Origin of the sequence: Corallococcus macrosporus (assembly GCF_017302985.1) — a bacterium.
In the GTDB taxonomy this organism is placed as follows: Bacteria; Myxococcota; Myxococcia; order Myxococcales; family Myxococcaceae; genus Corallococcus; species Corallococcus macrosporus_A.
Genome location: NZ_JAFIMU010000009.1, coordinates 1 through 55,560, shown reverse-complemented (window position 1 = coordinate 55,560; position 55,560 = coordinate 1). Strand labels below are relative to the sequence as shown.

At 70.0% G+C, this 55,560-nt stretch carries 54 protein-coding genes (1 of these 54 only partly in view); 19 read left to right on the top strand and 35 right to left on the bottom strand.

All coding sequences use genetic code 11. The features are described 5' to 3' along the window. The 5 genes in view from JYK02_RS28250 to JYK02_RS28230 are tightly spaced (at most 8 nt apart) and all read left to right on the top strand, a layout consistent with a single transcriptional unit that may run on beyond the window. On the top strand, positions 1-744 hold the 3' portion of the coding sequence (locus JYK02_RS28250; RefSeq protein ID WP_207055694.1) for a DUF4129 domain-containing protein. 1,146 nt of this gene lie to the left of the window's left edge; the window shows 744 of its 1,890 coding nt (coding positions 1,147-1,890); its start codon lies off the left edge, out of view; its stop codon occupies positions 742-744. Beyond that, positions 737-2,014: a DUF4350 domain-containing protein gene (locus tag JYK02_RS28245; RefSeq protein ID WP_207055692.1), complete on the top strand. Its 1,278-nt coding sequence runs from the start codon at positions 737-739 to the stop codon at positions 2,012-2,014. The genes JYK02_RS28250 and JYK02_RS28245 overlap by 8 nt, the downstream gene beginning before the upstream one ends. Beyond that, positions 2,011-3,012 (top strand): AAA family ATPase, encoded by a 1,002-nt coding sequence (locus JYK02_RS28240; RefSeq protein WP_207055690.1) that lies wholly within the window; start codon positions 2,011-2,013, stop codon positions 3,010-3,012. Before JYK02_RS28245 ends, JYK02_RS28240 begins: the two co-directional genes overlap by 4 nt. Beyond that, positions 3,009-4,316 carry a DUF58 domain-containing protein gene (locus tag JYK02_RS28235; RefSeq protein ID WP_207055689.1) on the top strand — a complete coding sequence of 436 codons (1,308 nt, stop codon included), beginning with the start codon at positions 3,009-3,011 and terminating at the stop codon, positions 4,314-4,316. The genes JYK02_RS28240 and JYK02_RS28235 overlap by 4 nt, the downstream gene beginning before the upstream one ends. A gap of 8 nt (positions 4,317-4,324) precedes the next feature. Beyond that, entirely contained in the window at positions 4,325-4,849 is a 525-nt protein-coding gene (locus JYK02_RS28230) for a GNAT family N-acetyltransferase (protein WP_207055688.1), read from the top strand. Here the strand turns inward: JYK02_RS28230 and JYK02_RS28225 are convergent. The 3 genes from JYK02_RS28225 to JYK02_RS28215 all read right to left on the bottom strand — a co-directional run bounded on the left by JYK02_RS28225 (position 4,846) and on the right by JYK02_RS28215 (position 7,979). Beyond that, positions 4,846-5,289 carry an inorganic diphosphatase gene (locus tag JYK02_RS28225; protein ID WP_207055687.1) on the bottom strand — a complete coding sequence of 148 codons (444 nt, stop codon included), beginning with the start codon at positions 5,287-5,289 and terminating at the stop codon, positions 4,846-4,848. The genes JYK02_RS28230 and JYK02_RS28225 overlap by 4 nt on opposite strands. Then, positions 5,286-6,302: a stage II sporulation protein M gene (locus tag JYK02_RS28220; RefSeq protein ID WP_207055686.1), complete on the bottom strand. Its 1,017-nt coding sequence runs from the start codon at positions 6,300-6,302 to the stop codon at positions 5,286-5,288. The genes JYK02_RS28225 and JYK02_RS28220 overlap by 4 nt, the downstream gene beginning before the upstream one ends. Before the next feature lie 102 nt (positions 6,303-6,404). Next, entirely contained in the window at positions 6,405-7,979 is a 1,575-nt protein-coding gene (locus JYK02_RS28215; protein WP_207055685.1) for a 5'-nucleotidase C-terminal domain-containing protein, read from the bottom strand. Positions 7,980-8,030: 51 nt separating this feature from the next. Between JYK02_RS28215 and JYK02_RS28210 the strand changes: the two genes are divergently transcribed. Next, positions 8,031-9,530 carry a hypothetical protein gene (locus JYK02_RS28210; RefSeq protein WP_207055684.1) on the top strand — a complete coding sequence of 500 codons (1,500 nt, stop codon included), beginning with the start codon at positions 8,031-8,033 and terminating at the stop codon, positions 9,528-9,530. Position 9,531: 1 nt separating this feature from the next. Here the strand turns inward: JYK02_RS28210 and JYK02_RS28205 are convergent, their stop codons facing one another. Beyond that, complete coding sequence (locus JYK02_RS28205) at positions 9,532-12,636, bottom strand: cyclic nucleotide-binding domain-containing protein (RefSeq protein WP_207055683.1); 3,105 nt, start codon at positions 12,634-12,636, stop codon at positions 9,532-9,534. A 91-nt stretch (positions 12,637-12,727) separates the two neighbouring features. Between JYK02_RS28205 and JYK02_RS28200 the strand changes: the two genes are divergently transcribed. After that, positions 12,728-13,627, top strand: coding sequence for an RDD family protein (locus JYK02_RS28200; protein WP_242589312.1), 900 nt, complete (start codon positions 12,728-12,730; stop codon positions 13,625-13,627). Here JYK02_RS28200 and JYK02_RS28195 read toward each other — a convergent pair. Continuing rightward, a complete protein-coding gene (locus JYK02_RS28195; protein WP_207055679.1) occupies positions 13,569-14,087 on the bottom strand; it encodes a hypothetical protein in 519 nt (172 codons plus the stop codon). The genes JYK02_RS28200 and JYK02_RS28195 overlap by 59 nt on opposite strands. A 103-nt stretch (positions 14,088-14,190) precedes the next feature. Here JYK02_RS28195 and JYK02_RS28190 point away from each other — a divergent pair, with 103 nt between their 5' ends. Then, on the top strand, positions 14,191-15,249 hold the full coding sequence (locus tag JYK02_RS28190; RefSeq protein WP_207055677.1) for a tetratricopeptide repeat protein: 1,059 nt from the start codon (positions 14,191-14,193) through the stop codon (positions 15,247-15,249). A gap of 27 nt (positions 15,250-15,276) precedes the next feature. Next, the gene (locus JYK02_RS28185) at positions 15,277-16,335 is read left to right on the top strand and encodes an FHA domain-containing protein (protein ID WP_207055675.1); all 1,059 of its coding nucleotides are present in this window, start codon (positions 15,277-15,279) and stop codon (positions 16,333-16,335) included. Between the two features lie 81 nt (positions 16,336-16,416). Here JYK02_RS28185 and sctV read toward each other — a convergent pair whose 3' ends face one another. Both sctV and JYK02_RS28175 read right to left on the bottom strand, forming a co-directional pair. Beyond that, positions 16,417-18,543 carry a type III secretion system export apparatus subunit SctV gene (gene sctV, locus JYK02_RS28180; protein WP_207055673.1) on the bottom strand — a complete coding sequence of 709 codons (2,127 nt, stop codon included), beginning with the start codon at positions 18,541-18,543 and terminating at the stop codon, positions 16,417-16,419. A gap of 86 nt (positions 18,544-18,629) precedes the next feature. Next, positions 18,630-19,097 (bottom strand): tetratricopeptide repeat protein, encoded by a 468-nt coding sequence (locus tag JYK02_RS28175; protein ID WP_207055671.1) that lies wholly within the window; start codon positions 19,095-19,097, stop codon positions 18,630-18,632. Positions 19,098-19,371: 274 nt separating this feature from the next. On the opposite strand from JYK02_RS28175, the gene JYK02_RS28170 reads away from it, so the two are divergent. From JYK02_RS28170 to JYK02_RS28155, 4 genes are all read left to right on the top strand, one after another. Further along, positions 19,372-19,596, top strand: coding sequence for a hypothetical protein (locus tag JYK02_RS28170; RefSeq protein WP_207055669.1), 225 nt, complete (start codon positions 19,372-19,374; stop codon positions 19,594-19,596). A 204-nt stretch (positions 19,597-19,800) separates the two neighbouring features. Further along, positions 19,801-20,025, top strand: coding sequence for a hypothetical protein (locus tag JYK02_RS28165; RefSeq protein ID WP_207055669.1), 225 nt, complete (start codon positions 19,801-19,803; stop codon positions 20,023-20,025). Positions 20,026-20,229: 204 nt separating this feature from the next. Continuing rightward, entirely contained in the window at positions 20,230-20,454 is a 225-nt protein-coding gene (locus JYK02_RS28160; RefSeq protein WP_207055669.1) for a hypothetical protein, read from the top strand. Positions 20,455-20,662: 208 nt separating this feature from the next. After that, positions 20,663-20,887, top strand: a complete 225-nt coding sequence (locus JYK02_RS28155) for a hypothetical protein (RefSeq protein WP_207055669.1) — start codon at positions 20,663-20,665, stop codon at positions 20,885-20,887. A gap of 87 nt (positions 20,888-20,974) precedes the next feature. Here the strand turns inward: JYK02_RS28155 and JYK02_RS28150 are convergent, their stop codons facing one another. From JYK02_RS28150 to JYK02_RS28035, 24 genes are all read right to left on the bottom strand, one after another. After that, positions 20,975-21,766, bottom strand: coding sequence for a carboxypeptidase-like regulatory domain-containing protein (locus tag JYK02_RS28150; RefSeq protein ID WP_207055668.1), 792 nt, complete (start codon positions 21,764-21,766; stop codon positions 20,975-20,977). 216 nt (positions 21,767-21,982) lie between these two features. Then, complete coding sequence (locus JYK02_RS28145; protein WP_207055667.1) at positions 21,983-22,357, bottom strand: hypothetical protein; 375 nt, start codon at positions 22,355-22,357, stop codon at positions 21,983-21,985. Between the two features lie 121 nt (positions 22,358-22,478). Next, positions 22,479-23,081 carry a hypothetical protein gene (locus tag JYK02_RS28140; RefSeq protein ID WP_207055666.1) on the bottom strand — a complete coding sequence of 201 codons (603 nt, stop codon included), beginning with the start codon at positions 23,079-23,081 and terminating at the stop codon, positions 22,479-22,481. 122 nt (positions 23,082-23,203) lie between these two features. Continuing rightward, positions 23,204-23,680 (bottom strand): SycD/LcrH family type III secretion system chaperone, encoded by a 477-nt coding sequence (locus tag JYK02_RS28135; RefSeq protein ID WP_143899251.1) that lies wholly within the window; start codon positions 23,678-23,680, stop codon positions 23,204-23,206. 3 nt (positions 23,681-23,683) lie between these two features. Further along, the gene (locus tag JYK02_RS28130) at positions 23,684-24,166 is read right to left on the bottom strand and encodes a hypothetical protein (protein ID WP_207055665.1); all 483 of its coding nucleotides are present in this window, start codon (positions 24,164-24,166) and stop codon (positions 23,684-23,686) included. A gap of 46 nt (positions 24,167-24,212) precedes the next feature. Continuing rightward, entirely contained in the window at positions 24,213-24,497 is a 285-nt protein-coding gene (locus JYK02_RS28125; RefSeq protein WP_207055664.1) for an EscU/YscU/HrcU family type III secretion system export apparatus switch protein, read from the bottom strand. Positions 24,498-24,507: 10 nt separating this feature from the next. Further along, on the bottom strand, positions 24,508-25,590 hold the full coding sequence (gene sctU / locus JYK02_RS28120) for a type III secretion system export apparatus subunit SctU (protein WP_207055663.1): 1,083 nt from the start codon (positions 25,588-25,590) through the stop codon (positions 24,508-24,510). Between the two features lie 19 nt (positions 25,591-25,609). After that, complete coding sequence (locus JYK02_RS28115; RefSeq protein WP_207055662.1) at positions 25,610-26,428, bottom strand: flagellar biosynthetic protein FliR; 819 nt, start codon at positions 26,426-26,428, stop codon at positions 25,610-25,612. Beyond that, a complete protein-coding gene (gene fliQ, locus JYK02_RS28110; RefSeq protein ID WP_171420306.1) occupies positions 26,425-26,691 on the bottom strand; it encodes a flagellar biosynthesis protein FliQ in 267 nt (88 codons plus the stop codon). The genes JYK02_RS28115 and fliQ overlap by 4 nt, the downstream gene beginning before the upstream one ends. 16 nt (positions 26,692-26,707) lie before the next feature. Next, positions 26,708-27,535, bottom strand: a complete 828-nt coding sequence (sctR, locus tag JYK02_RS28105) for a type III secretion system export apparatus subunit SctR (protein ID WP_207055661.1) — start codon at positions 27,533-27,535, stop codon at positions 26,708-26,710. A 10-nt stretch (positions 27,536-27,545) separates the two neighbouring features. After that, positions 27,546-28,205, bottom strand: coding sequence for a flagellar biosynthetic protein FliO (locus tag JYK02_RS28100; RefSeq protein WP_207055659.1), 660 nt, complete (start codon positions 28,203-28,205; stop codon positions 27,546-27,548). 102 nt (positions 28,206-28,307) lie between these two features. Beyond that, positions 28,308-29,669 carry a type III secretion system cytoplasmic ring protein SctQ gene (gene sctQ, locus JYK02_RS28095; RefSeq protein ID WP_207055658.1) on the bottom strand — a complete coding sequence of 454 codons (1,362 nt, stop codon included), beginning with the start codon at positions 29,667-29,669 and terminating at the stop codon, positions 28,308-28,310. Continuing rightward, positions 29,666-30,583 carry a flagellar hook-length control protein FliK gene (locus JYK02_RS28090; RefSeq protein WP_207055657.1) on the bottom strand — a complete coding sequence of 306 codons (918 nt, stop codon included), beginning with the start codon at positions 30,581-30,583 and terminating at the stop codon, positions 29,666-29,668. Before JYK02_RS28090 ends, sctQ begins: the two co-directional genes overlap by 4 nt. Positions 30,584-30,619: 36 nt before the next feature. Further along, positions 30,620-31,108, bottom strand: coding sequence for a flagellar assembly protein FliH (locus JYK02_RS28085; RefSeq protein WP_171420301.1), 489 nt, complete (start codon positions 31,106-31,108; stop codon positions 30,620-30,622). A 60-nt stretch (positions 31,109-31,168) separates the two neighbouring features. Beyond that, positions 31,169-32,482, bottom strand: coding sequence for a type III secretion system ATPase SctN (sctN, locus tag JYK02_RS28080; protein ID WP_207055656.1), 1,314 nt, complete (start codon positions 32,480-32,482; stop codon positions 31,169-31,171). A 16-nt stretch (positions 32,483-32,498) separates the two neighbouring features. Continuing rightward, positions 32,499-33,176 carry a FliH/SctL family protein gene (locus JYK02_RS28075; RefSeq protein ID WP_207055655.1) on the bottom strand — a complete coding sequence of 226 codons (678 nt, stop codon included), beginning with the start codon at positions 33,174-33,176 and terminating at the stop codon, positions 32,499-32,501. 24 nt (positions 33,177-33,200) lie between these two features. Further along, positions 33,201-35,249: a hypothetical protein gene (locus JYK02_RS28070; protein WP_207055654.1), complete on the bottom strand. Its 2,049-nt coding sequence runs from the start codon at positions 35,247-35,249 to the stop codon at positions 33,201-33,203. 113 nt (positions 35,250-35,362) lie between these two features. After that, complete coding sequence (locus JYK02_RS28065) at positions 35,363-36,184, bottom strand: type III secretion protein (protein ID WP_207055653.1); 822 nt, start codon at positions 36,182-36,184, stop codon at positions 35,363-35,365. A 109-nt stretch (positions 36,185-36,293) separates the two neighbouring features. Beyond that, a complete protein-coding gene (locus tag JYK02_RS28060; protein WP_207056305.1) occupies positions 36,294-36,713 on the bottom strand; it encodes an ATP-dependent helicase HrpB in 420 nt (139 codons plus the stop codon). 22 nt (positions 36,714-36,735) lie between these two features. Beyond that, positions 36,736-37,572 carry a sigma-70 family RNA polymerase sigma factor gene (locus tag JYK02_RS28055; protein ID WP_171437397.1) on the bottom strand — a complete coding sequence of 279 codons (837 nt, stop codon included), beginning with the start codon at positions 37,570-37,572 and terminating at the stop codon, positions 36,736-36,738. 9 nt (positions 37,573-37,581) lie between these two features. Continuing rightward, positions 37,582-37,977: a hypothetical protein gene (locus tag JYK02_RS28050; protein ID WP_207055652.1), complete on the bottom strand. Its 396-nt coding sequence runs from the start codon at positions 37,975-37,977 to the stop codon at positions 37,582-37,584. A 25-nt stretch (positions 37,978-38,002) separates the two neighbouring features. Beyond that, positions 38,003-38,437, bottom strand: coding sequence for a tetratricopeptide repeat protein (locus tag JYK02_RS28045; RefSeq protein WP_120530743.1), 435 nt, complete (start codon positions 38,435-38,437; stop codon positions 38,003-38,005). Between the two features lie 95 nt (positions 38,438-38,532). Then, positions 38,533-39,096 carry a hypothetical protein gene (locus tag JYK02_RS28040; protein ID WP_207055650.1) on the bottom strand — a complete coding sequence of 188 codons (564 nt, stop codon included), beginning with the start codon at positions 39,094-39,096 and terminating at the stop codon, positions 38,533-38,535. Between the two features lie 142 nt (positions 39,097-39,238). Then, positions 39,239-39,523: a hypothetical protein gene (locus JYK02_RS28035; protein ID WP_207056304.1), complete on the bottom strand. Its 285-nt coding sequence runs from the start codon at positions 39,521-39,523 to the stop codon at positions 39,239-39,241. Positions 39,524-39,802: 279 nt separating this feature from the next. Between JYK02_RS28035 and JYK02_RS28030 the strand changes: the two genes are divergently transcribed. The 3 genes from JYK02_RS28030 (at position 39,803) to JYK02_RS28020 (ending at position 43,228) form a co-directional block, all read left to right on the top strand. Continuing rightward, a complete protein-coding gene (locus tag JYK02_RS28030; RefSeq protein ID WP_207055649.1) occupies positions 39,803-40,399 on the top strand; it encodes a hypothetical protein in 597 nt (198 codons plus the stop codon). Positions 40,400-40,467: 68 nt separating this feature from the next. After that, positions 40,468-41,790: a flavin monoamine oxidase family protein gene (locus JYK02_RS28025; RefSeq protein WP_207055648.1), complete on the top strand. Its 1,323-nt coding sequence runs from the start codon at positions 40,468-40,470 to the stop codon at positions 41,788-41,790. 85 nt (positions 41,791-41,875) lie between these two features. Next, complete coding sequence (locus JYK02_RS28020; protein WP_207055647.1) at positions 41,876-43,228, top strand: hypothetical protein; 1,353 nt, start codon at positions 41,876-41,878, stop codon at positions 43,226-43,228. Here JYK02_RS28020 and JYK02_RS28015 read toward each other — a convergent pair. After that, complete coding sequence (locus JYK02_RS28015; protein ID WP_207055646.1) at positions 43,218-44,306, bottom strand: EAL domain-containing protein; 1,089 nt, start codon at positions 44,304-44,306, stop codon at positions 43,218-43,220. The genes JYK02_RS28020 and JYK02_RS28015 overlap by 11 nt on opposite strands. Before the next feature lie 15 nt (positions 44,307-44,321). Next, entirely contained in the window at positions 44,322-45,770 is a 1,449-nt protein-coding gene (locus JYK02_RS28010; protein ID WP_207055645.1) for an LVIVD repeat-containing protein, read from the bottom strand. 183 nt (positions 45,771-45,953) lie between these two features. Between JYK02_RS28010 and JYK02_RS28005 the strand changes: the two genes are divergently transcribed. After that, complete coding sequence (locus tag JYK02_RS28005) at positions 45,954-49,535, top strand: PD40 domain-containing protein (protein ID WP_207055644.1); 3,582 nt, start codon at positions 45,954-45,956, stop codon at positions 49,533-49,535. A 3-nt stretch (positions 49,536-49,538) separates the two neighbouring features. Here JYK02_RS28005 and JYK02_RS28000 read toward each other — a convergent pair whose 3' ends face one another. Further along, positions 49,539-50,012 carry a hypothetical protein gene (locus tag JYK02_RS28000; protein ID WP_431603507.1) on the bottom strand — a complete coding sequence of 158 codons (474 nt, stop codon included), beginning with the start codon at positions 50,010-50,012 and terminating at the stop codon, positions 49,539-49,541. Positions 50,013-50,281: 269 nt separating this feature from the next. Between JYK02_RS28000 and JYK02_RS27995 the strand changes: the two genes are divergently transcribed. After that, a complete protein-coding gene (locus tag JYK02_RS27995) occupies positions 50,282-52,114 on the top strand; it encodes a CotH kinase family protein (RefSeq protein WP_207055643.1) in 1,833 nt (610 codons plus the stop codon). Positions 52,115-52,182: 68 nt separating this feature from the next. After that, the gene (locus JYK02_RS27990; RefSeq protein ID WP_207055642.1) at positions 52,183-53,205 is read left to right on the top strand and encodes an NAD(P)/FAD-dependent oxidoreductase; all 1,023 of its coding nucleotides are present in this window, start codon (positions 52,183-52,185) and stop codon (positions 53,203-53,205) included. Positions 53,206-53,208: 3 nt separating this feature from the next. On the opposite strand, the gene pbpC is transcribed toward JYK02_RS27990, so the two are convergent. Next, positions 53,209-55,560, bottom strand: coding sequence for a penicillin-binding protein 1C (pbpC, locus tag JYK02_RS27985; protein WP_207055640.1), 2,352 nt, complete (start codon positions 55,558-55,560; stop codon positions 53,209-53,211).

Below are 55,560 nucleotides of genomic sequence, written 5' to 3'. Positions count from 1 at the left end.
GCCGAGGCCCAGGCGCGCGCGGACGCCCGTGCGGCGACGGACCGGGCGCGGGCCATCCTCGCGCGGCCGGAGTTCCAGGACCGCCCGGAGAAGGCCCTGTCCGAGCCCAAGGAGGAGGAGGTCCCTCCGGAGGCGAGCTGGTGGCGCCGCCTCATGGACAAGCTGGGCGCGTGGCTGAAGGACTTCTTCAAGCGCAACAACCCGCAGCCCCGGTCACGGGAGACGGCCCTGCCCCTGAGCGGCGGCGCGGCGGCCGACGTCCTCGTCGTCATCCTGGTGGCGCTGACGCTGGCGGTGCTGGGCGTGGTGCTCGTCAGCGTCCTGCGGCGCAAGCGCGGGGAAGCGGGCCCGGCGCTGGATGTGCGCACCGTGGACGCGGCGGCGCTCGCGGACAACCCGGACCACGCGCTGTCTCGTCCCCCCGAAGGCTGGGCGCACCTGGCCGATGCGCTGGCCGCGAAGGGCGAGTACCGCGAGGCGGTGCGCAACCTCTACCTCGCGCTGCTGTCGCGCCTGCACCGCGACGGCGCCATCCACTACGACGAGACCCTCTCCAACTGGGACTACCTGCGCGCGTTCCGGGGCCGCCCCGAGGTGAAGACCCCGTTCCGCGAGCTGACGCGCCGCTTCGACTTCGCGTGGTACGGCAACGTGCCCGTGAGTGCTGACGGCTACACCGAGTTCCGCGCCCTCACCGCCCCGCTGCTCGCCGCGCCGCCCGCGCAGGAGGCCGCCGGTGCGTGACCGTTTCCCGCTGCTCGTGCTGGGGAGCCTGCTGCTCGCGGGCGTGCTGGGGACGTTCCTGGTGCGCGGCGCCCAGCGCGGCGGCTTCGCGGATCCGCTGTCCACCTTCCGCGCGGAGCCGGACGGCGCGCGCGCCCTGTACCTGCTCGCGCAGGAGAGCGGCCTGCCGGTGACGCGCAACATGGCGGACCTGCGCCTGCTCTCCGGCAAGGACGCGCTGGTGCTGCTCGCCGTGGAGGTCCAGGACTCGCACGAGGAGGATCCGGATCAGACGCGGCTCGCCTCGGATCCGGACGCGGGCGTCGACGACGAGGAGGCCCCGCACCAGGGCTTCAACGCGCTCAGGGCGCAGCAACTGGACGACGACGAGGTGGAGCGCGTGCTGGCCCACGTCCGGGCCGGAGCGTCGCTCGTGTACGTGCCCTGGGGCTCGCGTGAGAACGCGCTCCTGGACGCGCTGGGCGTGAAGCTGGACAAGGCGGACGTGACGCTGCCCATGCGCACGCTGGTGCCCCCGCTGCCCACGCCGTACACGCTGGGCGTCGAGCGCGTGGAGGCGAAGGTCCAGGCCTACCTCCGGCTTCCGGAGGGCGCGGTCACCGTGCTGGAGGACGAGCGGCTGGGCTTCCCCGTCGCGGCGGTGATTTCCGAGGGCGCGGGGCGGGTGCTGGTGGTGGGTGCTCCCGAGCTTGCGATGAACCCGGCGCTCGCACGCGCGGACAACGCGCAGTTCTGGCTGAGCGCGCTGGGCGCCATGGGCCCCGGCCCCTTCGCCTTCGACGAGTTCCACCACGGCTTCACCAACGAGCGCTCGCTCGTGGACTTCGCGCGCCGCTACGGCCTGCACTTCGCCGTCGCGCAGCTCCTGCTGGGCGTCGTGCTGTGGGCGGGCGCGCTGAAGCGCTTCGGCCGTCCCCAGCCCCCCGCCGAGTCCATGCGCGTGGGCGCCACGGACGCCCTCTTCGCCATGAGCCGCCTGTACCGCGAGGGCCAGCACCACGCCTTCGCCGCGAGCCTCATCTCGCGCGGCCTCACGCAGCAACTGGCGCCGCTCGCGGGCCTGCCCTCGCACTCCACCGCCGACGCCGTCGCGGAAGGGCTCCGCTCGCGAGGCCGTCAGGACCTGGCCAACGGGCTGCTCGAAGTGAACCACCAGGCCACCGCCGTCCTGAAGGACGCGGACCTCCAGGCCCTCGCCACTTCCGCCGCGCACCTGCGCGAGCGCATCCACCCCGCCGGCACCGGCCGGCCTCGACCCGGAACCCCATGAACGCCCCGCCCTTCTCCCCTCCTCCCCTCCCGGACAGTGGCAACGCCGTGCGGTCCGCGAACGCCATCCGCGAGGGCGTCCTCGCGGAGGTGCGCAAGGCCGTGGTCGGGCAGGACGAGCCGCTGGAGCTGATGCTCTGCGGGCTCGTGGCCGGCGGGCACATCCTCCTGGAGGGCGTGCCCGGAGTGGCCAAGACGCTGATGGCCAAGGCGCTGTCGCGCAGCGTGGGCGCGGACTTCAAGCGCATCCAGTTCACGCCGGACCTGATGCCCGCGGACATCCTGGGCACCAGCGTCTTCGACCTGAAGTCGCAGGCCTTCGTGCTCGCGCGAGGCCCCATCTTCACGGACCTGCTGCTGGCGGATGAAATCAACCGCGCCCCGGCGAAGACGCAGTCCGCGCTGCTGGAGGCGATGCAGGAGCGCGCCGTGTCGCTGGAGGGCAAGAACCTCCAGCTGTCGCCCATGTTCACGGTGTTCGCCACGCAGAACCCGGTGGAGTCGGAAGGCACGTACCCGCTCCCCGAGGCGCAGCTCGACCGCTTCCTCCTGAAGATCGACGTGGGCTACCCCGCGCCGGAGGAGGAGGACGCCATCCTCGAGTCCGTCCACCGGGGCTTCGACTCGGGCGACCTGGCCCGCGCGGGCGTGAACGCGGCGGTGACGAAGGAGGGCCTGCTCCAGGCGCGCGCGGCGCTCAGCACCGTCAACGTGGAGCAGCCGGTACTCAGTTACATCCGCAAGCTGGTGGCGGCGACGCGCGGGTCGCCCAACATCCGTCTGGGCGCGGGACCGCGCGCGGGCGTGCACCTGCTGCTCGCGTCGAAGGCGCTGGCGGCGCTGCGAGGCCGCGACTTCGTGACCCCGGACGACGTGCGCTTCCTCGTGGGCCCGGTGCTGCGCCACCGGCTGCTGCTGTCGCCGGACGCGGAGCTGGACGGGGCCACGCCCGCGGACGTGCTGCGCGAGGTGGTCCAGGGCGTCGAGGTCCCCCGGTGATTCCCTCCGAGCGCCTGTGGGGGCTGCTCGCCCTGCTCGCGCTGCCCATGGCGCTGGCGGGCTTCTTCCCGGGCCTGGGCGGCGCGGTGCTGGCGCTGGACGCGCTGGCCGTGGCCCTGGCCGCGTTCGACTTCCTCCAGGCCCGCCGCGTGCGCCTGGAGGTGACGCGCACGCTGCCGGAGCGCCTCAACGTCGGCGTCGCGAACCGCGTCGAGCTGCGGCTGGTGCACCGGGGCGGCGGCACGGTGGAGGTGCGCGTGAAGGACGACGCGCCCCCATCCTTCGCCACGGAGCCCTCGGAGGCCTCGCTGCGCCTCACGCCGGACAGCCAGACGCAGTGGGTGTACCGGGCCACGCCGGCGAAGCGCGGCAAGTTCAGCTTCGGCGCGGTGCACGTGCGCGTGCGCGGCCCGCTGGGGCTCATGTCACACGAGCGCACCTTCCCGGCCGAGCGCTCGGTGTCGGTGTACCCGGACCTGCGAGGCGCGCGGAGGCTGCTCCTGTCGGGCGCGGCGCTGGACCTGGTGAACCTGGGCCTGCGGCAGTTGCGGCGCGACGGCCAGGGCAGCGAGTTCGCGCGCCTGCGCGACTACGCCCAGGGCGACAGCGTGCGCGACGTGGACTGGAAGGCCACCGCGCGCCGGGGCCGGCCGGTGACGCGCGTGCTGGAGTCGGAGCGCTCACAGGCGCTGCTCATCTGCGTGGACGCGGGCCGCTCCATGGCGGCGCAGGTGGACGGCCTCACCAAGCTGGACCACGCGGTGAACGCGGCGCTGTTCCTCGCCTTCGTGGCCATCCGCAACGGGGACCGCGTGGGCCTGGCCCTCTTCGCGGACGGCGTGAAGGCCTACCTGCCGCCCGCCGCGGGCAGGGGCCAGTACCGCAAGCTGGTGGACACGCTCTACTCCGCGACGCCCAGCCTCACGTACGTGGACTACCTGGCGCTCTTCAAGGAACTGAACGTCCGCCTCAACCGGCGCAGCCTGCTGTGCGTCTTCACGGACTTCCTCGACGAGGAGCAGGCCGGCACGCTGGTGGCCCCACTGCACCGGCTGGCGCGCCGCCACGTGCCGCTGTGCCTGTCCGTGAAGGACACGGCGCTCCAGAAGCTGCTGCGCACGCCGCCGTCGGGACCGGAGGAAGCCTTCCAGCACGCGGTGGCGTCGGAGCTGCTCACGGACCGCGAGGTGCTCAAGGCCCGCGTGAGCCGGGGCGGCGTGCAGATGCTGGACGTGGCGCCGGACGAGCTGAGCCTCGCGGCGGTGAACCGGTACCTCGACATCAAGGCACGCGGCGTCCTCTAGGAGGCAGCATGGCCCGGGCGGTATTCCAGACGGCGGACCTCACGGCGGAAGCCGTGGACGACAGCGAGACGCACGTCCTGCAGCCGCTGCTGGAGCGCTGCGAGGACTATTACCAGCTCGCCGAAGGCCGCCCCGCCCTGCCTGAGCAGGCCCGGAACCTCCACACCGAACGGCCTCCGGGGCTCGCCCCCGGCCAGGGCCACGTGTTCGCGCTCCGCGACGCACAAGGCGCCCTCGTGGGAGTGCTGGATGCGCTGCGCGACTACCCGGCCCGGGGCGAGTGGTACATCGGCCTCCTGCTCTTCGCGCCGGAGGCCCGAGGCCAGGGCCGGGGCGAGGCCGTGGTGCGGACCTACGAAGCCCACCTGCGCGAGAACGGCGGCCGGCTGCTGCGCATCGCGGTGCTGGAGCACAACCCGGCCGGGCGCCGCTTCTGGGAGCGCATGGGCTTCCAGCCGGAGCAATGGGTGGGCCCCATCGAGCTGGGGCTCCGGCGGCACCGGGTCCTGAAGATGAGCCGGGCCCTTGTTTAGGCCTCGGGCCCCTCGCGCAGCCAGCCCACGAAGCGCGTGTCGGGCACGGCGCCGCGCACGCGGTGCAGGCCGCGCTTGAACAGGGCGTAGACGCGGAAGAAGCGCTCCAGGCCCGCACGCTCGGCGGGCGTCATCGGGTGCGTCCCGCACACCACCTTCGGGTCGCCCTTCCCCGCGTCGATGAAGCCCAGCACGGCCACCACCGGCACGCGCACGCGCTGCCCCTGTGCCAGGCGCGGCCCCAGCACCACCGCGTCCAGCGGGTCGCCGTCGTCCGACAGCAGCCCGGGGATGGAGCCGTAGTTGTACGGGCACGGCAGCGGCGACACGAAGTCCACGGAGCCATCCGCGCGCCGCTTCACCATGGAGAAGCGCGGGCACTCAATCAGCACCTCCGGCTCGCGCGGCAGCGGAGGCACGGCCAGGTCCGGCCCGCTCATGCCGCCAGCTCCGCCGCCGTCGCACGCGCCCGGTCCCTGCGGCCGCGCAGCCAGTCCGACAGCAGGTACGCGTAGACGCCCGCCCCCACCGTCAGCGCGAAGGTGACCTTGAAGGCCACCGACAGCTTCGGCGGGTGGATCTGCGACACGGTGCCCTCGATGAAGCCCGCGAGCACGAAGAGCACCAGCGTGCCGAACAGCAGCTTCACCGCCGTCACCGCCTCCTTGCGCAGCGCCTGTCCGCGCGACAGTCCCCCGGGCGCCACCATGCCCCGCGCGATGACGAGCCCCGCCGCGCCCGCGATGCAGATGGCCGTAATCTCCGGGATGCCGTGCGGGAGGATCCACGCCCAGAACCACCCGGCCATCCCCTTCGCCGCGTACACCTGCGCGAGCGCCCCCAGGAACAGGCCGTTGACGAACAGCATCACCGCCGTGCCCAGCCCCAGCGTGATGCCCAGCGCGAACGCCAGGAAGGCCACCTGGATGTTGTGCGTGAAGAGGAACGTCGTGAACTGCGCCTGCTCCTCCACGGACATGCCCTTGCCCGCGGCCTCGTCGGCGGCGCGCTTCACGGGGTCCATGCTCAGGTGCTGCTCGGGCACCAGGTAGTGCGCCGCATCCGGATCCACCACCATGCCCACGTAGCCGAAGCCCGCGCCCGCCAGGAACAGCAGCACCGACGCCACGTACATGCGCCACTCGTGGTGCAGGAGCGCCGGGAAGCCGCGCGCGACGAAGGCCCACACATCCGCGAAGCGGGGCCGGCGGCCCGGGTACGTCAGCGCGTACGCGCGGCCCACCAGGTCGTTGAGGTACGCGCTCACATCCGCGGAGCCGCTGCGCGCGCGCACCCACAACAGGTCGCTGGAGACGGCGCGGTACAGCTTCCCCAGCGAGCGGGCCTCGTCCAGGCTCAGCTTGCGCAGCCCCTCGCCCTCGGACTTGTCCAGCAGCGACTCCAACTGCTGCCAGCGAGGACGCCGCGTCTCGATGAACTCCGCCATCTCCATGGGGCCACTCTAGCCGAGCGCGGGAAACGACGAGGCGCCGGCCGCCCTCCCCGTCTCGAGGGAGGACTTCCGGCGCCCCGGGTGCTTCAGGAACGCGACGCGCTACTTGATGAGCTTCTCGAGCGGCTTGGCCTCGGTGGAGGCCTGGGCCTCGGTCCACTCGACGACGGGCGTCTGCCACGCCATGCCCGTCTCCGCCGGATCGTTGTCCAGCTTCTCGAAGTCGAAGCCGTCACCGCCGAAGTACAGGTACTCCACGGTGGCCACCGTGTACTCCTTCTTCGGATCCAGCGGCTTGCCCTGCGCGTCCTTGAACTTGCCCTTGCCGGCCTGGGTGAAGCCGGCCACGAGCGCGTCCGGATTCGCCAGCTGCTTCGCCAGGTCCTCGCCCTTGAGCTTCACGGTGAGCAGCGAGTTCTCGAACGGCATCGCCGAGTACACGCTGCCCAGCGTCACGTCACCCTTGGTCAGGCCGTTGCGGATGCCGCCCTTGTTGAGGATGGCCGCGTCGGTGTTGAGCTGCGAGCGCACCGCGCCCGCCACCCACTTCGCCATCAGCGGCGAGTCCTGCGGGATGCCCGCCTTGGTGAAGCCGATCTTCCGGCCCAGCGCCTGGTCCACCTTCGCCTGCCACTCCGCGATGCGCTTGGCCGTCTCCGCGTCCGGCGTGCCACCGGACACCTGGACGACCTTCGTGTCCACGCCGGTCACCTTCTGGCCCGCGGGCTTCGCCGGGTCGAACTTGAACTGCGCGCGCAGGTACGACTCGAAGCCGCGGCCCAGCGACGCGTAGGTGGTGTCACCTTCCGTCTTCACGCCCGGAGCGTCCGTGCCGCAGCGGCCGCCGGCCACCAGCGACACCTTCCAGTCCGCGTGCTTCGCCAGCACCGGCTGCAGGTCCGTGGGGCACTGGTCCGCGACGATGACGACGACGTCCGCGCCCGCCTTGCGCGCCTCGGGCACCGCGGTGTTCAGCGCGTCCTCGTTGGGGGTGACTTCCAGGCCCTCCGCGCGGCCGGACATCGCCGTGCGCACCGTCTTCTGGGACGTGAGGCCCACCACCGCAATCTTCAGGCCCCGGCGTTCGTAGACCTGGAACGCGGGCATGGACAGGTCCTTGGCGAGCGACGCATCCGTCACCTTCAGGTTCGCCGCCAGGAACGGGAAGCCCCCGGCCGCGCGGTTCTTCAGGAAGGAATCCTTGGCGTACGACAGCTCGTGGTTGCCCAGCGCGGAGGCCGCATAGCCCATGTGCCCCATCACCTCGGCCGTCGGAGCCCCCAGGAAGAAGGAGGAGATGGCCGGGCCCGTCCACAGGTCGCCCGTCGCCAGGGCCAGCGTGCCGGCATCCGGACAGGTCGCCTGGCCGTCCTTCAGCGGACCGGCACAGTGCTTTTCATCGGTCACCCAGCGGCCCATCAGCTCCGCGGCCCCGCCCTTGCCCTCGACGGGCAGGAGCTGGCCACGGGCGCTGCCGGTGACGAGCAACGTCACCTCCGGGGGAACCGTGGGCTTCGCGGGGGCCGCCGCCTCCGCAGGGGGCGTGGCCGGGGCCGGCGGGGGAGTCTTCTCACAACCCGCGAGGGCTCCCAAGGCGAGGACCAGCGCGCCGGACGACAGCGTGAGCTGGCGGGAAGGACGACGGAAGGGACGCAGCGAGAGAGGGTTCGGGTTCACGGCCGGGCCTTTAGCACATCCCCGACGTGGTAGCGTGACCCAATGACGGGCATGAAAGGCAAGGATTTCAAGCCTTTACAGGAGGAAAGGGACGGCGGGACTCCCAGCGGCCAGGGAGGCTCCCGAGGCCGGAATTTTGCCTCCGAGCTGTGGGGTGAGGTCCGGGGCGGCGCCGAGCACTTCCAGTCCACGAAGGGCCAGCTGCCCAGGGGCCGCATCCGCCAGTTCTTCTACGGCGCGGCCCTGCCCTTCCACATCGCCCGCGTCACGCTCGCGAACCCCGTGGTGCGCGCCATCTACGTGAAGGTGACCGCGCTGCAGACCGCGTTCCTGCTGGCCATCGCCGCGGCCTGGGCGCTCAACCAGTTCAACGGCCACGAACTGGAGGCGCAGGAAGAAGAGGAGGCGCAGCAGGCGCCGCGGAAGGAGACGCCCGAGGAGCGGGCCGCGCGCGAGCAATTGAAGGCCCGCATCGAGCAGCGGGCGATGGAGCTGGAGGCCGCGAAGAGCAGGGGCGATTCGGCCGCCATGAAGCAGGCGCTCGGCGCGCTCATCGAAGAGACCGTCAATGCCGTGAAGGCCGGCGACCTCTCGCGGGAGGAAGCCGCGGCGGTCGCCGAGGACGCAGCGGATGAGGCCACTGCCGCCGACAGGGAGGCAAAGGAGGCGGCCGCGAAGGCCGACGAGAACGCGAGCGACGCCGAGGACGCGGAGGACTCCCTCGGAGAGGAGATCTCCGCCATCATCCGGGCGGAGGTGGGGCAGTCCCTCCGGGACGTCCAGAAGGCGCACAGGAAGGGGCCGCGCATCCAGAAGGAGCCCCAGGAGAAGGGGTTCAACGTCGACGCGCCCAAGGTGCGCAACGGCACCTTCTTCCTGGGCAGCTGGGAGTTCTGGGCGCTGTTCTTCGGCTCGCTGAGCGCGGTGCAGTGGATCGTCGTCGCGCTGTCCCGCGACTACCACACGGTCATCTCCCGCGAGGCCAGCCTCGCCACCGGCGTGCCGCCCGAGGACCCCGAAATCCACCCGAGCGTGCGCCTCAACGTCCCCTGGATGCGCGCCAAGCTCCAGCGCCGCTGGAGGGCCTTCCTGCTGTTCGTGTCGGGGTTCCCCGCGCTGGTGCTGCTGTGCATCCCCCTGTTCTGGTTTCCGAAGTCGTTCACCCTTCTCAGCAGCCTCTGGGGCTTCTGGTGGCTGCTCGTCTTCACCGCAGCCAAGAGCGACCGCGCCTGGATGGCCCCTGTCACGCGGCCGCCCTGGTTCGTGCGCGCCTGGAGCCTGCTGCCGGTCCATGGAGGCCTGCGCTGGATGATGACGGGCCTCGCGCGGCGCTCGGAAGCCGTGGCCGCGCCCATCGCCACCGTGGAGCGTCAGCCGTGGGTCTTCGCGGGGCTCGCGTTCACGCGCTTCGTGGGCAGCCTCCCGCCGTTCCGCTGCTTCACGCGGCCGTTCATCCCGGTGGCGTCCGCGCACCTCATCGGCATGGACCCCGAGCAGCCGCCCGCGCTCAAGGGCGGCGAGTCACCGCCGCCGCACGACGCGGGGGACTGACTCAGACGTCGGAGGGCGCGTTGCCCTCGGGGGGCAGGCCGCCAATGCCCTCCAGCGGCGCGGGAGGCTGCTGGGGGGCGCCCAGCTCCAGGCGCTGGCCCTCCTCGCGGCGGGCCGGCAGGTCGATGACGCTCTGGAGCTGCTGGCTCACGGAGCGGAAGAACCCCGTGAGCAGCTCCGGCCGGTCCGCGAGCAGGTCCAGGAAGTCGCGCCGGTCGATGACGAGCACGCGCGAGTCCACCGCGGCCACCATGTCCGTGGGGCGGGGCGCGCCATCCAGCAGGCTCACCTCGCCGATGGCCTCCTTCGCCTGGAAGCGCAGCACGTGCTCGCCGTTGCGGAACGCGTCCACCGCGCCCTCGACGATGACGTAGAGCGCGTCGCCCGGGTCCCCCTGGCTGTAGAGCCGCTCGCCCGTCTTGTAGGAAGCCTCGCGAGCCACCTCCGCGATGGCGGCGATGTCGTCCACGTCGCTCTGCGAGAAGACGCTCACGCCCTCCAGGGCGAACATCCGTTGGACGATGGTATCGCTCATGTCACCCTCCTGCGGGAGCACGTCCAGGCCGTTCACCCGCGCCACGTGGCGGGCGCACGCGCGCAGCACCAGGTCCTCACTCTGCACGAGGTTCGCGAGCCGCCGCCACAGCCGGCCCGGCGCACCGGGCGGAAGCTCGCGGTGGTGGGCCTCCACCTGCTCCATCACCAGCTCGCGCTCCGCCGGCGCCACCAGGTTCTCCAGCAGCTCCAGCGCATAGGCCCGGCGCCGGGAATCCCTGCCCACCAGGTGCTGGTGGATGCGGCGCATGGCCTGCGGCGGGTGCAAGAGGCCCAGCAGGAAGAACGACAGCTCCAGCGCCTGATCCAACCGGTCGCCCACCGCGCGCGTGAGCAGCGACTGGGGCCCCAGCGCCGCCTGCACGTCGCGGAAGGCCCCGACGAGCTGGCGGTACGTGTCACGGCGGCGGCCCAGCGCCTCGTGGATGCGGTCCACGTCCACCGGGTGGTCCGGCTGCTCCTCGCGCAGGCGCGACAGCTGCGCGCCGATGCGGAAGTGCAAGGCCGCGTCGTCGCGCACGTTGGAGAACAGCAGCGCGTTGAGCGCCGCGGACGAACCGATGCCACGCAGCACGCGGGGCAGTTGCATCCGCATGGCCAGCGGCGCGGCCTTGTTGTTGAGCTGCAACTCCAGCAGCGGCGTCACCGTGTCGCCCAGTTGCACCAGCGACTCACGCGCGGCCGGACGCTCCTCGCGCCAGGTGAGGAACGGCAAGAGGCGCGGCGCCAGCTCCACGTAGCCGCCCTCCCCCACCGCCACCAGCGCCACGCGCCGCACGGAGATGTCCATGTCCTCCAGGTAAAGCGACAGCTGTCCCGCGAACCGGGGGTCCTTCAGCCGGCCCAACAGCCGCGCCACCTCGCGCCGCTCGGCCACCGGCGCGTGGTCCCCCTTCGCCAGCAGCTCGCGCAGGGACTCGAGCGCCGCGGAGTTGCCCTGCGTGCGCATCAGCGCGCCAATGGCCGCGCAGCGCAGGCCCACGTCGGGACTGGTGAGCAGCGGCGGCAACAGCCGCTCCGCGCGCTCCGGGGACAGCCGCGCCAGGGCCCACACGGCCTGATCACGAGGCCGCCGCGGGCCCTCCTCCACCAGCCGCTCCAGCATGGGCGCCAGCTCGCGCGCCTCCATGGACAGGGCCAGCGTCACGCCGCGCTCCTGCACGCGCTCGTGGGGGTGGCTGAGGAGCGCGGCCAGGTGCTGCCGCAGGGGCGCGGCCTCCGCCTGCACCAGCATGTCCACCGCGCGAAGCACGCGCTCCGGCGTCGGCGCGCCCAGCGCCTCCACCAGCAGCTTCTGCTCCTCGCTGTCCAGCTCGACCTCTTCCTCCTCGTGCGCGCCGACCTGCTCGCCCAGCGCCGTGAGGTACGCGGGCTTGAGGCGCACGAGCAAGAGGCCCAGCGCGGCACACAGCCCCACCACCGCCACCGCCATGGTGATGCCGTTGGCGCCCCGGCCCGCGCCAATGAGCAGCAGGCCCGCCAGCACCACGCCGCCCTTGCGTAGCAGGCCGTCCACCGCGCTTCGCAAGCCCTCGCGCTGCTCGTCCGGCACCGCCGCGTAGAGCAGCTGGATGCCCACCGGCAGGATGGAGTAGCTCACCGCCGTCTCCACCAGCCGCAAGAGGTGCACCGGCCACAGCTGCCCGGTGGCCAGCGTGGCACCCGCCAGCGGCGCGAGCACCAGCGGCACCAGCGCCAGGTACATCAGCAGGCCCATGCGCTTGAGCAGCCGCTCCGCCACGAGCAGCTGGAAGGCCACGCAGAACAGGCCAATCCATAGCTGGAGCGAACCGAACAGCGCCGCCAGCCCGTCCTCGCTGAGCGTGCCCTCCACGCGCAGGCGGAAGAGGTAGTCCACGAAGGACGACAGGACGGCGAACGCGATGCCCAGCGCCGCCAGCACCTGCGCGTACGGGCTCTCGCCCAGGTAGCTCCACGCCGGGAACCACGCCTGCAACGAGCGCGTGCGCGTGGGCGGCGCGGGCTCCGCCTTGTGCAGGTGGTGGAAGATGGCGCCCGCGGCCAGGAGGCTCACCGCGCCGCTCACCACCACCACGGGCGTGCCCAGCCGCACCGCCAGCGCCTGCACCAGCAGGCCGCCCGCGATGCCGCCGCCCATGCCGAAGCCATTGAGCACCGTGAACGCCCGGCGCGCCTCGCGCGCGTCGAACGCGGAGGCCATGCGGCCCCAGAAGCGGAACGACACGAACGTGCTGAAGCAGTCCGCGAACAGGTACAGCGCCAGCGCCGGCATGCGCTGCCCCGCGGACAGCGCCGCCGCCAGCCCCAGCGCCAGCACCCCGCCCACCCCGGTGAGGATGCCCGGGGACTCGGTGGGCCCGTCCGGGCGGCCGCGCGGCAGCAGCGTCAGCGACGCCGTCATCAGCGCACCCAGGAGGTAGAGGTACGGCAGCGCCTGGGACTCGAAGCGCGACAGCACCAGCGCGTTCGCGGACGTCTTGAGCTGCGTCACCCCAGCGATGAGCGCGAACTGGAACGCTCCCGCCGGCAGGACGCGGCGGTTCCAGGATGAGGTTTCGGAAGAGGCCACGGGCGCGGGAATGCGGACAGGATAACGTGGGAGCCCGCTATTCACGAATAACACTCTTCAAGTCCTGCCCGCATCTACCCCCCGGCTGGGGATGGCTGCCTGGCTGCTCCCCGCGGGCCCGCGTAGCGTACACTCCGGCGCCGTGACGCCCACCCCCGACACCCTGCTCGACGGCACCCACACGGTGCTGACCCCGGAGTACGTGGAGTTCCGCTTCACGCTGGCGGGGGTGTACTCGCGCTTCATCGCGTGGCTCATTGACGCGCTCATCGTCGGCTTCGCCACCATGGTGGTGCTGCTGGTGTTCCAGGTGGCCATGGCCGCGTTCCCGGGCTTCGCCAGCGCGCTGGGCATCGTCGTCTACTTCCTGGTGGACTGGGGCTACGGCATCTCGCTGGAGACCGCGTGGGCGGGCCAGACGGTGGGCAAGCGCGTGATGTCCCTCCGGGTCATCCAGGAGAGCGGCGTGCGCATCGGCTTCTACCACGCGGCCCTGCGCAACCTGGCGCGCGTGGTGGACCGGCTGCCGCTGCTCTACCTCGTGGGCGGCTCGGTGGCGCTCGTGTCGCGCTCCCACCAGCGGCTGGGGGACCTGCTCGCCGGCACCATCGTCGTGCGCGAGCGGCGCCTGAAGATGCCCTCCGCCCTGGAGACCCGGGGCGAGGAGGGCCTGCTGGCGGATCCGCTGTTCGTCTCGCGCGTGAAGCGGCTGTCCACCGAGGAGCGGGAGCTGGTGCTGTCCGCCGCCCTGCGCCGCGAGGAGCTGCGGCTGGAGGCCCGGCTCACGCTGTTCTCCGCGCTGGGCGCCCGGCTCCAGGACTCGCTCGCCATGGAGAAGCCCGCCCACCTCTCGGATGAGAAGTGGACGCTGCTCGTCGCCGCCGCCCTGCTGCCCGCCCCGGGAGCACGTCCGGGGCGTCCTGCGTCCGGCCCTAGAAGTACGTCGCCAGGCCCACGGAGCCCGTCAACGACGTCTGCGTATCCTCGTTGAGCGCGATGTAGAAGTTGTACTGCGCGCGCACGCCCAGGCTCACCGAGTCGCTCAGGAAGAAGTCCACGCCCGCGTTGGGCCCGATGCCCACGAAGTTGCTGATGCTCTCCTTGAAGACGATGAGGTAGCTCACGTCCGTGCCGATGTAGGGGCGGATGGTCTCCTCCAGCAGCAGGTAGCGGATGCCCAGGGACGGCGCCAGGCCCACCACGCGCTTCTCCGGGTTGGAGAAGGTGTCCGTCGGGAACATCAGCTTCGACAGCGAGACGACCTCGAAGCCGTTCTCGATGTAGAGGCTGCCCTCCAGGCCGATGAACGGCGTGCCCGCGAGTCCCGCGGTGCGCTTGAAGTCCATGTAGCCCAGCGACAGCCCCAGGCTGCGGTTGGAGAACTGCGCGTGAGCAGGAGCCGCGCCCAGCAGGGCAGCAAGCAGGCCGAAAGCACAAAGGTAGGTACGCATGGCGGCGCACTCTACAGCCCCCCTAACCCCTGGAAAACAGCGCTGATTCAGCGGAAGGCCGGCGTTGCCTCATGGGGTGGCGCTCTCCTACACTCGCGCGGCCATGCGTCTTCGCCTCTTCCTCACGCTGACCGCCGCCGCCTCCCTCACCACCACCGCCTGCCTCAGCACGCCGCCTCCGCACGAGCGGGCGCTCATCAACAACGAGCTGTGCGCGCAGGAGATGGCCAACGGGGACCTGCAGAAGGCGGAGACCTACTGCAACCTGGGCCTGGAGTTCTCCCCCCAGTACGCGGACCTGTGGGCCAACAAGGGCCTCATCGCCATGTACTCGGGCAACAAGGGCAAGGCGAAGGAGTTCTTCATCAAGGCCCTGCGCTTCAACCAGGAGCACCTGCAGGCCTACCAGAACCTGGGCGTCCTCTACCTGGACGAAGGCGCCTACGGAAAGGCCCACGACAACTTCAAGCGCGCCCTGCAGGTGAACCCGGACAACCTGGAGTCGCGCTACGACCTGGGCCTCACCTACATGAAGATGGGCAAGAAGAAGGAGGCCCGGAAGGAGTTCGACACGCTGCTCGCGGTCAACCCCAACGTGGCCAACGCCCACCACAACCTCGGCATCATGGCCTACGAGGACAAGGACCTGGAGACGGCCTTCGAGCACATCTCCCAGGCCGCCCAGCTCACCCCGGACTCCGCGGAGGTGTGGCACGACCTGGGCACGGTGCTGCTGGAGCAGAGCCGCTTCGCGGAGGCCCGCGAGGCCTTCGGCAACTGCGCCCGCCTGGACGAGAAGAACTCCAGTTGCCTCAACAACCTGGCCGTCGCCCAGCGCAAGGTGGCCCTCACCGACTCCGCCCTCAAGGAGCTGAAGGACACCCAGACGGCGGAGAACAGCGCCCCGGCCATGTACCTGCTCGCGCGCCAGTACCGGGAGAAGGGCCTGCTCACCGAGGAGGAGGCCGCCTACCGCAAGTGCGTGAAGCTGGACGCCAAGTTCGCGCCCTGCCACTTCGGCCTGTTCCAGATCTTCAACGAGGCCCACAAGCAGACCCACGCGCAGACGGCGTGCAAGAACTTCATGAAGTTTGGAACCTCCGAGGAATTCCCCACCGAGTACACGACGTGTGAGAGATTCCTCGCCAACGACTCGTTCTAGCCGTCCCTTCGGGTAGCGACACACGCGATGAGCGTCCGTCTGACCGTCACACAGCGCAGCGAGGCCGGCGGCGCCTCGGGCAAAGAGGTCGTCCTCGACGACTCCGTCATCACCCTGGGGCGGGACAAGACCTGCCAGGTGGTGCTCCCGCAGCAGGCGGTGTCGCGCAACCATGCGCGCATCATCCAGGAGGGCACCCTCTACTTCCTGGAGGACCTGGGCAGCGCCTACGGCACGAAGATCAACGGCAAGGCGCTCCCCAAGGGGGAGAAGGAGCTCCTGCGCAACGGCGACGTCATCGCCATCGCGCAGTACGACGTCCGCTTCGACAAGGTCGTGGAGATCGCCCCGGACGTCAGCGACAAGACGTCCTTCCTCGCGCGCGGAGCCTTGAAGGACGCGATGCGCGGCCTGTCCGGTGGCGAGGAGCGCTTCCTGCGCTACATGAACGGCCCCCGCGAGGGCCAGCGCATCGAAATCTCCGAGGCCCAGGAGCACATCTTCGGCCGCGACGAGAAGGAAGCCGACGTCATCCTCAAGGACGACCTCGTCTCCCGCAAGCACGCCAAGGTGCGCCGCGACTGGTCCGGCACGCACGTGGAGGACCTGGGCAGCCGCAACGGCATCAAGGTCAACAAGAAGCGGGTGAACCGCAAGGCGCTCAAGGACGGCGACGAGCTGGAGATTGGCGCCACCCGTTTCGTCTACGTGGACCCCGCCGAGCCGCCGGACGAGCCCGCCGTGAGCCTCTCCTCGGAGAGCTCCGCCGTCGTCCCGGCCCCCTCCCCGCCGCGCCCCTCCCCGCCCAAGCGCGAGGAGCCGCCCCCGCCGGAGCCCGAACCGGAGCCCGAGCCCGCCCCCGCGCCGCCGGAGGAGCCCGCCGCGTCCGAGGAGCCGCAGCCCGACGGTTCCTCCGAGGAGCCGCAGCCCGACGCCGGGATGGGCGAGTCCATGCCCGAGCCGGAGCCCGAACCCGCGCCGGTGTCCGCGCTCGCGGACAAGAAGAAGCTCGTCCCGCTCATCGTGATGGGCGTGGTGGGGCTGAGCTTCCTGGTGTTGATGATCGCCGTGCTCGCGGGCGCCTGAGCCCACCCGCCGGCCGCCTCCTGAAACGACAAAGGCCCCCGTCTCGCGACGGGGGCCTTCGCATTTGCGGCGCGGGACGGACTACCGGCCGGAGGAGATGCGCGCCACCGGCTGGATGTTCAGCTCGGGGGACAGCTCCTGGTAGCTGAGGATGGAGAACGAGGGGTTGAACTCGTACTCCAGCAGCTTGCGCACGTAGCGGCGGATGTCCATGGCCGTGAGGATGACGGGGCGCTGGGCGCTGGGCGGCAGGTGGCCGCACTCCGAACGCACCGCGCCGACGATCTCCTGGGCAATCTCCGGCTCCAGCGCCAGGTGGGCGCCCGCGGAGGTGCGCTTGATGGAGCTGCGGATGGCCTCCTCGATGTTCGGGTCGAGCAGGTACACCACCAGCGTGCCGGTGCCGCGCGCGTACTTGTGGGAGATGTAGCGGCGCAGCGAGGCGCGGACATGCTCGGTGAGCATGACGTTGTCCGCCTCCACCTGCCCGTACTCCGACAGTGCCTGGAGGATGCCGCGCAGGTCGCGGATGGAGATCTCCTCCTCCACCAGGCGTCCGAGGATGTCCGTCAGCTTCAGCACGTTGACGATCTTCGGGACGACTTCCTTCACGATGGCCGGGAACGCCTTCTCCAGCTGCTCCAGCATCGTCTGCGTCTCCTGCACGCCCACGAACTCGCGGGCGTTCTTCCGGAGCACGGCGGCGGTGTGCAGGATGATGTAGCCGGGCACGTCCCAGGTGGTGAGGCCCGCGGACTCGAGCGTCTCCCGGAACTGCTCGGGCACCCACGCGGCCGGCTGGCGCGTCGCGGGGTTGATGGCCTCGAAGCCGGGGATGTTCATCAGCTTGAGGCGCTCCACCGTGTCGTTCACCAGGATGTGGCCCAGGGTGGCCTGGCCGGTGACGACGGGCACTTCGTTGATCTGAATCTGGTAGGCCCCGGGCGGCAGGCCGCCGTTGCCGCGCGCGCGCACGCCGGGGAAGCGCACGCCCAGCTCCACGAAGAGGCCGTCGCGCATGAACGGGATGAGCTCGAAGAGGAACTTGCCGCCGTCCTGCCGCGAGTCCACGAAGGGCACCAGCGCGTCGGACACCTCCAGCACGATGGGCGTGACGACGGGGATGAACAGCTCCGAGTCCGGGTTGAGCTCCGCCTTGGGTGGAGGCTCGGAGGACACGGGCGTGCCGAAGCTGGACTCCGTCGCGGGGCCCGCCTCCTCGGCGGCCATCGCCTCATCGCGCTTGCGCATCATCGTGTACGCGCCGAAGCCCGCGCCCGCGCCCAGCAGGAAGAAGGGAATCTTGGGGAGGCCGGGGATGAGGCCCAGGCCCACGAGCATGGCCGCCGCGATGGCGATGGCCTTCGGGAAGGCGGTGAGCTGCGAGCCCACGTCCTTGCCCAGGTGCGCGCCCTCTTCCTCGCCGCCCACGCGGGTCACCAGGATACCGGCGCACGTGGAGATGAGGATGGCGGGGATCATGCCGACCAGACCGTCACCGATGGTGAGCAGCGTGTACTTCTGCGCGGCGTCACCGGCGGCCATCCCCTTCTGGGTCACGCCGATGATGAGGCCGCCCACGATGTTGATGACCGTGATGATGATGGACGCGATGGCGTCGCCCTTCACGAACTTCATGGCGCCGTCCATGGCGCCGAAGAGCTGGCTCTCACGCTCCAGGTCGCGGCGCTTCTTCTTCATCTGATCCTGATCGATGACGCCGGCGCGCAGGTCCGCGTCGATGGACATCTGCTTGCCGGGCATCGCGTCCAGGGTGAAGCGCGCGGCCACTTCCGCGACGCGCTCCGAGCCCTTGGAGATGACGATGAAGTTCACCACCACCAGGATGAGGAAGAGGATGGCGCCGACGACGAAGTTGCCCTGCACCACGAAGTTACCGAACGCCACCACCACTTCGCCCGGGTCACCGGTGAGCAGGATGAGTCGCGTGGTGGAGATGGTCAGCGACAGGCGGAACATCGTCGTGATCAGCAGGATCGTCGGGAACGACGACAGGTACAGCGCGCTGGGCACGTAGAGGGAGATGAGGAGCAGTACCACCGAGATGCTGATGTTCAGCGTCAGCAACACGTCCAGGATGATCGTCGGCAGCGGGACGATCATCATCGCCACGATGGCCACGACGACCACGGCCAGGACGATGTCGGAGTACTTGTTCAGGAAGCTGTTCGGATCGGCGTTGGCCATCGGCGCGGCCATCCTAATCCGTGCCCGCCCCCGAGCCCAAGGGGGGGCCATCCCTCCCCTGTCCGGAGAGGGAGCCTGCGGTCAGCCTAAGAGCGGTCCTCGGGGGCTTCGGATTCCGAAGCCTCGTCCGAGCTCTCCAGGGCCGCGGCGGCGAGCATGCGCGCCCGGCGGCTCAAGGGGTCCTTGTCCTCGGGGTCCAGCGACACGGCATGCTGGAAGTCGCGGGCCGCCTCCATCGTGCGGCCCTGACGGAGGAACGCCTCGCCCCGGTTGACGAAGGGGGTGATGTCGCTGGGGTCCAGCTCGATGGCGCGGTTGAAGCACTCCACCGCGGTGTCCAGGTCCTCCAGCGCCAGGTGACAGGCGCCCAGGGCGGTCTGGAAGTAGGCCTCCCGGGGGTCCATGGCCGAGAGCTTCTCGAAGATGGGCAGGGACTCGCTGAAGCGGCCGTCCTGGAACAGGTTGAAGCCTTCAGTGGCGCGCTCGAGCATCTCCGGGCCGGAGAGCGGCCGGGTGTTGTCGTTCGACACCGGAGCCTTGGATTCGGTCGTCATCAGCGCGGGTCCCTCAGAGGGAGGACAGGAAGTCGTGCCCGGAAAACCGCCTCTTGAGGGACGGGAGGGGTGCCGGGCGCGGACACTTTAAGCTGTTATCGGCGCAACCTTCAAAGAGGGTGCGTCCCTCCACGCCCACGGTCGGATCTGGCGCCCTGCTCGCGGGTCGGAAAATGATCGGAAAATGGGGACGAAACTTCCGGCCCCTGATCCGCCATAATCCTTTTGTAAGCAGCTTCGCGGCACCCACCCGCATCAACCTTCGGAGTCACCCATGAACGCTGACGTCGCCGGCTCTGCAGTCCGCACCGCTTTCAACGCCTCCCAGGAGCTGAACGAGACGGAGTCCGCCACCCTGAAGGGCCTCAAGGGTGACGACCTGACCCGCGCCAAGGCGCAGCTCATGCTCCAGAAGCAGCAGGAGGCCGCCGCGTTCGCCTCCAACATCATGAAGAAGCTGAGCGACATCGCCATGTCGATCATCGGCAACACCAAGTAATTCCGCCGCTTTCCCTGGGCGTACGAGAGCCGGTCCTCCTTCGCGGGAGGCCGGCTCTTCGCTTTTGCGGGCTCGCGCGCCCCGGCGGCGGCGGGGGAAAATCAGAAAGAAAAGGCCGGAGGAAACTCCGGAAAGCTCGCCCGGATAATCCTTTTGTAAGCAGCTTCGCGGTACCCACCCGCTTCCAACCTTCGGAGTCACCCCATGAACGCTGACGTCGCCGGCTCTGCAGTCCGCACCGCTTTCAACGCCTCCCAGGAGCTGAACGAGACGGAGTCCGCCACCCTGAAGGGCCTCAAGGGTGACGACCTGACCCGCGCCAAGGCGCAGCTGATGCTCCAGAAGCAGCAGGAGGCCGCCGCGTTCGCCTCCAACATCATGAAGAAGCTGAGCGACATCGCCATGTCGATCATCGGCAACACCAAGTAATTCCGCCGCTTTCCCTGGGCGTACGAGAGCCGGTCCTCCTTCACGGGAGGCCGGCTCTTCGCTTTTGCGGGCTCGCGCGCCCCGGCGGCGGCGGGGGAAAATCAGAAAGAAAAGGCCGGAGGAAACTCCGGAAAGCTCGCCCGGATAATCCTTTTGTAAGCAGCTTCGCGGTACCCACCCGCTTCCAACCTTCGGAGTCACCCCATGAACGCTGACGTCGCCGGCTCTGCAGTCCGCACCGCTTTCAACGCCTCCCAGGAGCTGAACGAGACGGAGTCCGCCACCCTGAAGGGCCTCAAGGGTGACGACCTGACCCGCGCCAAGGCGCAGCTCATGCTCCAGAAGCAGCAGGAGGCCGCCGCGTTCGCCTCCAACATCATGAAGAAGCTGAGCGACATCGCCATGTCGATCATCGGCAACACCAAGTAATTCCGCCGCTTTCCCTGGGCGTACGAGAGCCGGTCCTCCTTCGCGGGAGGCCGGCTCTTCGCTTTTGCGGGCCTTCTCGGGGGCCCCCCTGGATCCCCGGGAAAATTCGGGAGAAAATAGGGGGGAGGAAACTCTTCGGCGCGGCCTCGGATAATCCTCTTTGTAAGCAGCTTCGCGGTACTACCCGCCTCAACCTTCGGAGACTCCCATGAACGCTGACGTCGCTGGCTCTGCAGTCCGCACCGCTTTCAACGCCTCCCAGGAGCTGAACGAGACGGAGTCCGCCACCCTGAAGGGCCTCAAGGGTGACGACCTGACCCGCGCCAAGGCGCAGCTCATGCTCCAGAAGCAGCAGGAGGCCGCCGCGTTCGCCTCCAACATCATGAAGAAGCTGAGCGACATCGCCATGTCGATCATCGGCAACACCAAGTAATTCCGCCGCTTTCCCTGGGCGTACGAGAGCCGGTCCTCCTTCGCGGGAGGCCGGCTCTTCGCTTTTGCGGGCCGCGGACCGCGGACCTCAGGGCTTGGGCAGCTCGGCGTTCAGCTCGATGAAGTGCCGGCCGATGTTGATGCTGTCGAAGTCCGCCGTCACCGAGTTGGCGTACTGGCCGGTGTCCCGGATCCGCACCTGCATTGGACGCGGCGACTTCCCGGCCTGCACGTAGCGCGCGGACACCGTGTAGCGGCCCACCGGCACGTCCGTCACCGAGTCCCCGTCCGCCGTGCGCACCAGCTTCTGGGTAATGGTCTGCCCGTCGGTGCCGTCCACCAGCTTTCCGCTGGGGGCCAGCGTCAGCTCGATGTCCTCGTTGGTGATGGGCGCGCCCGGGTCCGCCGGATCCGTGAACTGATCCACGTACACCGTCACCCGCCCACCGTAGAAGCCCAGATCATCCGGGCGCTTTCCCGTGAGCTTCCAGGTGAAGTTGCGCACCGCCCCTTCGTTTCCGGCGAAGACGTTGTCGTCGTTCGGATCCAGGTCGAAGGTGTACTCCTTCCCGTTGTACTGCCGCTTCACGACGGCGCTGGCGTGCCAGGTGCCGGTCGGACGGCTCGTGTCCACGCGGTACGTCCCGTCCGACCCCGACGTCGCCTGGACATTGGAGTCATAGAACTGGGTGTTGTCCGCGGTGATGATCGCCCCCGCGAGCGGCTGCCCCTGCGTGTCCACCACCTTGCCGGTGAGATAGCCCGTCTGCGGCGTCCCTCCCCCACCGTCGTCCTTGCCGCCGTTCTCCTTGCTGCAGCCCCCCACCACACCCATCAACCCCACCAGGCTCCAGGCCACTGCGTTTCGCGTCCAGCGCATCCGCGTCCTCCTTGGGTTTCCGCTCCGTTCCGGCGCCAGTCCCTGAAGAGCCGGTCGCCCCGACTAGGTTCTACCGGAGAACCGGGGGCGCCAGTCCCCCTTTCAAGCCAGGGGCCAGCGCCTGCTCGGATGCCTGTCCCGCAAAGCACGACTGCCGCCCGCCACCCCTGGGTGGACCGGACGGCAGCGCGGGTGACGGCACTTACAGGGGACGACTCAGCCCCACATGTCCCGGATGAGCTCCTTGCGGCGGGACATCAGCTTCTTGAAGAAGTTGTCGTCGCGCATCTTCTCGAAGCCGGCATTGGTCTCGTTCTTGGAGGCGCTCTCCTCCGCCTTCGCCTTGATCTCCTCGGGCGTGGCGTTGGGGTTCTCCTTCATGAAGGTCTCCATCTCCTCGGCGACCTTCTCCTTCACCTTGTCGATGCGGCCCTCGCCCAGGTAGCTCGTCTTGCCCTCGTCCTCCTTCATGCGGGCAACGGACGCGTTGATGGCGTCCTGGACGGCCTGCTGCTTCTGGGCTTCCGTGTTGGTCGACTGCTTGCGCTGCGCGCCGCTGCCCGCGCCGACACCATTCACTCCACCAGCCATGGGGGAACTCCGTAGGAAGGAAGTTGAATCTTGTGGGGATTATCCGCCGACGGGGCGAGAAGTTGCGTCTCCGGAACAGGGGGCAGCCCGAGAAAGGGAGCCCCCCGTCGAGGAAGTCCTGCTAGCCCTTGAGCTTGCCCAGGGCCGGGTTCTTCATCCACGCCTTGAAGGACTCCAGGTCCTTCTGCACTTCCTGCGCGTCCGCGGGCTTGGCGGCGGGGGTGGCGGCAACCGAGGGCGGCGGCGGCACGTCGCCGGTGAGGACGGCGCGCTTCTTCGCGGCGCTGGAGCTCTCGAAGGCGTCCTTCACCTTGGCCTGGCCCGGAGCGGCGGCGGCGGCAGGAGCCGTGGCGGCCGGCGCGGCGGCGGCGGCGGGCGCGGGATCAAAGCCGCGCGACGAGATGTACTCCTGCATCCACTCGACGGCGTTGATGAGCACGGCGGGCATGTCCGCCGCCAGCTTGGGGTTCTTCTCCGCCTCCTTGAGGTGACGGTTGAAGGCCGTCTTCACGTCCTCGTAGAGGTTCATGTTCAGCTGCGCGCCATCCTTCGTGTTCGCGAGCAGCTCGGACATCTTCCGGAGCACCGCCTGCAGGGTCCCCGTCGCGGACTTCGCGGCCGCGTCCAGACCCGAGATGAGGCCGTCGCGCTTCTTGGTCACCTCTTCAGGCGCCGCCGGCGGCATCGTGGCGGGGACTCGCGGATCAGGGTTCGGGGTCGTCATTGCGCTGTCCTTTGGGTAGGAGAGAAATGGATGACATGAAACACCCTAGCAGAAGATCCAGGGTGCCCAAAAACACCTGAAGCCCCTCAAGCCCCGGAATCCCGAGCCGTGGAGCGCGCCTGCTAACGGCGGGTGAGCGCGTTGACCATGGCTCCGGCCTTGCGCACCACCGGATCATCCACCGGCGTCATCGCCGCGGCGCGGCGGAGGTCCTCCAGCGCCTGCGGCTTCTGGCCCATGGCCAGCTTCACCTCGGCGCGGCCCACGTAGACGGCCGGGTCCTGCGGGGCCAGCTTCGCGGCCACGTCGAAGGCGGCGAGCGCCCCCTGCCCGTTGCCCGCGGCCATCTCCACCACGCCCAGCGCCTTGGCGAAGTACACGTCCGTGGGGTTGACGGCGTAGAGCCCCTGGAAGAGCGTGCGCGCCTCCGCCACCCGGCCCTGGTAGAAGAAGAAGTAGGCCGTCTTGGCGATGGCGTAGAGCTCGTCGTTGGAATAGCCGCGCACCTCGCGGAGCGTGGCCTTGCCTTCCGCCCAGCGCTGCAGGAGCGCGGTGAGCTTCGCCTCGTCCTGCGGGTCTTCGGGGTCCAGCGCCGCCATGGGTCAGTAGCCCTCGTCCTTCTGCTCTTCCCACATGCGGCGGATGATCTCCTGCGACTCCGCGCTCACCTGGTCCACCAGGCCCAGCATGGCGGACTCGCGCTGCAGCAGGGCCTTGAGGCGCTCCAGGCGCTCCGGCGGCGCGTTCACCTTGGCCAGCCCGCGCTCCAGCATGCGGCGCTGCCCGTCATCCCCACGGCCCGCGACGCTGGCCAGGTGCGGCCGGTCACTGAAGCCCTCCAGGTCCGCGTCGTGACCGCCCGGGTGCGGCGGCAGCGGCAGCCGGAGCTCCTCCGAGGAGTGCGCCGGCCCGATGAAATCAAGGAGCGCCGCCGACGGCATCGACGGGTTCTTGATGTTGCCGGCCTTGCGCGCCTTCTTCGCCCGCTCGAGCTGGGCGGGATCCACCAGCCGCTCGCGGACACTCCGGGGGCCGCCCCAGGGCCAAAGCGCGGTGCTGGGGGGCTGATTGTTGATTCTGGCCATGGTGGGCCGACTTCAATACAGGAGGGGGGCCCGCGTCCAGCCCCCTTCAGCGCCCGCCCGCCTGCTGCTCGCGCTGGAGCGCGTAGACGAAGTTCAAGACCTCCGCCACCGCGTCGTAGAGCTCCTCGGGGACCTCCTGGCCCACGTCCACCCGGTACAGGGCGTGCGCCAGGGAGACGTTGCGCATCACCGGGATGCCGTACTGCTTGGCGATCTCCCGGATCTTCTCCGCCTTGAGGCGCATCCCCTTGGCCACCACGCGCGGGGCGCCGTCCGCCTTGTTGTCGTACTTGATGGCGATGGCGATGTCCGCCTCTTGGTCGCTGGCCATGGCCTTCTCCTCAGGCGCGCGCAGGCGGCGCCGCGTTCTGCTGCTGCTTCAGCCCGTAGACGAAGTTGAGGACCTCGGCGACGGCGTCGTAGAGCTCCTCGGGGACCTCCTCGCCCACCTCCACGCGCAACAACGCGTGCGCCAGCGGCACGTTGCGCAGCAGGGGCACGTCGGCCTCCCTCGCCAGCGCCTTGATGCGCTCCGCCTTGGCGTCCATGCCCTTCACCAGCACGCGGGGGGCCCCGTCCTTGTTCTGGTCGTACATCAACGCGACGGCCACGTGGTCCGGGTTGGTGACGATGACGCTCGCGTCCTTCACCGCCTCCATCTGGGCTCCCTCCATGATTTCGTGGTGGAGTTCCTTGCGCTTGGCCTTGTGGTGCGGGTCGCCTTCGCTCTGCTTGTACTCCTTCTTGACCTCCTCCTTCGTCATCATCATGTCCTTCATGTACGACTTGCGCTGCCACCACACGTCGAACACGCCGAAGATGACGAAGAGCAGGATGATGCGCGCGCCCACCCGGTAGATGATCTCCCCCAGGATGGCCATGATGCCGTGCGTGTCCTGCCGCACCGTTTCGATGACCAGGGGCATGGAGTCGCGCACCACGCCGTAGACGACGTACGCGGCGACGGAAATCTTGATGAGGTTCTTGAGCAGTTCGACGAAGGCCTTCTTCGTGAACATGTTCTTCAAGCCCGAGATGGGGTTGAGCTTGTCGAACTTGGGCATGATCGGGTCCATGGTGAACAGCGACCCGACCTGCAGGAACTCCATCAGCCCGCCCATGGCCGCGGCCCCCGCCGCCACCGGGAGCGTGAGGACGGCCAGCGTCTTCAGCGCCATGTAGAGGATCTGCGACATCGCCAGGTCCAGGCGGTCCGGATGGGCGATGACGTCGAAGGTGAAGAGGAAGAGCGCGGAGACCTCCGACTCCACCGTGCTCCAGGTCCCCCGGGCGATGCCCAGGCCGGCCACGAGCACGGCGACGCCCGTCAGGTCCTTGCTCTTCCAGACCTGCCCCTTCTTGCGGGAATCGTCGAGCTTCTTCTGCGACGGTTCCTCTGTTTTGTCGCCACTCTCGTCCGACATGGTGCGGTCCCGGGAGCCCTCAACCCAGCAGCTGGATGGCCTGCCGCACCATGCGGAGCATGGCGCCCATTTCGCCCTGCATGCGGCCGATGATGACGTGGATGGAGACGAAGATGATGAGCACGCTCATCAGCGGTTTGAGCGACATCGCGATGAAGAAGACCTGGATCTGCGGGGCCACGCGGTTGATGGCGCCCATGGCCAGGTCGGTGGCGAAGGCGGCCACCATGCCGGGCCCCGCCAGCGCCAGGCTGATCTTCAGCAGGTCCGCGAAGGAGCGGATCATCAGGTCGAAGAAGGGCCACACGCCCCGGCTGAAGTGCGGGAAGCCCTCCAGCGGCACCACCGCCAGGCTCTCCGCGAGCGCCCGGATGATGACGTGGTGGCCGTCCAGCGACAGGAACAGCACCACGCACAGCTGCACCTTGAGGCTGGAGAAGAGCGACACCTGCTGCCCCAGCTGCGGCACGTAGAGCTGGGCGTTGTTGCTGCCCGCCATCGTGTCCATCAGGTTGCCCGCGACCCGGGCCGCGTCGAAGACGATGTTGACGATGTACGACAGCGACAACCCGATGAAGATCTCCTTGAGCAGCAGCCCGATGTACGGGAGCGCGCTCAGGGGAATCTTGTCCATCCGGTCCGCGACGGACGGGAACAGCACCACGGACACCATCAGGCCCAGGCCCAGCTTCATCTCCGAGGGAACGACCTCGCCGCCCAGGAAGGGGCTGAAGATGAGGATGGGCATCACGCGGCACATGATGAGTGCCACCGTGAAGATGGTGACCGACAGGTTCACCCGAGCGCCCAGCTCGGCCATGGCTTCGCCGATGTTCATCTGCCGATGAGCGCCGGGAAGCGGTCGAAGACGTGGAAGGTGAAGCGCAACAACTGTCCGCCAATCCAGGGGCCCGTCATGGCCAGCACGCCGAAGACGAGGACGACCTTGGGCGCGAACGTGAGCGTCTGCTCCTGGATCTGGGTCGTGGCCTGGAACAGGGCGATGATGAAGCCCACCAGGAGGCTCATGAGCACCGGCGGCGCGGAGACCACGAGCACCAGGAACAGCGCCTCCTGGGTGATGAACGTGAGCTGATTCATGGGAGTACGGGGCTCCTTACAGGTAGCCGATGACCAGGCCCTTGGCGATGAGGTACCAGCCGTCCACGAGCACGAACAACAGCAGCTTGAAGGGCATGGAGATGGTCGTGGGCGACAGCATGTGCATGCCCAGCGCCAGCAGGATGTTGGCGACCACCATGTCGATGACGATGAAGGGCACGAACAGGAGGAAGCCAATCTGGAAGGCCTCCTTCAGCTCGGACACGACGAAGGCCGGCACGATGACCATGAAGTCGTTCGGGCCGATGTCCTTGCGGTCCTCCTCCTTCCGCATCTTCTTCGCCAGGCTGTAGAAGAGCGTGCGGTCCTTGTTGGTGACCTTCTTCATCAGGAACTCGCGCAGCGGTTCCTTGGACTTGTCCGCGGCTCCCAGCATCGTGCCCACGGTCTCCGAGGAGAACACCGACGTTCCCCGGGACCAGATGTCGATGCCGCCCGCCCGGTACATCTCCTGGCCCACGGGGGCCATGATGTAGACGGTGAGGATGATGGCCAGGCCGGTGATGACCTGGGTGGGGGGGATCTGCTGGGTGCCCAGCGCCGAGCGGACGATGGAGAGCACCACCGAGATCTTGACGAAGCTGGTCACCATCATCAGCGCGAACGGGACCAGCGACATGGCCGCGAGCGCGAGGATGAGGATGAGCGGACGGGAGGTGAACGAGTCGGTGTTCACCGCCTCCTTCACCAGTTCATCCGGCAGCCCGTCCCCGCCCTTCTTCGCCGCGGACGCGACGAAGGGGTGCAGCGACACGAGGGCCGCGAAGAGCCATGGCGGGGCGCGGAACAGCAGCGGACGGGCGGCGGGAGACGAACGGTTCACGGGACGGCCTTCAGACGCCCGGCGGCGGCGTGGTGCCACCGGTCCGGCGGGAGAGGAGCTTCTGGAGGAAAGGACTCAGGGACACCGGCGAAGACGGCGGACGCGCGGAGCGGATGCGCTCCACGGCGTCGCGGTCCAGCTTCGAAACCAGTTGCACGCCACCCTCGCCGCCACCCACCAGCAGGTACTCGTCCGCGGCCTTCAGGACGAAGAGCGTGCGCCGTTGATCCAACGGGATGCGCTCCATCACCGACACGACCGACGCCTTGCCCACGGGCACGCCCTGCAGCCCCATCAACCTGCGCAGGCCCACGTTGAGCGTGAGATAGATGGCCGCGAGCACCGCGCCCAACAGCGCCACCGTGCGCACCACCACCCAGCCCAGACTCTCCTGCGCCGCGTCGGCTTCCGGCTCGATGCCCAGCTCGCGGTCCAGCTCATCCGCGTGGCGCTTCGCGCGGGCCGCGCCATCACCGGTGGCGGGGGCCAGCGCGGGAGCCGAGGGAGCCGCGGGCTTCACGGCCTGGGGCTCGGCGGCCTCCGGGGCCGGCGCCGCGACGGTGGCATCCGGCGTGGAGGCCACGGGCGCCTGCGCCAGGACGGCGGGCGACGCGAGGAGGAGCGCTGCGCCGAGCAGCAGGCGCGAGGAGGAAAGACCGAGGACCGCCATGGATGCGCGCGAGCCTAGTGCACCCGAGTCAGAACCGCCACGGGCCCGGGCACGAGCACGCCCCCCTGCCCGCCTGCCCTGTGACGCACGGGCACACGCGCTTCAGCTCAGGTGGATGATGCGAACGCCGAGCTGTCCCTCCAGCTCCACGAGCTCGCCCCGGGCCACGACCTTGCCATTCACCGACAGGTCCACGGGCTCCCCCGCCCCACGGCGCAGGTCGATGACCTGGCCTGTGCGCAAGCCCACCACCTGTTCGGCCGTGATGGGCACGCGCGCCAGCTCCACCGCCACCTGCAGGGGCAGGTCGCTGAGCAGATCGCTTCCGTCCCGGTTGTTGTCGTCCAATGCCGCCCCTTCGAGTTCCGGAGGAACGCCCAGCTCCGGGTTGGTGAAGTCCTCGTTCTCTTCCGGCCCGCCGGACTCCCCACCCTGGGGGTTGCCCGGCTCCCCGGGGACGATGTCCGTGATGCGCGCGCGGTAGCGGTCGTTCTCCAGGAACACGTCCACCGCGAAGTGGCCGGTGCGGCCCAGCCCCAGCCGCAGCTGCGCCGTGCCGTCCTCGCCCTTGTCCGGCCGTGCCGACAGCATGTCCAGCAGCAGCACGTCCTTGACGCGCAACGACGCCAGGTCCTGGGCGGACAGCTCCGCCACGCCAATCTCCGCGCGCAGCCAGTCGCGCAGCGCGGACAGGCGCCGCCCGTTGGCCTTCATGTCCTGCCGGCGATGGTCGCGCCGCTGGGCGCTCTCCACCGCGGGCTCGGCCGCCTCCAGCACCGCCGACGGCACCACCAGCCGCACGATGCCGCGGTGCGGGCCCAGCACCGCGTTCAGGTGCACGGCCAGCATCGGGCCGTCCTCGCCCAGGCGCGCGGAGACCTCGTCCACGCCGCGCGCCACGCCATCCAGCCGCGGCCGGGGGACGCCGGGCTGCAGCCCGGGCACCAGCTCCTTCAGGGCCTCCAGGACGACGTAGCCCATCACGCCCTCCTCGATGTCCGTCAGCGGCCGCAGGCCCACCGTCTCACCGGCGCCGCCCAGCAGCAGGTCCACCGCCGAGTGCGCCAGCGACAGCTCGATTTCGAGGATGGCGCGGCCCTTGAGCGCGCCGGGGGCCAGCACCGCGAGGAAGGACGGGTCGCCCAGGAAGCGGCGCAGCTCCGTCATGGGGCGCGCCTGGGCGGACTCCACCGACAGGCGCACGTCCACGTCGAAGAGGGCCTTGAGGCGCGCGCAGACGGTCTCCAGCGTGCCCGCGTTGGGCGTGAGCCAGCGCAGCCGCTCCGCCAGCTGGCTCTGTGAGCGGGACACCTTCTCCAGGTGCGGGAAGGCGAACGGCCGCCACGGCATGACCGGGGCGGCGGCCGGCGCCTGCGCGGGCTTCGGGGGCGGTCCCAGCTTCCGGGTGTCGACCAACATGGTGCGCTCGAAGACTCCGGGCTCGTCGTCCGGCTCCAGGCTCATGTCTTCGCCTCGAACCTCAGATTTTCAAGCGCCAGCCCCCGGCCACCCAGGGCGCTGCGCAGGCCTTCGCTCTGCTCTTCGAGCATCTTCAGCGTGTCGCGGTCGTTGCCGCTGAAGACGGCGGAGATCTTCCCGTTCTTCGCGCTGACCTTGATGGACAGGCCGTTGAGCACGTCACCGCGCAGGTCGATCTGGAACTCCGCGTTGCCCGCGGCGTTGGTGCCCACGCGCACGCGCTCGACGATCTTCTGGGCGATCTCGTTCGCCATGGCGCGCAGCCGCTCGGAGCCCGCGGTGTCCTTGGGCTTGGCCACGGGCACCGGCGCCATCAGCGCGGGGTTGAAGCGGAAGCCCGCCGCGGCGGCCATCTGCCCGCCCTTGTCGTCCTTCTCCTTGCCGGCCCCGCCGCCCGCGCCCTTGCCGCCACCGGCGTTGACGTCGATCTTCAGCTCGCCCTTCTCCTGGCTCAGCCGGCCGGCCTGTCCCTCGGCCTTGGACATGTCGCTCTCGCGCACGTCCGTGGAGCGCTTCTCCTCCACGACCTCGGACTTGCGGGCCTCGCCGCCCCGGGACATCTGCTGCGTCTCGGTGTTGCGCTGGGACTGCTGGGCGCCCTGGGTGGACTCACCGGGCTTGGCGAAGGGGGTGGCGGTCTCCTTCTGGGCCAGCTTCTCGTCGAAGGTCTTGCCCTGTCCCTGCTGCGCGAGGCGCGCCAGCACCTGCTTGCCCAGGGGCTGCTTCTGCTCCTGCAGCTGCTTGGGCTGGGCCTGCTCGGCCTGGCCCTGCTGGACCAGCTTGGAGAAGACGGAGTCGCCCTGCAGGCGCTTCTGGGTCTTCGCCTCCGCGAGCTTGCGCTCCTGGATCATCCGCTCCGCCAAGCGCGCGGCATCGCGATCGTCATCAACTCGGCTCATGGCGTCTCTCCAGGCTCAACGGAAGGCGGCGGGAGGTTACTTGCGCTGGCGGGCCAGGAACAAGGCGCTGCCGATCTCCTCCTGCTGCAGCTCCTCCCGGTCCTGGCGTTCCTTCTTGACCTGCTTGACGAACTTCTCCTTGTTCTTCTCGATGGCCTTGAGCTCCTTGGCGGCCTCGGCCATCAGCATGCGGCGCTGCTCCACCAGGCGGCCGGCCGTCCGGACGACCTCCTTCTGGTGCTCGATCTGGAGGGCGACCTGGGCTTCGTCGTCCTTCAGACGCTCCTCGAAGCGGCCCATCATGTTCATGCCGTTGATGCCGGCGCCCTTGGCCATGATCTGCTGGAAGTACTCGGCGACCTTGGCCTTGCGCTCCTTGCGGCGGCGCTCCAGCTCCGCCTCCAGGCGCTGCTGTTCCTGCTCTTCCTTCGCCAGCGCCTTGACGGCGTCGGAGAAAGCCTGCTCGGCCTCCTCCTTCGCCTTCTCACGCATGTCCAGCAACGACTGCAACCGGTACGGGGGCATGGTGGGGGCATCCTACCCAAAAACCGTCCGGTCCGTATGTGTGCCGGGGGGCGGCCCGGGTCAGTCGGCGAACAGGTTGATGAGCTGCTCCACGGTCTCCTCGTAGGGAGAGTTGGAGTGGGTGTCCTGCTTGAGGAAGTCGATGATGGCGTCGTACTTCTCGATGGCGTAGTCGGTCCGGGGGTCCGCGCCGGCCTGGTAGGCGCCCAGCAGGATGAGGTCGCGCTGCTTCTCGTAGGTGGCGAGCGTCTCACGCAGCTTGCCCGCGGCCTTCTTGTGCTCCTTGGTGACGATGCCGCTCATCACACGGCTGAGGCTCTGGAGCACGTCCATGGCGGGCCACTGGTTTCGCGCGCCCAGCTCACGGTTGAGGATGAAGTGGCCGTCGAGAATACCTCGGACCTCGTCGGCGATGGGGTCTTCCATGTCACCGCCGGCCACGAGGCAGGTGTAGATGGCGGTGCACTTGCCCTTCGCCGAGTTGCCCGTGCGCTCCAGGATGCGCGGCAGCATGGAGAAGACGCTCGGCGGGTAGCCCTGACGCGCCGGGGGCTCGCCGATGGCGAGGCCGATGTCGCGCTGGGAGCGCGCCAGACGCGTCACCGTGTCGAGCATGAACAGCACGTTGCCGCCGCGCTCACGGAAGTACTCCGCGATGGCCGTGGCGACGTACGCGGCGCGCAGACGCACGAGGGCGGGCTGGTCGGACGTGGCGCACACCAGCACGGCGCGCTTCATGCCCTCCTCGCCCATGGCGTCCTCGATGAACTCGCGAACCTCACGACCACGCTCACCGATGAGCGCCACGACGCTCAGGTCCGCTTGCGTGTTGCGGGCAATCTGGCCCATCAGCGTGGACTTGCCGACGCCGGAGCCCGCGAAGAGGCCCACGCGCTGGCCCTCGCCCACGGTGAGCAGCCCGTCGATGCAGCGGACGCCCAGGGGCAGCGGCCGCTCGATGCGCTGGCGGGTGAAGGGGTCCGGGCAGTCGCGGTCCACGGGCCAGTCGACCAGGTTCTCCCCCTCCAGGGGCATGCCGTCCATGGGCTCGCCGATGCCGTTGAGCACGCGGCCCAGGAGCCCGTCGCCGCACTTGATGGTGAGCGGACGCCCCGTGGGGATGCACTCGCTGTCCGGACCGATGCCGTACAGCTCGCCCAGGGGCATGAGCATCACCTCGTCGCCCACGAAGCCCACGACCTCCGACTTCATCAGGCCGCGCTGGCGGTTCTTGACGTACACCAGCTCGCCGATGCGCACGTTGGGCACGCTCGCCTTGATGACGAGGCCCGTCAGCTCCGTGACGCGGCCGCGCACCCGGACGAGGGACGCTTCCTTGATGAGTTCGTAGTAGCGCGAAAGGTCGATGGCCATGGCGGATCCGGAAGGCTCAGGGAGGGCCGGGCTTGCGCGCGGTGTCCGGCTGCAGGAGGTTCTGGAGCATCTCCAGCTGCGTGGGCAGCTGCGCGTCCACGGTGCCGTACTCCGTCTGCACGATGCAGCCGACGGGAGCGACCTCCGGGTCCTCCTTGATGGCCAGGTCCACCGTGCGGCCGATGAGCTCCATCAGCACCGGGCGCTTGGCGCGCAGCACCGCGGCCGTCTTCGGGTGCACGCGGAGCACCATGGCGCGCGCGTTGCGCAGGTTGTCGATGGCCGCGGCGCACATGTCCACGAGCAGCTCCGGCTCGCGCTCCAGGTCGCGGCCGAGGATTTTCTCCGCCATCTTCAGCGCCAGCGCGATGATGTCCTGCTCCTGGGACTGGAGCATCTCGCCGGCCTGCATCTTCGCGCGCAGGAGCAGCTCCGTGGCCTGGGCGATGCCTTCCTGGCGGCCCAGGTCCTTGGCCTTGGCGAAGAGCTCCTCCTTCTCGCGCTGGGCCTCGGCGAGGATGCGCTCACGCTCGCGCTGGGCCTCCTCGATGATGCCCTGGGCGCCCTGGCGCGCCTCGAAGACCTCGGCGTTCATCACGCCCGCGCGCGGCGGACGCAGCGCCGGTCGCTCGGACGAGGCGACGACCACCGACTCCGCCAACCCGTCCCCCTTGATTACCTTGCCGATCGCCATGGGCCACTCCTTGGAGACCGGATGCTAGCGCGTTCCGCCGCGCGGTCCACGCCCTCCCGGACCGCCCGCGTCATCCGGGCCCGGCCGGTCGCTGGGAGGGGGGCGCCTGCGGCCCACCTGGGTTCCCTCCGAGGACCGGGACGAGGACGCCTGGCTGGAGAGCACGCGCGGGGGACGCTCCGGAGCATCCCCCCCTTCGGGACGCACCGCGGGGCGGGCGCCGGTGCGCGAGCGCAGCACCCGGGCCCCGTCGGCGGACTCCCCGGCGGGTTCCGGGCGCCGGGGAGCGCGCTCCTCCGCGTCGGCAGGGGGCCGCGAGGGGCGCTCGACCCGGACGGAGCGGCCCTCGGGCGAGTCCGGCTCCGGGGGGCGTGACGCACCGCGTGCCCCCAGCCGCGAGGGCGGCGGGCCAATGCGGGCGCCTTCCGGATCCGGCCGCGCGGGGCGTGAGGGACGGGGGGCGTCTGGATCACGGCGGCTGGGAACGGCCCCGGTCGACGCGCGGGGCGCGGGCCCCACGGACGAGCCCCGCTCCACGGGCATCCGGCGGATCTGCGAGCCTCCCGCCTCCCCTTCCGGCGCCGCCATGGACGGGCGGGGCGCGGGGCCGCGATCCACGGGCATCCGGCGGATCTGCGAGCCTCCCGCCTCTCCTTCCGGCGGCGCCATGGACGGGCGGGGCGCGGGGCCGCGCTCGCGCTCCACCGGCATCCGGCGCATCCGAGAACCGTTCGCGTCCCCTTCCGGCGAGGCCGCGGACGCACGGGGGGCGGGCCCCACGGACGAGCCCCGCTCCTCTCCCGGCGGCGGGCGAGGACGTCCGCCAGGGGCCGCGGCGCCCGGGCCCCCGTCACGGCTGGAGGCCGCACCGGCGCGACGGGCGGCGCGCTCCGCCATGAAGTCGCGCTTCGCGGCATCTCCCGCGGCGTCGTCGGCCGCGGCGCCTCCCCGCATCGGCCTGGGAGGCCGGAGCGCGGGCGCACGCGACGGATCCGCGGAAGCGGCGCGCTGCCCCTCGCGCGGAGCCGGGGCCGCCGCGGTGGGGGGCCGGGCTCCCGCCGCCGGGGCGGGCTTGCGCGCGCCCGGAGGTGGAGGCAGCACGGCGGAGGGGCGCGGCGGCGGCGCCGTCAGGCGGACGGGCCGCTCGATGAGGCCGCGCACGGCCAGCCGCTCCAGGTCCATGACGATGTCGGTGCGGCCACCATCGCCCCGGGCCGTCGGCCTCGAGCGCTCCTCGCGCACCCACTTCGCCAGCAGGTGGCCGAACTCGCCACGGTGCTTCTCCAGCATGCGCGCGGCGAACTCCGGGGATTGCGCCACGCACGCGCGCGACAGCCGCTGCACGCCCGCGCTGCGGATGGCGCCGGCCAGCCGGGTGAAGCCCTCGTGCAGGTTGATCTGCGCGCGCGCGTCCTCTTCCGGGAGCTTGCGCGGCGCATTGGCCGCCACGGACTTGCTCGCGAGCTGGAGCAGGTCCGGAGGCAGCGACTCCATGAGGCCGTTCAGTTCCTCCTCGGGGAGCCCCGCCAGCGCCGGGCCCAGCACGCGCGCGCCCAGGCGATCACTCACCGTGAGCAGCTCGCGCGTCTGGAGGTTGAGCACGTCCGCGAACTTGAAGCCCGCGGACTGGCCGGCGACCTCGCGCGCCAGCGCCTCCTCCAGCTTCCAGCGGATGATGTCCAGGACCTGGGGCCGCACCTCGCGGGTGAGCTTCACGCGCGAGGGCGGCAGGTGGCCGCGCACGGCCTCCGCCATGTTGCCGGGCAGGGCGCGCAGGGTGAGCTCCACCAGGGCCCCGCGCTCGCGCTGGAGCAGCGCCGCCAGCCGCTCCGGATCCGCGGTCCACAGCTGGCCGCGGCGGTCCTTCATCAGGCGCTTGAGCTCCTGCACCACCGCGGGCAGGCGCTTCTCACGCGGAATCTGGAGGATCTCCTGCGCGCGGTGGCGCAAGAGCGCACTCTCCTCGTCCGGCAGGTGCTCCAGCGCCGCCGTGCTCTCCTGGCCCCCGAAGGTGACCGCGGTGAGCAGCATCATCGTCTGGCGCTTGCTGAGCGAGGTGAAGAAGGAATCCAACGGTCACCTCGCGGGCCCCCAGGTGGCCCGCTGAAGATAGAAGACGTGTCCCCGGCCTGGAGGACACGTCCCGCGGTCCGCCCCAGGAGGGCCGCGGGAAGCGACGTGCAGGACTACTCGGTGCGACCGCCGCGCGCACGGGCAGGGCGCGCCGCCGCGGCGGGAGCGCCGCCACCGGAGCCGCCGCGCATGAAGGTCCACGCGGTGACGCCCATCATCGCCAGGATGAGCGCGAACGCGCCGCCGAGGATCATCTTGAACGTGCTCGCGCTGGCGGCCGTCATGCGCACGCCGAGCACGTCCTGCAGGCGGTTGGTCTCCGTGGTCTCCGCCGTGGGGGCCATGGCCTCCGTCATCAGCACGGTGACGGCCTCCGGCTTGAGCTCCGACACGGAGCTGGCGACGAACTGCTTCACCGCGTCCGCAGTGACGGGGGGCTTGCCGCCCTCCACGGTGCGGTACTTGATGAACACGGAGGCCGACGGCATGGGCCGGCTCTCCGGCTGCGACAGGTCGTTGTTCTCCGGCACCATCACGATGGCGCGCGCTTCCAGCACGCCGTCAATCTGGTTGAGCGCGTTGGAGACCTCACCCGCCATGGCCTTGAGGAGCATGGCGCGCTCCTCCGTGGCGGTGGGCACCATGCTGCCCTTGGCGAAGTGGGACAGGCCCTTCTCCACCGGGCGCGGCAGCGAGTTGCGCTTCAGCAGCTCCGCGGCCTGCGCGGCGTCGCCCTTGGGGACGACGATGGTGAAGCGCACTTCGTTGCCGCCCTCCGCCTTCTCCTTCTTGGCGTTGATGCCGTTCTTGCTGAGCAGGACGTAGATTTCATTCGCGTCCGCCTCCGTCAGCTCGTGCTGCAGCTCGATGGAGCAGCCGGTGAGGAACAGCAGGGCGAGGAGCGGGGCGGCGAAGACGGGCGTTCGGCGAGTCATGGGCGCGCGTAGCTTAACAGGGCCCTTGCAAAACGCGGAAGGGCGCCCCCTCCCGACCCTGGGAGGGACCGCCCTTCGCATGCCGCCATGGCCCGGCGGGGTGGGGACTTCAGACCTGCGTCTTGACGACGTCCTTCAGACCGCTGGTGGCCTTCTCGACGACCTTCGAGGTGAGGTCCAGCTCCTGCGAGTACTTGTACATGGACGCCTGGAGACCGAGCAGCTCCGCGTTGGACATGTTCTTGCCGGAGGAGGCCTCCTTGATGAGCTTGTCCATGCTGACCTGGCCCTTCTCAAGGCCGGAGACGAGGTCGGAGACCATGCCGCCCGACTTGGTCGTCTTCGAGGCTTCCGCCTTCGCGTCCACGGGCTCCGCGCCCTTGGCTGTGGCGGGCTGCTGGGCCGCGCCGCTCACCTTGTTCAGGTTGGCCTTCTCCGCCTTGTTGACGGTCTCCACCTGGCGGACGGCGTCCGCCTTCTGGGTGGCCTGCGCGGCCTGGGCCTTGTTCACGTTCTGGGCGGCGTCCACCTGGCCGGCGCCCTGCGCCTTGTCAGCGAGAACTCCGTCGAACTTCGAGGCGCCCGTCTTCTGCGTCTGCTGCGCGCCCTGGTCCTGCAGCTTTTGCTGCGCTACCTGTCCCGCGGAGATGCCGCTCATCGGAGCCGCCATGTGACACCCTCCTTGCATCCGTCGAGGGGGGAGGGAGTTCCTCCTCCTCGTTCAAGAGTTCCTTGAGCCGATCAATGGCGCGCGCGTGAAGCCGCGACGCCCAGCTCTTTGACTGCCCGATCTCCGCCCCTGCCTCTTCCAGCGTGCGTCCCTGGAAGTAATAGCCCTGCAGGAGCTTGCGCTCTTTCTCCGGAAGCTTCTCGATGGCCGAGCGCACCCGGTTCTTCAACTGCTCCATCTCCAGGCGCTGATCCGCCGGGAGCGATTCATCCACGTAGCCCGCCGCCTCCGCCCCTTCCGCCCCCGCCGCGAAAACCGCCGCGAGGCCCGCCACGGCATCCGAGATGTCTCCAATATCATCGTCGAATGACGCCCCGCGGTTGCTTGCGCCCTGCTCGCGGTCCGCCAGATTTCCCAGATACGCCGTCGCGCGCTCGCCTTGATAGGCCGTGCGGGCGTCCGCGCCGCGCAAGACGCCCATCTTCCTCAGGCCGTCGAAGATGGCGCCCTTGATGCGGTAGTGGGCAAAGGTGAGGAAATTGGCACCCACCTTGGGATCGAAGCGCTCCGCGGCTTCCAGGAGGCCGATCTGCCCATAGGCCAGCAGTTCATCCAGCTCCAGCTGGGCATTGAACTGCTTGCGCACGGTGGCCGCGAGCGACCGCACGTACGGGCCGTACTTCTCCAGGATGACCTTCCTGTCTTCACCCAGAGGCAAGCGGCGCGCTCACTCGGCCTTGGACCACAGCCGCTCGAGAACCTGGTTCAGCCGGGGATCATCCTGCAGCGCCCCGGCGATGCGGCCCGTGAGGGCAGCGGACTTCATGTTCAACTTCTCCTGGAGGACTTCCGCGACCAGGGCCTTCGTCGCCTCCTCCTTGCTCTTGAAGCCCCCGTTCTTCAGCCGCTTGGCGATGGCGAGCGCCTGCGCCGCGATCGGATCCGTGGCCTGGGGGCCCTGGACGTTGCTGGAGCCTACCAGACCCGAGGGCCCGACGAGCGATTCCGTGCGGTCCACCTTGCCGCCAAAGGACGCGCCTGCGGCACCCGCCGGACCGGACGCCCCCTTCACGCCGCCCGCGCGGCCCTTCCCACCCCCACGTCCGACTCCACCGACAGCCATCGACGTACCTCCTTCTTCCTGACCGCTACTTCTTCGGCGGAGGCAGGGCCCCCGCTTCCTTCGCCTGGATGAGCGCCTGGGCCAGCTTCGCGCCGTCGCTTTCCGGCTCCAGGTCGATGGCGGCCTTCAGCTCCTTGAGGGCCTCCGGCACCTTCCCCATGAACAGCAGGGCCTCCCCGGCGTGTGCCCGGGGCAGCGACGAGAGGGGCGCCAGCCGCTGGGCCACCCGGTAGGCCGCCAGGGCCTTGTCGTGCTTACCCTGGGCGAACTCCACGGCGCCCAGGCCAATCTGGGGCACCTCGCTCTTGGGCATGAGCGCGGCGGCACCGACGAAGACCTCCTTGGCCTTGTCGAAGTGACCCATGTCCAGCCACAGGTAGCCGGACTCCAGCAGGACCATGGCCGGCTGGCGCGCCAGGGGCACGAGGCTGTTGGCAATCTCCGAAGGGGTCTCCGCCATGGACGTCGCGCTTCCTTTCCTGTCGCCGGAAGCACGGAAGGCGGCCGTCGAGGGCCGCCTTCCTTGCACCGGTCAGATTCCGCTGTCCGTGAAGACTAGCGGATGTTGCCGATGGAGTTCTTGGTCGTATCGTGCCGCGACTTCATCACGTTGGAAACAGCCGTGAAGAGCTGCGACTCGTGCTGCATGGCGGACTGCATGTTCAGCAGCTTGACGTTGTCGTCCATCATCGACTTGAGCGAGCCGTTCATGTTGAGCTGGTCGCCCACGCTGCCGCCGCCCGCGCTGGAGCCGACGCTGGTGCCGATGGTGGAGGCGGAGCCGCCCGTGGAGGGCATGCCCGTGCCCGTACCGGGCAGGTTGGTGGAGGGCACCGCGCCGGAGCCGGTGTTCATCACGCCGACGTAGGGGCCGCCCGCCATGCCGGAGCCGGAGGCGCCGGAGAAGGTCTGCGCGGAGGACACGGCGGCGGAGACGATGCCCGCGCCGGGGACGAAGCCAGCGACCGCGCCGACACCCGCGCCGACCGCGCCGACCGTGCTGTTCAGGCCGTTCTGCACGCGCGCACCGAAGCTCGTGTTCGGCGTCTGCCGAGCCGTGGTCATCTGGGTGTTCATGCGCAGGTTCGGACCCATCATGCCGCTGTCGATCTTGCTCATTTCAGCCTCCGCGCTGGTGCCAGCGAGTCTTTAAGAAGGGGAGCCTGGGATCATCCCGTGGCTCTTTGAATGGATTATCGGGAGAGCCAGCCGCCGGTTGCCTGCTGGTGACAAGAAATCGTCAGGGCTCCCGAAAGGCCCGTCATTTCCGGCCCTTGGACTGCTTCGATTCCGCGACGAGCTTCTCGCGGACGTCCACGAGCAGGGCCAGCAGCTCCTCGGACCGCGCGATCGCAGCCTGGGCCTTCTTGCCGATTTCCGCGCGCGGGCCCTTGAGGCCGGCGAGGCCTTCCTTCACGGGCGCGAAGAGCGCCTGGACGTCGCTGGCGGAGGCCTTCTCGATGAAGGTCTCCACGGCGGGATAGGACGGGACAGGCAGTTCCTGGGGCTGGGGCTGCGGCGCGGAGGGCCTGGCGGGCGGGGGCATCGAGGTCACGGTCTCCTGGCGGGGAGCAGGCCAGCGGCCAGCCCCCGCTCTTTGTCCAGCACGCTAGGTGAATCCGGAAGCGGCTTCAAGCACCCCACCCGGCGGCTGGAGTGCCGGTTGCCGGGTCCGGACCACGTCCCACGGGCCGCAGAGCGGACGGGCACGCACGCGGTCTTCCCCCTCCGACCTGTCCCCCACTCCCACCACCCCTAGCTTTTTCCCAGCGGGGGGGCACGAGGGTGCCGCCCCGTCCCACTCACATCATCCGGGAGAGATTCCATGAAGAAGCTCATTGGGGTGTTCGCGTCCGTGGCGCTGCTGGGTTCGGGCGTGGCCTTTGCCCAGGACAGCACTTCGCAGGGCTCGCAGCAGCCGTCGACGTCCTCGGGCAGCATGCAAGGCTCGTCCGGTAGCAGCAGCACGGGCAGCTCGGATGCCATGGGAGGTTCGGGGTCGTCCTCCTCGTCGAGCATGACGGGCTCGAACGAGCTGACGGGCAAGGTCGTCAAGAGCGAGGGCAAGAAGGTCTACATCAGCGCCAGCAACGGCGCGGTGGTGCCGCTCGACATCGACAAGAACACCCAGTTCACCGACCCGAGCATGAAGAACGCCAAGAGCCTGAAGGAGGGCCAGGAGATCCGCGCCAGCTTCCAGGTCAAGGAAGAGAAGAACATGGCGACCAGCATCTCGCCGAGCCAGGGCACGGGCGGTTCGGGCTCCGACGTGATGTCGCCGGACTCGTCCATCAACGAGGGCACGGGCGGCTCGGGCATGGATGATCCCAAGCAGGACATGGGCAGCGGCAACGACTCCACGATGAACCCGGACACCAGCTCCGGCACCACGGGCTCCAGCGGCTCGCCGAAGACGTACTAGGCCGCTTCTCCCCTCCCCGGTCCTCTGCCCTCGTGGGCGGAGGACCGGGCTCGCGATTCAGGAGCGGCATGGACCACGAGGCCGACGTCGTCATCCTGGGCGCGGGGGCCGCGGGGCTCGCCGCGGCCGAGCGGTTGATGGGCAAGGGCCTGCGGATCATCGTGCTGGAGGCGCGTGACCGCGTGGGCGGCCGTGTCGCGACGCTCCGGGACACCGTGGCGGACGTGCCGCTGGAGCTGGGGGCGGAGTTCGTCCACGGAAAGCCCGCGGCGCTGCTGCGGCGCATCCGCCGCGCGGGGCTGACGGTGAGTCCCTGCAACGACACGCATGCGCTCCTGTGGCGGGGGCGGCTGGACGACGGCGAGGAGGCCTTCGCTTTCCAGGAGCCGCTCATGTCCGCGAAGGCGCCCGACCGCCCCATGGCGGAGTGGGTGGCGCAGCAGGCACGCCTCCACCGGTGGCCGTCCGTCGTGAGCGCGATGGCGCGCTCGTATGTCCGGGGGTTCTACGCGGCGGATCCGGAGGTCGCGAGCACGCTGGCCATTTCCAGAATGGAGGGGACCGCGGAGGCTTCCGGGGGCACGACGCCTTCCCGCGTGCTGGAGGGATATGACCGCGTGCTGCACGCGATGGCCGCGAAGCTGCTGGCGAAGCCGGACACGCTGTTCCTCAACGCCGTGGCCGAGGAGGTGCGCTGGAAACCGGGCTCGGTCCAGGTGCGCGCCCGGACGCGGCAGGGCACTCCGCTCGGGACGTTCCAGGGTGGGCACGCGGTGGTGACGCTGCCCGTGGGCGTGTTGCAGGCGAAGCCGCCCTCCCCTGGGGCCGTGCGCTTCGTGCCACGCGTGCGGGCGCAGGAGCGCGCCTGGAACCGGTTGGCGATGGGCTCGCTGGTGAAGATCCTCCTTCGCTTCCGCACGGCGTTCTGGCGGGAGGAGGCCACCGCGCGCTTCGGCTTCTTCCATGCGCCCTCCTCCCCGTTTTCCACGTGGTGGACGCTGTCGCCCCACCGCCGCACGCGGCACCTGGTGGGCTGGAGTGGCGGCCCCACCGCCGCGGCGCTGTCGCGCTTGAGCGACAAGGCCGTTTTGGGACGCGCGCTCCAGGGGCTGTCGGGGATCTTCCATCGCTCCGTGCGGGAGCTGAACGAGCAACTGGAGGCGTGGCACGTGCAGGACTGGCAGGCGGAGCCGTACACGCGCGGGGGCTATGCGGTCATTCCCTCGGGCGCGATGGACGCGGTGGAAGCGCTCGCCAGGCCCGTGGGCCGCACGCTCTTCTTCGCTGGCGAGGCCACGCACGCGGGCGGTGATGAGGGCACCGTGCATGGGGCGCTCGAGACGGGCCGCCGCGCGGCGGATGAGCTGCTGGCCTTGCGCTCGAAGGCTTGAGCCCTGTTCGCCCTCCAGGCGGGCCAGCGGGCGGAGGGACGGTGGCCGCGATGTGGAGGCGTTCGCTCATGGACACCTTCGTGGCATGCGCCTCTGGATCGCCATCGTCGCGGGATTGAGCCTTGGACAGACGCAGGACGTGCAGCCGCTGCCTCCGGAAGATCCGTCCGTGAGGGACCCTGCCGCCGCCGCGCTCCAGGATGCCTATGAGCAGGCCGCGGACGACATGGACGGTGCTCGGCCTCCGCAGGGCTATGTCGCCCAACCGGTGGATCCAACCCAGGGCAACTACCGCGCACTGACGCCGTTGCTGCCCGATGGCAGCACGCCCGTCACTTCTGGCGAAGTCGCGGTCCAGGAGTCGCGGACGTACGTGGCGCCTCCCGTTCCCACGGTCTACGAGCAGCAGCAGGCCTCCTCCGGCGAACCGGCCACCTCCGAAGAGTCCCAGCCTCTCTCTGGCACAGGTGGCTCGGGCGCGGCGGGCACGGCTTCGACCGTGGGAGGCACCACCGCGGGGCAGTCCGAGACTGGTGCGGGCGCTGCGGGGACTGCACCGACCTCTGGGCCTGCGCGTTCGGATGCAGCGGGTGTCGGTGGCACGCTCGACACGGGCGCGGCCCCTTCGGCGGCTCAGGGCAACGTCGCATCGAGCAACACGGGTGAGGTCCCGCTGGATTCGTCACGCGTGACGGTGCAGGAGCCGGGCACCGCGACCGGTGGCGCAGGGAGTGCCGGAACCGCGACTGGGGGCGCAGGGACCGCGGGTACGACAGGGACCACGGCTCCGGCGACAGGTGGCTCGGGTACGGGCGCCGTGGCGCCTTCGGGCTCCACCTCCGCGCCTTCGACGGGAACGACGGCTCCGGTCCAGGGGGGGACGTCCGCGGTGACGCCTTCGGGGCAGACGACGCAGGCCCCGGCTGCCCAGCCCCAGACACAAGAGGCCGCGAACGCGGAGCTCAAGGCCCTTCGCCAGCGCATCGCGGACCTGGAACAGGAGATGGAGGCCCGCGACACGCAGGCCACCGAGCGCACCCAGGCTGTGCAGTCCCAGGTGGACACCCACGAACAGCGCGCCTACGAGGCCGAGCGCGCACGGCAGCAGCGGCTGGCACGCATCCAGTCCGGCGGACAGTGGATGCTCGCGGCGGATCAGGCGCTGGAACAGGGCGAGCTGGGCGTGGACAACGCCCTGAGCATCGCCGACGAGGACTTCTCCGTCGTGCGCCAGAGCGCCTCGACCTACGGGCAGGGCACGGTCGTGGTCCAGTCCGAACGCATCCGCGCGCAGATCGCCATCGCCCGGGATGCCGCCAGCCGCCGGGACGTCTACGCCGCTCGCATCGCCCTGCAGAACGCGGGCTACATGCTGCAACTGGCGCGCGCCGCGAGCCTGGAGCGCTCCGGCACGTCCAACACCCTGCTCAATCCGTGATGCGCGGGGTGCTGCTCGCCGGTGCGTCCGCGGGCTTCGCGATGAGGTAGCCCTGCACGAAGTCCACCCCATGCCGGCGCACCCAGGACAGCTCCTCGCGCGTCTCGATGCCCTCGGCCACGGTCTGGATGCCGAGCTGCCTCGCGATCTCCAGCAGCTTCTCCACGATGGACGCCTTGTAGGGGTCCGCGTGGACGCCTCGCACCAGCTCCATGTCCAGCTTCATGAACTCCGGCCGGAGCTGATGGATGAGGTTCAGCGACGAGTAGCCCGCGCCCAGGTCGTCCAGCGCCACCTTGAAGCCCGCCGCCCGGTAGAAGTCCACGATGGAGCGCAGGTGCGCGGCGTTCGCGGCCCGGTCGGATTCGATGATCTCGAAGACGACGTGTGACTCCGGGATGCCCGACTCGCGGATGGCCGCCACCGTGGAGCGCAGGCAGAAGGCCGGGTCGTAGATGGCCGTGGGCGTGAAGTTGATGAACAGGTGCGTGCGCAGCTGGTGCCGCACCGCCTCGCGGATGGCGGTGGTGCGCGCGGCCAGGTCCAGCTGGAATAGCAGGTCCGCCTCGCGCGCCGTGTCGAACATCCGGTTCGGCGGCACCAGCGCGCCATCGCGGTCACGCCCTCGCAAGAGCCCCTCGTGCGCGAAGACGCGGGAGGTGTCCTGCGCGTGGACGATGGGCTGGAAGAACGTGGTGAGCCGCGACTCCGCCAGCATGTCCACCAGCCACCCGGACTGGTGCAGCGTGGTGAGGCGCTGCAGCGAGTCCACGCGCGGGAAGTCCGCCATGCCCGGCTCGCCGTCGCCGGCGACGAAGAGGGCGCGCGTGCCCCGCACCTCCTCCGCCGTCAGCACGTTGGGCAGCTGCGAGGACAACCGCCGCAGGCCGCCCTCCGCCATCCCCACCACCACGCATTGCGCGTCGGTGCGCAGCTGGTAGCTGCCCCCCGAATCACGCAGGTGCGCCACCAGCTTGCCCAGGCTGTGCCCCAGCGGCGGCCACAGGAAGAGGCGCCCCGGGGTGTCGGGCGTCTCGGGCAGGGTCTGGCAGCGGCCACATCCGTTCAACGGGGTCATGAAACAGCCTTGGCGTCACGGGGTGTGGCGGAAGATGAGCAGTCCGCGCGTCGTGTCCCACCCATACACCAGCCCGTCCGCGACGTGAACGCCCTGGAGCCCCTCGAAGAAGCCCAGGCCGCGGCCCGCGTCGGTTTCGTTCCAGGTGTTGAAGTACCCGGCGGCCTTCGGCGTGCCCAGCGTGGACACGTCATAGACGCGCAGGCCGTCCTGGTAGTTCGCCACGTAGAGCGTCGTTCCGGACAGCACCATGCCCCCCAGGGAGGCCTCCGGCCGCAGCGCCAGCTCCCCGCGCTGGACGATGGCCTCCGGGTGGGTGGCGTCCAGCGCGAGCAGCGAGGAGCCCCAGGCGTCCGACCCCTGGTAGACGACGGTGGCGTCGCCCAGCTTGCCCACCGCCAGCGCGCTGGTGGCGGGACCACCGAAGCGGCCCAGCAGCTTGGGGGCCTTGGTCGTCGCCACGTTCGTGAGGTCCGTCACCGTCACGCCGTAGCTCCAGTTGCTCACGTACAGGCGGCCGTCCTGCACGGCCAGGGCGTAGGGGTACTCGCCCAGGGTGGTGGACGAGCCCTCCACCGTGTAGCGCACCACGAGCACCGGCGCGGCCGGCTGGGTCACGTCCAGCACGATGACGTCCGACTTGGGCTGGGGCGACGCGACGTAGAGCAGGTTGCCGTCCTTCGCCATCGAGTCCACCCGCACCTCCGAGTCCGCGAGGAACGTCTTGTCGCAGGTCGGGACGATGGGGTTCGCGGCCAGGTCGCAGATGCGCAGGCCCTTGGCGGAGGTGCCCAGGTAGAGCGTCGTGCCGTTGATGAAGGACGTGGCGTACGTCTCCGAGGGGTACTTCTGCTCGGACACCAGCGTGGGGTGCGCGGGGTCCTTCACGTCGAAGACGAACAGGCCCTGGTCACCGGCCGTGACGTAGGCGTAGCCGCCCGCCGTCACCACGCTGGAGGGCACGCCGCGGGGCAGCGCGCTCTGGCTCAGGAGCGACACGCGGTCGGACTCGGATTCGCCGTTGCGGCGCGTCACGCGCGTGGCGGTGAAGGTGCCCTGGCGCACGGTCTCCCCGTTGCGGCAGACGCGGGCCACGCCCAGCACCGTGCCGGGGCCGGAGGCCTTGCAGCCCGAGAACGCGTAGCGCACCGCCGACCCGTCCGACCCGGTCACGTCGCTGGCGAGGTAGAAGGTGTCCGGGGTGATCTGCTTCGTCGTCATCGCCAGGCCGATGAGCAGCGGATCCCCGGGCGAGAAGCGGATCGCGGAGGGCCCCGTGTAGCCGTCCTCGAAGTTGATGTTGGTGTTCCAGATGCCTTCGGCCTGAACGGCAGCCAACGTCGACCTGTCACATCCGGTCAGGTCGATGGCCTCAACCTGACACTCGGCCTTGTTGTCTGAACTGTCCTTGCCACAACCGAAGGCGAGGAACGCGGTAGCGGCCACGAGAGAGAAGCGATTCATTCCCTCCTCCATACCGGGCCATCCCGACCGACGCCAAGTCCCCAGGCGTGCGCAGAGGGGGATGACCCGGGACGTCCACCGCAACGCAAAGAAACAAAACGACCGCTTGTGCGTTTCCGGTGGGAGAGGGAGCCTTCCGCCGGGCCCCTGATTGCCTGTCTCCTCGCCGTACCGAGGTGCTTTTTGAACCCCCGTCCGCACGTCATCGCCGTGCTGCTGGCCCTGCTCCTGCCGGAGCTCGCGCTGGCCCAGGTCTTCGTCGTTCCCCGCCGCGCGGGGAAGACGCCCGTGAACAGCTACGAATTCGAGTGGCGTCACGTCGACATCCTCGTGGGCCCCGCCGCGACCGGCGTCGCGAAGCCCACCGAGCACACCGCGCATGATCAGCCGCCCGGCACGCAGGGCGGCGCCAATCCGAGCGCGCCCACCACGTCTCCGCAGACGGGTGACAAACAGTCCCCGCCGGGCGGTCCGGAGGTCACCCCTTCGGGCAACGTGCCGGCGGGGCCGCCGAGGGATCAGATGCCCGCGGCGGGCGGCATCGCGCTGGACACGGGCGCGTCGGACGCGGGCAGCCCTCCGACGGCGCTGGGCCTGCCCGACGGCGGCATCCCGCCCCCGGGCGTCGTGGCGCTGGTGGACGGCGGCACGGCGGGCGACGCGGGCACGCTCGCGGGCGCGACCCGCGGGGACGGCGGCACGGTGTTCTCCGGCGCGCCGCTGCTGCTGGGCGGAACGGACGGCGGCTTCAACTACACCTACGCGAAGGACCTGGGCGCGAAGACGGGCGGCGTGCGCTTCTACTTCTACGAGCGCGAGCGCGAGGTGGCCGAGCGGGCCGCCCCCATCATCGAGGAGGCGTACCGGTACCTGGTGGATCAGTTCAAGTACGTCCCCACGGAGACGTTCCCGTACATCCTCTACAGCAGCTACGCGGAGTTCCTCCAGACGAACGTGTTCGCGGTCTCCGAGGGCACGCTGGGCGTCACCTCCACGGAGGACCTGAAGCTGTCCCTGCCGTACCTGGGTGACCACCACCTCTTCGAGGAGGTCAGCACGCACGAGCTGGCGCACCAGTTCACCATCCAGAAGGTGCGCACCGTGGCCGAGCAGGCGAAGACCTTCGGGGATCCGCTGGGCGGCTATCCGCTGTGGTTCATCGAAGGCCTGGCGGAGTTCTACGCCAAGCGCGGGCTGGATCCCGAGGCGGAGATGATGGTGCGGGACCTGCTGGTGAACCCGGACCTGATGAAGGGCTACGCGTTCCTCGACTTCTTCTCCCCCGGGCCTTACGGCTACCTGTGGATCTACAAGGTCGGCCAGGCGCGCGTGGCGTTCCTGGAGGAGGAGTACGGAGCGGGCATCACGCAGCGGCTCCTGGAGGAGGCGCCCCGGCTGGTGGGCGGCTCGCGCGACTCGCCGTCGCTCAAGTTCGAGGAGCTGCTGGAGCGGCTGACGGGGGATGACCCGAAGCGCATCTCCGCGCGGTTCGAGAACTGGCTCAAGCGCCGGTCGTTCAAGACGTACCTGGAGTCCACGCAGACGGCGCCCGCGCTGGACTCGCTGGGCGAGACGCCGGGAATCGTCACCGCGATGGCCAGCGGACCGGACGGCAACGTGCTGGCCCTGCGCACCATCGTGCCGGAGACCGGTGAGAGCCGGCTGTACCTGACGGATCCGCGCACGCCGGGCAAGACGGTGAAGGTGGCGGGCGACGGCGTGCCGGGCGTGGAGTCCCTGCACCCGGTGTCCGGCCGCAACTTCGCGCTGACCAAGGACAAGCTCGCGTTCGTGGCGGAGCGCACCGGGCGCGACGTGCTGTACGTGCAGGACTATGTGCACATCTCCGAGAAGCGCGCCACGGACGTGCTGGTGAGGCGCTCGGCCGTCCGCACCGGCATCGGCACGGAGGTGGGCCTCAACGTGAAGCTGGAGACGGGCGACCGGCGCAGCTACCGCGTCGACAAGCAGGGCGTGCTGGCCATCTACTCTCCGGCCTTCTCCCCGGACGGCCGCTACATCGCGTTCATCGGCATCAACGACGCGGGCCTGCGCGACGTGTACCTGGTGGACCTGACGCAGGGCGAGGACGCGAAGATCCGCAAGCTCACCGACGACGTGTTCGCCGAGCGCCAGGTCACCTGGGGTCCGTCGGGCATCATCTACACGTCCGACGCGACGTCGCACCGCAAGTACAACCTCTTCCGCGTGAAGCCGGACGCGCCGGCGGGCCAGGCCGAGCGACTCACCAGCGAGGACCGCGACGAGGCGGATCCGCTGGCGCTGCCCGACGGCCGCCTGTTCTTCGTGGCCTACAACAAGAGCAGCTCCGACCTGCACGAGCGGCTGGCGGACGGCCGCATCGTGCGGCGCACCGACCTGACCACGGGCGTCTTCGAGCCGGGCCCCGGCCCCGACGGCGGCCTGTGGATGCTCTTCCACATGAGCGGTGAGCGGAAGCCGTCCCTGCTGCGCCCGCCGCGCATGCTGTCGCTGGAGAGCGCGAAGGAGCCGCTGGCGGATCCACCCTCCCCGCTCGCGCTGCGGCCGCTCACCGACGCCCTGGACTACAAGCCCTTCACCCGGGAGAACATCGAGCTGGGGCCCATCTTCGGCTTCGCGGGCGCGGGCGGCGGCGGCTTCGTGGGCCAGGTGTTCGCGTCCGCGTCGGACCGGCTGCGCGACCACCAGATGGTCCTCACGCTGGCGGTGTACGGCTCCTTCGAGTTGACGGACGGCCTGCTGCTCTACGTCAACGACGAGAAGCGCGCGACGTGGGGCGGCGGTCTGTTCCAGTCGCTGCGCTTCCGCATCGACAAGACGTTCGACGACCTGCCGGCGAACCAGCGGCCGTTCTTCATCTCGTCGGAGCGCTACTTCGGCGTGCTGGGCAGCGTGCGCTACCCGCTGAGCACGTTCTTCTACCTCCAGGGCGACCTGAGCCTCGGTGGCACGAAGTACTTCCTGGATGACTTCAACGAGTTCTACCTGGCGTTCCCGGAGCGCAACGAGGCGAACGCGGAGCTGCTGTCCGCGTGGCGCGCGGACAACCAGCACATCCGCTTCCAGACGGAGCTCAGCGGGCGCATCGGCTACGACAGCATCAAGTACCACTACGCGACGGGGCCGCTCGCGGGCAGCTCCGTGCTGCTGGAGGCCACGGCCGGCGTGCAGCCCTTCGACGGGCAGGCGTACGGCAACCTGCGCCTGGACGCGGAGCGGTACTTCCCCATCTACGGGCGCACCAACTTCTTCGCGCGCGTGGGCGCGGGCACCACGGTGGGCGGCCGCTACGCGCGCTCCTACTACCTGTCCAGCTTCGACACCCTGCGCGGCGTGAACTTTGGCGACGAGCGGTGGCTCCTGGGCCAGCACTTCGTCTACTCCACGCTGGAGGCGCAGCTGCCCCTCAACGACATCATCCGGGTGGCCTTCCTCAGCGACCTGGAGGCCATCGCCGCGGTGGACGCGGGCGGCGTGGGCGACGGCACGAGGGACCTCTGGGACCACCGCGTGCTCAACGCCGTCATCGGCTTCAACCTGTCACTGGGGCCCCTGCTGCTGCGCCTGCACTTCGCGCGGCCGTTCGACATCAAGGCCGCCGAGGGCAAGCCCGACGAAGGCTGGGTGACGAACTTCTCCATTGGCGTCGCCGGCCTCAACGGCTTCTTCGACACCAAGGGTGACCGCAGGCCAGGGGCCAACCCGCCGGGCCCGGCGCTGATGCCCGCGCTGGGCGGCGGCTACACGACGCCCCTGCACTGAGGGTCAGGACTGCGCGGCGACGAGGGCGGCGTTGGCGCGAGCCAGCGGCCCCCCGTCGTTGGGGATGCGTTCGAAGTCCCCGCGCAGGGCCTTGATGGCGAACTTCTCCAGGTCGATCTCCCGGCGGCTGCGCACGCCCAGCGCGCGCACCAGCGCCGACAGCGGCCCGAAGCCGGTGAGGCCGTGCTGGAGGAGCAAGCCGATGGTGACGCCGCCGAGCAGCCGGAAGCCCCCGCCCGACCTGCGGCCCAGCAGCAGGCCGCCCAGCGCGACCGCGGAGACGCTCACGACCAGGGTCCGGTGCACGTCCCACTCGTGCTCCAGCTTGTCGAGGTACCGGCTCATCTCCGAGCGGTCCCCCTGCTCCGCCATGTAGCGGACACACGACTCCACGTGGGCGTCGATGCGCCGGTTCACCGTAGAGGGGGCGTGGGTGCGCACGGCATCGGTCGAGGTCTGGTTCCAGGACTCCATCATCACTCCCTTGACGGACTCGGGCCGTCCTCCAGCCTGCTCTTAAGGAAGCTAGGGCCGCCGGTCGCGTCCGTGCACAGGACGGCCTCTCCTCCCAGGAGGGCAGGCGGACAGGCATGAGGGCAGGCGAGCATTCCAGGGAGGGAAAGAGTTTTCCTCCCACTGGGAGTCCGCACACCCACGTGACACCCCTCCGGCCGTCCTTCCCTGCCGGGGAGGGTGGCTTCCGGTGCCGTGGCAGGGAGGCATGCGGCTTGCTCAGGCCCCGGTCGATGATGCGTCTACGACTGCTGATCAGCCTCTCGATGCTGCTGGCCGCATGTGGCGGTGGTGCATCGAATCCCGATGACTCCAACCCCGGCATCACGGATCCCGGCATCACGGATCCAGGCACGACCGACTCCGGTGTTCCCGACGCGGGCTCCTCGGACGCCGGCACGCCGGACTCGGGGGTGGCCGACGCCGGCTCCGGGGACGCGGGCCCCGGGGACGGAGGGAGCACGGATGCCGGGACGGATCCGCAGCCGGTGCCGGAGGTTCAGCGGCCCTTCACGCTGCCGAAGGTCCAGACGACGCTGCCGGAGTACGCGCTGGTCATGCCCCCGGAGGTGCTGGAGCTGTTCAAGGCGAAGCCCCTGACGGAGGAGCAGGACGCGACGTTCGTGGCGAACGGCAAGAGCTTCCCGGTGAAGGTGCGGCTGCGCGGGGCCTCGGCGCGCTACTTCGACAAGAAGAGCTGGAACGTCAGCTTCCCGGACGGGGTCAAGTTCGAGGGCCGCACGTCGCTCAACCTCATCGCCGAGTACGCCGACGCGACGATGATCGCGGAGAAGATCTCCTACGACCTGCTGACGGCGATGCGGGTGCCCGCGTCGAAGGCGACGTTCGTGCGGCTCTCCGTGAATGGCGAGTACGAGGGCGTGTTCCTGGAGGTGGAGCAGGTCAACAAGGCCTTCCTCAAGGCCAAGCAGTTCCCGGATGACGACGCGTCCATCTACCGGGCGGGCTGGAAGGACACGGAGTTCAAGACGTGGAAGGTGCCCTACCAGGGCGACTGGGTGAAGAAGACGAACGAGAAGGAGCCCAACGACGCGCTGTGGGAGGTGCTGGACGTCATCAACCACACGCCGGAGCCGCAGCTCGTCACCGCGCTGGAGAAGAACCTGGAGCTCGAGTCCTACGTGCGCTCCATGGTGCTGGACGCGCTGATGTCCAACAACTTCGTGGAGGACTCGGAGAGCTACTTCATCCACGACCAGATCACCGGCCGCTGGCGCTACGTGCCCTGGGACCTGAACAACGTGGATGCGCGCTGGTGGTACACGAACAGCGTGGACGACCAGTCCGCCTCCACGAGCAACATGAAGCACCCGCTGTTCAACTTCACGCTGCTGGATGGCTGGGTGGAGAAGATGTACCAGCAGCGCAAGGAGGAGCAGACCAGCTACCCGGGCTACCTGCCGGTGTTCTCCAACCTGGGCACGCGCGTGGTGATGAACCCGGTGCTGCGCGCCCGGCTGGAGGCGCGGCTGGACAAGGCGCTGGACGAGCTCTTCACGCCGGAGGTGATGAACCCGTACATCGATCAGCTCCACTCGCTGATTGACGCGTCCATGAAGGGCGACCGGTACATGGACTACGCGAAGTTCACCGCGGGCAAGGCGTACATGAAGCGCTTCGTGCAGGTGCGCCGCGACTTCGTGATGAAAGAGGTGAAGCGGCTGAAGGCAGAGCAGTCCACGCTGGTGATGGAGGCGTTCGACCCTCGCGCGGGCTGGGTGGAGGTGGGCAACCACGGCTCGGAGCCGGTGTCGCTCCAGGGGATGACGCTGACCACGAACCTGCGGATCAGCCTGGCGGGAGGCAGCTACGCGCCCACCGTCGTGAAGGCGCCGACGGGCGCGGTGCTGGGCAACATCACGGTGGCGCCGGGCCAGAAGGTGCGCATCACCGCCGGCTCGCTGGGCATCACCTTCCCCGCCAAGGGCGAGGTGGGTCTGTTCGACGGCAAGACGGTGGTGGGCGTGAAGGACGCGCTGTTCTACGGCGAGCTGCCCGCTGGCAAGTCCTACGTCCGCGGCGAGGAGGGCTGGGAGGTGCGCTGAGTCGTCGCGCGGACACCGCGGGATGAGCAGACGTGCGGGGCGGGCTGGGACGGGTTAGCACCTGGACCATGCCCGCCTCTCGCGTTCTGGATGACCTGCTGCCGCGCCGCTCCGGTCCCCTGCCCCGCGTGGTCGTCATTGGCGCGGGCATGTCCGGGCTGGCGCTCGCGAGGGTGCTGACGGGCGCCGGCTTCGGCGTGCGCGTGCTGGACAAGGGGCGCGGGCCCGGAGGACGGCTGTCCACGCGGAGGAGCGCGGATGGGGGCACTTTCGACCATGGCGCGCAGTACTTCACGGCGAGGGATCCGCTCTTCCGGGAGCTGGTGGACGCGTGGGTGGCGGAGGGTGTCGTCGCGGAGTGGCACGGACGCATCGGGACGCTGACGCGTGGGACGGTGACGCCCGCGAAGGAGTCCGTGCGGTACGTGGGCGTGCCGGGGATGAGCGCGGTGGCGAAGGCACTGGCGGACGGGTTGGACGTGCGCGTCGGGGTGCGGGTGGCGCGGGTGGCGCGTGAGGGCCAGGGTTGGCGCCTGACGTCGGAGACGGGCGAGGACCTGGGGCTGGCGGAGGTGGTGGTGGCCGCCGTGCCCGCGCCGCAGGCGGTGCCGTTGCTGGCGGGTGCGCCCGCGCTGGCGGCACAGGCGGAGACCGCTCGGCTGTCGCCGTGCTGGGCCGTCATGGCCCGGTTCGAGGAGCCGGTGGCGGTGGAGCTGGACGGCGCGTTCGTGGAGGACTCGCCGCTGTCGTGGGTGGCGCGCGACACGAGCAAGCTGGGACGGGCTCCGGGTGAGCGCTGGGTGCTTCACGGGTCGCCGGAGTACAGCGCGTCGCACCTGGAGGAGACGGCGGAGGAGATGGCGCCGAAGCTCGTGGAGGCGTTCGGGAAGGCGCTGGGCCGGGAGGTGCGCGCGGTGGAGGCTGTCGCGCACCGGTGGCGCTTCGCGATGCCTTCACCGCCGCTGGAGACGTCCTCGTTGTTCGACCCAGCATTTGGACTGGGCGCCTGTGGCGACTGGTGCGCGGGGCCTCGCGTGGAGGGCGCGTTCCTGAGTGGTATTGCCCTGGCTCGGAGAATCGCCGAACGCTGAGCCCTACTGCCGCTCGCGGACCACCAGTGTCCGGCGCGCGGTGAGGCCGTGGTCGTCGGTGACGAGGATGTCGTGCGTGCCCACGCTGGGCTTCCACCACAGGCGCTCGGCGGCCCTCGCGGTTCCCAGGACGGCTCCGTTCACGAACCAGGTCAGCTCGCGGTCGTGCGCGGCCTCCGCTTCCAGCGGGATCTTCTGCTCCTCCGTGTTCATGCCCGGGATGAGCAGCGCCACCTGCCCTTCCGGCGGCGAGAGGATGCTCGGCGTGTCCCGCTCCCCTCCCGCGACGCAACCGGGCGCCAGGGGCGGCGGTTCGGGCAACTGACGCTGCTGCTCCGCGAGCCAGCGGCGCAGGCTGGACGGCCAGGTGAGGTACACGCGCCACTCCGTCTTGCGCCCGTCCCGGCAGCCCGGCCCCACCGCCAGGCCCGACGCCACGTCCACCTCCACCCGGTGGTGGTACGGACACGGCGCCGTCGGTACCGCCGTGCGCACCGCGTCCACGCGCTTGCGCTGCGTGCACGCCTCCGTGGGCAGGTGCCCCGAGTATGAGCACACCTCCACGCCCACCAGGTCCTTGGGCGGCGCGGCGTCCTCCTCCTGCAGCGCCGTGCCTCGTGGCCCCACGCCCTCCAGGATGTCGAACAGCAACGGGGCCGCGTTCTCCGCGCCCACCAGGTGCACGCTCGACGCGTGGTCGAAGTTGCCCAGCCACACCACCGCCGTGTGCTTCGGCCCGGAGCCCGCCGCCCAGGCGTCCCGGTTGCCGAAGCTCGTCCCCGTCTTCCAGTGCACCCGCGCGGGCAGCCCCGTGAGCCGCCGCCGCTCCGGGAAGTCCGGCCGGTCCCTCAACGCCAACGCCTGCCGCGTCAGCCACGCCGCTCCCGGCGACACCAGCGTCTGGGCCTGCTTCGGCGCCGAGTCCTCCTCCAGCACCCGCAGCGGCTTCACCTGCCCATCCCCCGCCAGCGCCAGGTACACGCCCGTCAACTCCAGCGGCGTCAGCTCCAGCCCGCCCACCGCCGCGGACAGGCCGTAGTGCCCTGGCCGCGGATCCAGGCTGGTGACCTCCGCCTGCCGCAGTGAACCGAGGAAGCCCTCCACGCCCACCCGCTCCAAAAGCCGCACGAACGGCAGGTTGAGCGACTGCGACAGCGCGGTCTCCATCCGCACCAGCCCCAGGAACCGCCCGTCGAAGTTGCGCGGCTGATAGCCGCCGTACGCCACCGGGATGTCCGGCACGAGCGTCTCCGGACCCACCAGCCCCTGATCGATCCCCAGCGCGTACAGCAGCGGCTTGAGCGCCGAGCCCGGTGAGCGCGGCGTGGCGAAGCCGATGATCTGCCCGCCGTGCTTCTCATCGAAGAAGTCGAAGTTGCCCACCAGCGCGCGAAGCTCGCCGGTGTCCCGGTCCGCCACCACCACCGCGCCGTTGTGGATGCCCTGCCGCTCCAGCCGCCGCGCCGCCTCGCCCAGCGTGCGCTCCACGAACCGCTGCGTGCCCGCGTCCAGCGTCGTCGCCAGCCACGTCACCCCCGGCCGCTGCGCCTTGAGCCACGCCGCCGCGTGCGGCGCCTCCCTGGGGAACGGAGTGAGCAGGTCCGGCACCCGCGTCGCCCGCACCTCCGCCAGCACCGTGTCGGCCGCGACGCCGTCCACCACCAGCCCTCCGGAGTCCAGGAGCCGCCGGGCAATGTCATCCCGCGCCGAGAGCAGCCGGTCCCGGTTCTCCGGCGACGGGAAGCGCCGGTTCGGGTTCTGAGGCACCGCCAGCAGCGTGGCGATCTCCGCCGGGCTCAGGTGCTGGGCCGTATGCCCGAAGTACGCGAGCGCCGCCGCCTCCACGCCTTCCACATTGCGCCCGTAGGGCACGAACTGGAGATACGCCTCCAGCACCTCCTGCTTGGACAACCGCGCCTCCAACTGGGCGGCGCGGAAGGACTCAATCACCTTCGAGGTGAACGTGCGCGGACGGGGCTCCAGCACGCGCACCAACTGCATCGTCAGCGTGGACGCCCCCGACACCCGCCGCCCCCGGCTCAGGTTGAGCCCCACGGCGCGCAGGGCCGCGAGCGGATCCACGCCCGGGTGCTGGAAGAACCGCTTGTCCTCCAGCGCCAGGAGGGCGCGGACGTAGGCCCGGTCGATGCGGTCCTTCGGCGCGGGGATGCGCCACCGCTCGTCCGGGGCGAGGAAGACGTACGCGGGCGCCCCGTCCCGGTACGCCATCACCACCGAGGGGGGCGCCGCCAACCGCTCCGGCAGCGGCACCCACCAGGCCGCCAGCAGGCCCGTGCCCAACAGCACGAGCCCCGCCAGCGCCACCCCCACCCACTTCCTTCCGTTGAGACGCAC

Coding starts and splice junctions, on each gene's coding strand:
- JYK02_RS27990 (WP_207055642.1), top strand. CDS start 52,183: ATGCCCGCCTCTCGCGTTCTGGATGACCTGCTGCCGCGCCGCTCCGGT.
- JYK02_RS28130 (WP_207055665.1), bottom strand. CDS start 24,166: ATGGCCAGAATCAACAATCAGCCCCCCAGCACCGCGCTTTGGCCCTGG.
- JYK02_RS28100 (WP_207055659.1), bottom strand. CDS start 28,205: ATGGCGGTCCTCGGTCTTTCCTCCTCGCGCCTGCTGCTCGGCGCAGCG.
- JYK02_RS28065 (WP_207055653.1), bottom strand. CDS start 36,184: ATGACTCGCCGAACGCCCGTCTTCGCCGCCCCGCTCCTCGCCCTGCTG.
- JYK02_RS28010 (WP_207055645.1), bottom strand. CDS start 45,770: ATGAATCGCTTCTCTCTCGTGGCCGCTACCGCGTTCCTCGCCTTCGGT.
- JYK02_RS28155 (WP_207055669.1), top strand. CDS start 20,663: ATGAACGCTGACGTCGCTGGCTCTGCAGTCCGCACCGCTTTCAACGCC.
- JYK02_RS28135 (WP_143899251.1), bottom strand. CDS start 23,680: ATGGCGGCGCTGGACCCCGAAGACCCGCAGGACGAGGCGAAGCTCACC.
- JYK02_RS28085 (WP_171420301.1), bottom strand. CDS start 31,108: ATGCCCCCGTACCGGTTGCAGTCGTTGCTGGACATGCGTGAGAAGGCG.
- JYK02_RS28190 (WP_207055677.1), top strand. CDS start 14,191: ATGCGTCTTCGCCTCTTCCTCACGCTGACCGCCGCCGCCTCCCTCACC.
- JYK02_RS28200 (WP_242589312.1), top strand. CDS start 12,728: ATGGCTGCCTGGCTGCTCCCCGCGGGCCCGCGTAGCGTACACTCCGGC.
- JYK02_RS28150 (WP_207055668.1), bottom strand. CDS start 21,766: ATGCGCTGGACGCGAAACGCAGTGGCCTGGAGCCTGGTGGGGTTGATG.
- JYK02_RS28195 (WP_207055679.1), bottom strand. CDS start 14,087: ATGCGTACCTACCTTTGTGCTTTCGGCCTGCTTGCTGCCCTGCTGGGC.
- JYK02_RS28160 (WP_207055669.1), top strand. CDS start 20,230: ATGAACGCTGACGTCGCCGGCTCTGCAGTCCGCACCGCTTTCAACGCC.
- JYK02_RS28090 (WP_207055657.1), bottom strand. CDS start 30,583: ATGAGCCGAGTTGATGACGATCGCGATGCCGCGCGCTTGGCGGAGCGG.
- sctN (WP_207055656.1), bottom strand. CDS start 32,482: ATGGCCATCGACCTTTCGCGCTACTACGAACTCATCAAGGAAGCGTCC.
- sctU (WP_207055663.1), bottom strand. CDS start 25,590: ATGTCGGACGAGAGTGGCGACAAAACAGAGGAACCGTCGCAGAAGAAG.
- JYK02_RS28050 (WP_207055652.1), bottom strand. CDS start 37,977: ATGGCTGTCGGTGGAGTCGGACGTGGGGGTGGGAAGGGCCGCGCGGGC.
- JYK02_RS28225 (WP_207055687.1), bottom strand. CDS start 5,289: ATGAGCGGGCCGGACCTGGCCGTGCCTCCGCTGCCGCGCGAGCCGGAG.
- JYK02_RS28000 (WP_431603507.1), bottom strand. CDS start 50,012: ATGATGGAGTCCTGGAACCAGACCTCGACCGATGCCGTGCGCACCCAC.
- JYK02_RS28175 (WP_207055671.1), bottom strand. CDS start 19,097: ATGACGACCGAATCCAAGGCTCCGGTGTCGAACGACAACACCCGGCCG.
- JYK02_RS28145 (WP_207055667.1), bottom strand. CDS start 22,357: ATGGCTGGTGGAGTGAATGGTGTCGGCGCGGGCAGCGGCGCGCAGCGC.
- JYK02_RS28220 (WP_207055686.1), bottom strand. CDS start 6,302: ATGGAGATGGCGGAGTTCATCGAGACGCGGCGTCCTCGCTGGCAGCAG.
- JYK02_RS28230 (WP_207055688.1), top strand. CDS start 4,325: ATGGCCCGGGCGGTATTCCAGACGGCGGACCTCACGGCGGAAGCCGTG.
- JYK02_RS28165 (WP_207055669.1), top strand. CDS start 19,801: ATGAACGCTGACGTCGCCGGCTCTGCAGTCCGCACCGCTTTCAACGCC.
- JYK02_RS28040 (WP_207055650.1), bottom strand. CDS start 39,096: ATGAGCAAGATCGACAGCGGCATGATGGGTCCGAACCTGCGCATGAAC.
- JYK02_RS28115 (WP_207055662.1), bottom strand. CDS start 26,428: ATGAACATCGGCGAAGCCATGGCCGAGCTGGGCGCTCGGGTGAACCTG.
- JYK02_RS28025 (WP_207055648.1), top strand. CDS start 40,468: ATGGACCACGAGGCCGACGTCGTCATCCTGGGCGCGGGGGCCGCGGGG.
- JYK02_RS28185 (WP_207055675.1), top strand. CDS start 15,277: ATGAGCGTCCGTCTGACCGTCACACAGCGCAGCGAGGCCGGCGGCGCC.
- JYK02_RS28020 (WP_207055647.1), top strand. CDS start 41,876: ATGCGCCTCTGGATCGCCATCGTCGCGGGATTGAGCCTTGGACAGACG.
- sctV (WP_207055673.1), bottom strand. CDS start 18,543: ATGGCCAACGCCGATCCGAACAGCTTCCTGAACAAGTACTCCGACATC.
- JYK02_RS28170 (WP_207055669.1), top strand. CDS start 19,372: ATGAACGCTGACGTCGCCGGCTCTGCAGTCCGCACCGCTTTCAACGCC.
- JYK02_RS28240 (WP_207055690.1), top strand. CDS start 2,011: ATGAACGCCCCGCCCTTCTCCCCTCCTCCCCTCCCGGACAGTGGCAAC.
- JYK02_RS28125 (WP_207055664.1), bottom strand. CDS start 24,497: ATGGCCAGCGACCAAGAGGCGGACATCGCCATCGCCATCAAGTACGAC.
- JYK02_RS28045 (WP_120530743.1), bottom strand. CDS start 38,437: ATGGCGGAGACCCCTTCGGAGATTGCCAACAGCCTCGTGCCCCTGGCG.
- JYK02_RS27995 (WP_207055643.1), top strand. CDS start 50,282: ATGATGCGTCTACGACTGCTGATCAGCCTCTCGATGCTGCTGGCCGCA.
- JYK02_RS28075 (WP_207055655.1), bottom strand. CDS start 33,176: ATGGCGATCGGCAAGGTAATCAAGGGGGACGGGTTGGCGGAGTCGGTG.
- JYK02_RS28015 (WP_207055646.1), bottom strand. CDS start 44,306: ATGACCCCGTTGAACGGATGTGGCCGCTGCCAGACCCTGCCCGAGACG.
- fliQ (WP_171420306.1), bottom strand. CDS start 26,691: ATGAATCAGCTCACGTTCATCACCCAGGAGGCGCTGTTCCTGGTGCTC.
- sctQ (WP_207055658.1), bottom strand. CDS start 29,669: ATGAGCCTGGAGCCGGACGACGAGCCCGGAGTCTTCGAGCGCACCATG.
- JYK02_RS28030 (WP_207055649.1), top strand. CDS start 39,803: ATGAAGAAGCTCATTGGGGTGTTCGCGTCCGTGGCGCTGCTGGGTTCG.
- JYK02_RS28140 (WP_207055666.1), bottom strand. CDS start 23,081: ATGACGACCCCGAACCCTGATCCGCGAGTCCCCGCCACGATGCCGCCG.
- JYK02_RS28210 (WP_207055684.1), top strand. CDS start 8,031: ATGAAAGGCAAGGATTTCAAGCCTTTACAGGAGGAAAGGGACGGCGGG.
- JYK02_RS28035 (WP_207056304.1), bottom strand. CDS start 39,523: ATGCCCCCGCCCGCCAGGCCCTCCGCGCCGCAGCCCCAGCCCCAGGAA.